This window comes from Streptomyces polyasparticus, from assembly GCF_014493765.1.
GTDB classification, from domain to species: Bacteria; Actinomycetota; Actinomycetes; order Streptomycetales; family Streptomycetaceae; genus Streptomyces; species Streptomyces polyasparticus.
In genome coordinates, this window is record NZ_JACTVJ010000006.1 from 455,714 (window position 1) to 513,384 (window position 57,671).

General features: G+C 70.4%; 45 protein-coding genes, 2 tRNA genes and 2 pseudogenes (2 of these 49 running past the window's edge). 23 read left to right on the plus strand and 26 right to left on the minus strand.

Annotation, left to right across the window (positions count from 1 at the left end; translation table 11 throughout):
* Nucleotides 1-299: the final stretch of an MBL fold metallo-hydrolase gene (locus H9Y04_RS14000; protein WP_187814139.1), read on the plus strand. Its footprint begins 889 nt before the window's first position; the window shows 299 of its 1,188 coding nt (coding positions 890-1,188); its start codon lies beyond the left edge, outside the window; it ends in the stop codon at nt 297-299.
* 289 nt (nt 300-588) lie between these two features.
* Here H9Y04_RS14000 and H9Y04_RS46700 read toward each other — a convergent pair whose 3' ends face one another.
* Entirely contained in the window at nt 589-975 is a 387-nt protein-coding gene (locus H9Y04_RS46700; protein ID WP_308800973.1) for a hypothetical protein, read from the minus strand.
* 106 nt (nt 976-1,081) lie between these two features.
* Here H9Y04_RS46700 and H9Y04_RS14010 point away from each other — a divergent pair, with 106 nt between their 5' ends.
* Nucleotides 1,082-1,345, plus strand: a complete 264-nt coding sequence (locus H9Y04_RS14010; protein ID WP_187814140.1) for a hypothetical protein — start codon at nt 1,082-1,084, stop codon at nt 1,343-1,345.
* A 178-nt stretch (nt 1,346-1,523) separates the two neighbouring features.
* Here H9Y04_RS14010 and H9Y04_RS14015 read toward each other — a convergent pair whose 3' ends face one another.
* From H9Y04_RS14015 to H9Y04_RS14030, 4 genes are read right to left on the minus strand one after another with little or no spacing between them, the layout of a single operon-like run.
* Nucleotides 1,524-2,555, minus strand: a complete 1,032-nt coding sequence (locus tag H9Y04_RS14015) for a LacI family DNA-binding transcriptional regulator (RefSeq protein WP_187814141.1) — start codon at nt 2,553-2,555, stop codon at nt 1,524-1,526.
* Nucleotides 2,552-3,457, minus strand: coding sequence for a carbohydrate ABC transporter permease (locus tag H9Y04_RS14020; protein WP_187814142.1), 906 nt, complete (start codon nt 3,455-3,457; stop codon nt 2,552-2,554). Before H9Y04_RS14020 ends, H9Y04_RS14015 begins: the two co-directional genes overlap by 4 nt.
* Nucleotides 3,454-4,425, minus strand: a complete 972-nt coding sequence (locus H9Y04_RS14025; RefSeq protein ID WP_187814143.1) for a carbohydrate ABC transporter permease — start codon at nt 4,423-4,425, stop codon at nt 3,454-3,456. Before H9Y04_RS14025 ends, H9Y04_RS14020 begins: the two co-directional genes overlap by 4 nt.
* Nucleotides 4,422-5,753, minus strand: a complete 1,332-nt coding sequence (locus tag H9Y04_RS14030) for an ABC transporter substrate-binding protein (protein WP_187814144.1) — start codon at nt 5,751-5,753, stop codon at nt 4,422-4,424. The genes H9Y04_RS14025 and H9Y04_RS14030 overlap by 4 nt, the downstream gene beginning before the upstream one ends.
* Before the next feature lie 285 nt (nt 5,754-6,038).
* On the opposite strand from H9Y04_RS14030, the gene H9Y04_RS14035 reads away from it, so the two are divergent.
* Both H9Y04_RS14035 and H9Y04_RS14040 read left to right on the plus strand, forming a co-directional pair.
* Entirely contained in the window at nt 6,039-8,084 is a 2,046-nt protein-coding gene (locus tag H9Y04_RS14035) for a beta-galactosidase (RefSeq protein WP_187814145.1), read from the plus strand.
* Between the two features lie 226 nt (nt 8,085-8,310).
* The gene (locus H9Y04_RS14040) at nt 8,311-9,906 is read left to right on the plus strand and encodes a glycoside hydrolase family 53 protein (protein WP_187814146.1); all 1,596 of its coding nucleotides are present in this window, start codon (nt 8,311-8,313) and stop codon (nt 9,904-9,906) included.
* A gap of 68 nt (nt 9,907-9,974) precedes the next feature.
* Here H9Y04_RS14040 and H9Y04_RS14045 read toward each other — a convergent pair whose 3' ends face one another.
* Nucleotides 9,975-10,346: an iron chaperone gene (locus H9Y04_RS14045; RefSeq protein WP_187814147.1), complete on the minus strand. Its 372-nt coding sequence runs from the start codon at nt 10,344-10,346 to the stop codon at nt 9,975-9,977.
* 55 nt (nt 10,347-10,401) lie between these two features.
* Between H9Y04_RS14045 and H9Y04_RS14050 the strand changes: the two genes are divergently transcribed.
* The 6 genes from H9Y04_RS14050 to H9Y04_RS14075 all read left to right on the plus strand — a co-directional run bounded on the left by H9Y04_RS14050 (nt 10,402) and on the right by H9Y04_RS14075 (nt 16,931).
* Nucleotides 10,402-12,540 (plus strand): GH36-type glycosyl hydrolase domain-containing protein, encoded by a 2,139-nt coding sequence (locus H9Y04_RS14050; RefSeq protein WP_187814148.1) that lies wholly within the window; start codon nt 10,402-10,404, stop codon nt 12,538-12,540.
* Between the two features lie 445 nt (nt 12,541-12,985).
* Entirely contained in the window at nt 12,986-14,881 is a 1,896-nt protein-coding gene (locus H9Y04_RS14055; RefSeq protein WP_187814149.1) for a sensor histidine kinase, read from the plus strand.
* Between the two features lie 86 nt (nt 14,882-14,967).
* Nucleotides 14,968-15,396: a roadblock/LC7 domain-containing protein gene (locus H9Y04_RS14060; protein ID WP_052578790.1), complete on the plus strand. Its 429-nt coding sequence runs from the start codon at nt 14,968-14,970 to the stop codon at nt 15,394-15,396.
* 2 nt (nt 15,397-15,398) lie between these two features.
* Complete coding sequence (locus H9Y04_RS14065; RefSeq protein WP_187814150.1) at nt 15,399-15,776, plus strand: DUF742 domain-containing protein; 378 nt, start codon at nt 15,399-15,401, stop codon at nt 15,774-15,776.
* Nucleotides 15,754-16,365, plus strand: coding sequence for a GTP-binding protein (locus tag H9Y04_RS14070; protein ID WP_187814151.1), 612 nt, complete (start codon nt 15,754-15,756; stop codon nt 16,363-16,365). The genes H9Y04_RS14065 and H9Y04_RS14070 overlap by 23 nt, the downstream gene beginning before the upstream one ends.
* On the plus strand, nt 16,362-16,931 hold the full coding sequence (locus H9Y04_RS14075) for a GAF domain-containing protein (RefSeq protein WP_165334170.1): 570 nt from the start codon (nt 16,362-16,364) through the stop codon (nt 16,929-16,931). Before H9Y04_RS14070 ends, H9Y04_RS14075 begins: the two co-directional genes overlap by 4 nt.
* A gap of 75 nt (nt 16,932-17,006) precedes the next feature.
* Here the strand turns inward: H9Y04_RS14075 and H9Y04_RS14080 are convergent, their stop codons facing one another.
* Nucleotides 17,007-18,281, minus strand: coding sequence for an acyl-CoA dehydrogenase family protein (locus H9Y04_RS14080; protein WP_187814444.1), 1,275 nt, complete (start codon nt 18,279-18,281; stop codon nt 17,007-17,009).
* Between the two features lie 1,208 nt (nt 18,282-19,489).
* Nucleotides 19,490-20,662, minus strand: coding sequence for a mandelate racemase/muconate lactonizing enzyme family protein (locus H9Y04_RS14085; RefSeq protein ID WP_187814152.1), 1,173 nt, complete (start codon nt 20,660-20,662; stop codon nt 19,490-19,492).
* A gap of 259 nt (nt 20,663-20,921) precedes the next feature.
* On the opposite strand from H9Y04_RS14085, the gene H9Y04_RS14090 reads away from it, so the two are divergent.
* From H9Y04_RS14090 to H9Y04_RS14100, 3 genes are all read left to right on the plus strand, one after another.
* Nucleotides 20,922-21,785 (plus strand): ABC transporter permease, encoded by an 864-nt coding sequence (locus tag H9Y04_RS14090; RefSeq protein ID WP_187814153.1) that lies wholly within the window; start codon nt 20,922-20,924, stop codon nt 21,783-21,785.
* A 91-nt stretch (nt 21,786-21,876) separates the two neighbouring features.
* Nucleotides 21,877-22,896 carry an ABC transporter substrate-binding protein gene (locus tag H9Y04_RS14095; protein WP_187814154.1) on the plus strand — a complete coding sequence of 340 codons (1,020 nt, stop codon included), beginning with the start codon at nt 21,877-21,879 and terminating at the stop codon, nt 22,894-22,896.
* Between the two features lie 98 nt (nt 22,897-22,994).
* Nucleotides 22,995-23,807, plus strand: coding sequence for an ABC transporter ATP-binding protein (locus tag H9Y04_RS14100; protein WP_187814445.1), 813 nt, complete (start codon nt 22,995-22,997; stop codon nt 23,805-23,807).
* A 159-nt stretch (nt 23,808-23,966) separates the two neighbouring features.
* Here H9Y04_RS14100 and H9Y04_RS14105 read toward each other — a convergent pair whose 3' ends face one another.
* Both H9Y04_RS14105 and H9Y04_RS14110 read right to left on the minus strand, forming a co-directional pair.
* Nucleotides 23,967-24,890: a sugar phosphate isomerase/epimerase family protein gene (locus H9Y04_RS14105; protein WP_236070797.1), complete on the minus strand. Its 924-nt coding sequence runs from the start codon at nt 24,888-24,890 to the stop codon at nt 23,967-23,969.
* Complete coding sequence (locus H9Y04_RS14110; protein WP_187814155.1) at nt 24,887-28,369, minus strand: ThuA domain-containing protein; 3,483 nt, start codon at nt 28,367-28,369, stop codon at nt 24,887-24,889. The genes H9Y04_RS14105 and H9Y04_RS14110 overlap by 4 nt, the downstream gene beginning before the upstream one ends.
* A 344-nt stretch (nt 28,370-28,713) precedes the next feature.
* Between H9Y04_RS14110 and H9Y04_RS14115 the strand changes: the two genes are divergently transcribed.
* Complete coding sequence (locus H9Y04_RS14115) at nt 28,714-29,661, plus strand: alpha/beta fold hydrolase (RefSeq protein WP_187814156.1); 948 nt, start codon at nt 28,714-28,716, stop codon at nt 29,659-29,661.
* A gap of 76 nt (nt 29,662-29,737) precedes the next feature.
* Here the strand turns inward: H9Y04_RS14115 and H9Y04_RS14120 are convergent, their stop codons facing one another.
* From H9Y04_RS14120 to H9Y04_RS46705, 5 genes are all read right to left on the minus strand, one after another.
* Nucleotides 29,738-30,523, minus strand: a complete 786-nt coding sequence (locus H9Y04_RS14120; RefSeq protein WP_187814157.1) for a hypothetical protein — start codon at nt 30,521-30,523, stop codon at nt 29,738-29,740.
* 211 nt (nt 30,524-30,734) lie between these two features.
* Entirely contained in the window at nt 30,735-32,237 is a 1,503-nt protein-coding gene (locus H9Y04_RS14125) for a DUF4331 domain-containing protein (protein ID WP_187814158.1), read from the minus strand.
* 33 nt (nt 32,238-32,270) lie between these two features.
* Nucleotides 32,271-33,665 carry a DUF4331 domain-containing protein gene (locus H9Y04_RS14130; RefSeq protein WP_187814159.1) on the minus strand — a complete coding sequence of 465 codons (1,395 nt, stop codon included), beginning with the start codon at nt 33,663-33,665 and terminating at the stop codon, nt 32,271-32,273.
* Between the two features lie 157 nt (nt 33,666-33,822).
* Complete coding sequence (locus H9Y04_RS47495; protein WP_187814474.1) at nt 33,823-35,571, minus strand: nickel/cobalt transporter; 1,749 nt, start codon at nt 35,569-35,571, stop codon at nt 33,823-33,825.
* 35 nt (nt 35,572-35,606) lie between these two features.
* Nucleotides 35,607-36,935 (minus strand): tetratricopeptide repeat protein, encoded by a 1,329-nt coding sequence (locus tag H9Y04_RS46705; protein ID WP_187814160.1) that lies wholly within the window; start codon nt 36,933-36,935, stop codon nt 35,607-35,609.
* Between the two features lie 110 nt (nt 36,936-37,045).
* Between H9Y04_RS46705 and H9Y04_RS14145 the strand changes: the two genes are divergently transcribed.
* The 3 genes from H9Y04_RS14145 to H9Y04_RS14155 all read left to right on the plus strand — a co-directional run bounded on the left by H9Y04_RS14145 (nt 37,046) and on the right by H9Y04_RS14155 (nt 39,601).
* On the plus strand, nt 37,046-37,420 hold the full coding sequence (locus H9Y04_RS14145) for an MmcQ/YjbR family DNA-binding protein (protein ID WP_187814161.1): 375 nt from the start codon (nt 37,046-37,048) through the stop codon (nt 37,418-37,420).
* Nucleotides 37,421-37,515: 95 nt separating this feature from the next.
* Nucleotides 37,516-37,589: transfer RNA gene (locus H9Y04_RS14150), tRNA-Pro, on the plus strand.
* A 167-nt stretch (nt 37,590-37,756) separates the two neighbouring features.
* A complete protein-coding gene (locus H9Y04_RS14155; RefSeq protein ID WP_187814162.1) occupies nt 37,757-39,601 on the plus strand; it encodes an ABC transporter ATP-binding protein in 1,845 nt (614 codons plus the stop codon).
* 147 nt (nt 39,602-39,748) lie between these two features.
* On the opposite strand, the gene H9Y04_RS14160 is transcribed toward H9Y04_RS14155, so the two are convergent.
* The gene (locus H9Y04_RS14160) at nt 39,749-40,804 is read right to left on the minus strand and encodes a tartrate dehydrogenase (protein ID WP_187814163.1); all 1,056 of its coding nucleotides are present in this window, start codon (nt 40,802-40,804) and stop codon (nt 39,749-39,751) included.
* Nucleotides 40,805-40,922: 118 nt separating this feature from the next.
* Between H9Y04_RS14160 and H9Y04_RS14165 the strand changes: the two genes are divergently transcribed.
* On the plus strand, nt 40,923-42,560 hold the full coding sequence (locus H9Y04_RS14165) for an SLC13 family permease (RefSeq protein WP_308800974.1): 1,638 nt from the start codon (nt 40,923-40,925) through the stop codon (nt 42,558-42,560).
* A 34-nt stretch (nt 42,561-42,594) separates the two neighbouring features.
* On the opposite strand, the gene H9Y04_RS14170 is transcribed toward H9Y04_RS14165, so the two are convergent.
* A complete protein-coding gene (locus tag H9Y04_RS14170) occupies nt 42,595-43,644 on the minus strand; it encodes a LacI family DNA-binding transcriptional regulator (RefSeq protein WP_187814165.1) in 1,050 nt (349 codons plus the stop codon).
* 185 nt (nt 43,645-43,829) lie between these two features.
* On the opposite strand from H9Y04_RS14170, the pseudogene H9Y04_RS14175 reads away from it, so the two are divergent.
* A pseudogene (locus H9Y04_RS14175) lies at nt 43,830-44,558 on the plus strand (cobalt-precorrin-6A reductase); the annotation flags it as partial.
* Between the two features lie 136 nt (nt 44,559-44,694).
* Here the strand turns inward: H9Y04_RS14175 and cobF are convergent.
* Nucleotides 44,695-45,459 (minus strand): precorrin-6A synthase (deacetylating), encoded by a 765-nt coding sequence (gene cobF, locus H9Y04_RS14180; RefSeq protein WP_187814167.1) that lies wholly within the window; start codon nt 45,457-45,459, stop codon nt 44,695-44,697.
* A gap of 4 nt (nt 45,460-45,463) precedes the next feature.
* Nucleotides 45,464-45,982, minus strand: coding sequence for a DUF309 domain-containing protein (locus tag H9Y04_RS14185; RefSeq protein WP_187814168.1), 519 nt, complete (start codon nt 45,980-45,982; stop codon nt 45,464-45,466).
* An 85-nt stretch (nt 45,983-46,067) separates the two neighbouring features.
* Between H9Y04_RS14185 and H9Y04_RS14190 the strand changes: the two genes are divergently transcribed.
* A tRNA-Pro gene (locus tag H9Y04_RS14190) sits at nt 46,068-46,141 on the plus strand.
* On the opposite strand, the gene H9Y04_RS14195 is transcribed toward H9Y04_RS14190, so the two are convergent.
* Nucleotides 46,107-46,841: a glycoside hydrolase family 5 protein gene (locus H9Y04_RS14195; protein ID WP_187814169.1), complete on the minus strand. Its 735-nt coding sequence runs from the start codon at nt 46,839-46,841 to the stop codon at nt 46,107-46,109. The genes H9Y04_RS14190 and H9Y04_RS14195 overlap by 35 nt on opposite strands.
* Nucleotides 46,842-47,021: 180 nt before the next feature.
* Between H9Y04_RS14195 and H9Y04_RS14200 the strand changes: the two genes are divergently transcribed.
* Both H9Y04_RS14200 and H9Y04_RS14205 read left to right on the plus strand, forming a co-directional pair.
* Nucleotides 47,022-47,834: a cyclase family protein gene (locus H9Y04_RS14200; RefSeq protein ID WP_187814170.1), complete on the plus strand. Its 813-nt coding sequence runs from the start codon at nt 47,022-47,024 to the stop codon at nt 47,832-47,834.
* Entirely contained in the window at nt 47,831-49,474 is a 1,644-nt protein-coding gene (locus H9Y04_RS14205; RefSeq protein WP_187814171.1) for a thiamine pyrophosphate-binding protein, read from the plus strand. Before H9Y04_RS14200 ends, H9Y04_RS14205 begins: the two co-directional genes overlap by 4 nt.
* 18 nt (nt 49,475-49,492) lie before the next feature.
* Here H9Y04_RS14205 and H9Y04_RS48670 read toward each other — a convergent pair.
* Together H9Y04_RS48670 and H9Y04_RS48675 are read right to left on the minus strand one after the other, a co-directional pair.
* Nucleotides 49,493-50,016, minus strand: a pseudogene (locus H9Y04_RS48670) (IS5 family transposase).
* Nucleotides 49,956-50,318 (minus strand): transposase, encoded by a 363-nt coding sequence (locus H9Y04_RS48675; RefSeq protein WP_438818109.1) that lies wholly within the window; start codon nt 50,316-50,318, stop codon nt 49,956-49,958. Before H9Y04_RS48675 ends, H9Y04_RS48670 begins: the two are co-directional and overlap by 61 nt.
* Before the next feature lie 99 nt (nt 50,319-50,417).
* On the opposite strand from H9Y04_RS48675, the gene H9Y04_RS14215 reads away from it, so the two are divergent.
* Nucleotides 50,418-51,047 carry a class I SAM-dependent methyltransferase gene (locus tag H9Y04_RS14215; RefSeq protein ID WP_187814172.1) on the plus strand — a complete coding sequence of 210 codons (630 nt, stop codon included), beginning with the start codon at nt 50,418-50,420 and terminating at the stop codon, nt 51,045-51,047.
* Nucleotides 51,048-51,203: 156 nt separating this feature from the next.
* Here H9Y04_RS14215 and fusA read toward each other — a convergent pair whose 3' ends face one another.
* From fusA to H9Y04_RS14235, 4 genes are all read right to left on the minus strand, one after another.
* Entirely contained in the window at nt 51,204-53,195 is a 1,992-nt protein-coding gene (gene fusA / locus H9Y04_RS14220; protein ID WP_187814173.1) for an elongation factor G, read from the minus strand.
* 377 nt (nt 53,196-53,572) lie between these two features.
* Nucleotides 53,573-54,226 carry a hypothetical protein gene (locus tag H9Y04_RS14225; protein WP_308800975.1) on the minus strand — a complete coding sequence of 218 codons (654 nt, stop codon included), beginning with the start codon at nt 54,224-54,226 and terminating at the stop codon, nt 53,573-53,575.
* A 105-nt stretch (nt 54,227-54,331) separates the two neighbouring features.
* A complete protein-coding gene (locus H9Y04_RS14230; protein ID WP_187814174.1) occupies nt 54,332-55,441 on the minus strand; it encodes a mechanosensitive ion channel family protein in 1,110 nt (369 codons plus the stop codon).
* Nucleotides 55,442-55,721: 280 nt separating this feature from the next.
* Nucleotides 55,722-57,671, minus strand: partial view of a phosphocholine-specific phospholipase C gene (locus tag H9Y04_RS14235; RefSeq protein WP_187814175.1) — the 3' portion only. 108 nt of this gene lie beyond the right edge of the window; the window shows 1,950 of its 2,058 coding nt (coding positions 109-2,058); its start codon lies off the right edge, out of view; its stop codon occupies nt 55,722-55,724.

Genomic DNA, 57,671 nt, shown 5'->3' on the forward strand with positions numbered 1-57,671 from the left:
TCGATCTACAGGGCGGTGCGCACGGGGTGCTGCTGCCGATCCACTGGGGCACGTTCAACCTCGCACCGCACCCGTGGGAGGAGCCCGGCGAAGGCACCCTCTCCGCGGCCCGCAAGGCAGGCGTCGACCTGGCCCTGCCGCACCCGGGCCTGCCGTTCGAGCCCACGGGCACCCTGCCGACCGCCGCCTGGTGGCGCACGGTCGCGGCACCCGCGGCCCACCCGGTCGGCGTCGACGTACAACCGCCCGCGGGCAGCGAGGCCCAGCCACGGAAGGCGGACGTCACGCCGGTCAACTAGGCCTGTTCGGTCGATCACGCCGGTCGCCAGTGCTGTGACCAGGAGCGTTTGCCGGAGTGGTGATCAGGCTGGGGCGGCGAGTCGTCGGCCGCCCCAGCGGATGCCCTTCTCGCTACGGGACGCCGCGCACGTTCTCTGCGTTGCGCCGCCGTTCTCTGCGTTGCGCCGCCGTTCTCTGCGTTGCGCCGCCGTTCTCTGCGTTGCGCCGCGAGGACATCGGGGTGGCGGGCGTTCTTGGTGCGCCGGCGGTCGGACACCTGCAGTGGGCAGAGCCAGGGGCCACCCCGCGTCAGCGGATCGCCTGGATGCTCGGCAGCGGGTGCTCCCATCCGCCGGTCAGCTCGATGAGGACCTGGTGCGCGAGCTGCCGGGCCTGGCTCCACCCAGCATCGCTGACCAGCGCATCCCGTGTCCATCGGTCGGCCTGCTCGTGACCGCTCATACCGGCAAGCAGTACGTCGATCTCCCGGAGCTCAGCAGCGGCGCTCCCGCTGATCTGGTCGTGCTCCACCAGCCTGTTGGCCATGCGGAACGCGTGATCGAAGTCCAGCGCGATCTCATCCACCGCAACCTCGTGCTCATCGAGCCAAGCCGTCTGGACCGAAGCATCGGCCGCCAGCACCGACAGGGAGTCGATCAGAAGGCGCCGGAGAGCCATGAAATCGGGTGTGGCCACCTTCCGATCGTCGCACGCACCCAGCTCCTGAACGGGAGCAAGGCCGAAGACCCCCTGTGATCACCGACCCGGCGAACGTACCCGGGCACAGCACTAGGGTTCTGGCGTGTCGAAGACCAGCGTGAGCAACGAGACCGAGAAGCTGCTCTGCCTTTGGGTGGAGCCCTGGGGAACCGATCACTGGATGCGCCCTGGTGAGGAGTTCACCGTCGTGACCGCGCTGGAGCCTGAGGACTCGCCGTTCAACGTCGTTGTGCACACTCAGGGCATCACCGTGTGGGTCAACTCCGCCAACGCCTCCGAGGTTGTGGACAAGGACGGTGCGGTCGTGCCGTGCGGGCACCAGCGTCCCGCTGATCTGGGATGGTGACCCGGCTCGCAAGGCGTCGGGTTCGCAGCCGAACTTGATCGGCCGGTCAGGTCCAAACCGGCGTCACACTGGTCGGCCGGCCGTCGTACGGCGGCGGACGCTCGAGGCAGAAGGGCGGGGGCCCGAGCCCCCGCCCTTCTCGCGTCTCTCACGCCGAGTGCGACTCTCGCGTCGAGATTTACGTCGAGCGCCGCTCGATCAGTTCCGTCGGGAGTATCACCGCCGCCGGGTCCTCGCCGCCGATCTGGGCGAGGAGGACGCGGACCATTTCGGTGGCGATGCGGTCCCAGGGCTGGCGGATCGTCGTGAGTTCGGGGGAGGAGGCCAGTGCGGCGGGGGAGTCGTCGAAGCCGCCGATCGCCACGTCCTCGGGGACGCGGCGTCCCGCGCGGTGCAGGGCGCTGAGCACGCCCTGCGCCATCAGGTCCGAGGCCACGAACACCGCGTCCAGGTCCGGCGCCGCCGCGAGCAGGCGCTCGGCGGCCGCCTCGCCGCCGGCGCGGCTGTAGTCGCCGTGCTCGATCAGCCGGTCGTCGGGCGCGATGCCCAGCTCGGCGAGGACCTCGCGGTAGCCCGCGAGCCGGTCCACACCGCCCGGTGTGTCCAGCGGACCGGTGACCGTGGCGATCCGCCGGCGGCCCGACTGGTGCAGATAGCGCACCATGTCCCGGGCGCCGTCGCGGTCGTCGGCGGCCACGTAACTCACCTTGGACGCATGCCCGATGGGCTTTCCGCAGGCCACCAGCGGCACCCCGGCCGCGCGCAGCTCCTCGGCGACCGGGTCGCCGGAGTGGCTGGAGACCAGGAGCACCCCGTCGACATGGCCGGCCGTGATGTAGCGGGTGATGCGGCGGCGTTCGTCCTGGGTGCCGGCCAGCATCAGGAGCAGCGGGATGTCGTATGCGGCGAGGGCCTGCGTGCAACCCCTCAGCAGGACATTGAAGTTGGGGTCCTCGAAGAACCGCTCCTGCGGCTCGGTGAGCAGGAAGCCCACCGAGTCCGAACGGCCGGTGATCAGGGACCGGGCATGCCGGTTGACCACATAGCCGGTCGACTTGATCGCCGCGTCCACCGCCTCGCGTGCCGCCGGTGACACGTAGTGCCCGCCGTTGAGCACCCGCGAGACGGTGCCGCGCGAGACGCCCGCCTCCCGTGCGACGTCGTGGATGGTCGGCGCCTTGCGTCTGGCCCCCGCGTTGCTCATGGTCACGACTTTACGGCTCCGGACAGCAGATCGAGGCTCCAGAAGCGCTGGATGACCAGGAAGAGGGCGATCAGGGGAAGCACCGCGAGCAGCGCGCCCGTGATGACGAGGGTGTACAGGGCCGGGGTGTTGGCGCCCTGTTCGAGCAGCGTGTACAGACCGAGCGTGATCGGGAACTTCTCGTCGTCGCTCAGCATGATGTACGGCAGCATGAAGTTGTTCCAGACGGCGACGAACTGGAACAGGAAGACCGTCACCAGACCCGGCACCATCATCGGCAGCGCGATCCGCGTGAAGATCCGCAGTTCCCCCGCGCCGTCCATGCGTCCGGCCTCCACCACATCGGGCGGCACCGCGGCGGCCGCGTAGATCCGCGCGAGATAGATGCCGTACGGCGAGAGGATCAGCGGCAGCAGGACCGAGGCGTACGAGTCGGTCAAGTCGGCCTTGGCGAGCAGCAGATACTGCGGCACGGCCAGGATCACCGGCGGCATCAGGACGCCGGCCATCAGCACGTTGAACATCGTCTCGCGGCCGCGGAAGCGGTAGATCGCGAGCGCGTAGCCGCTGATCGCCGAGACCGCGGTGGACAGGAGGGCACCGAGGCCCGCGTAGAGCGCGGAGTTGCCCATCCAGGTCCAGTAGACGCCGTCGCGGTACGCGTTCAACTCGGCGACGTTGTCGGCGAATCCGGTACCGGGCAGGAACGTGAAGGTGGAGAACAGCTCCGTGCCCGACTTGGTCGCCGCGACGGCCACCCAGGCCACCGGAAGCAGGCAGTACAGGGCGCCGACGACCAGCGTGGCCGTCGGGATCAGGGCGATACGGCGGCGCAGCGGCGGGCCCTGGGCCGTGCCGGGGGTGGTGCCCGCGGCGGGCGCCGTCTTGCGTACGGCGAGGGAGCTCATCGGGCCTCCTCCTGGTTACGGGAGTTCGCGAGCCGCAGGAAGCCGAAGGACAGGGCCAGGGTGACGAAGGCGATCACCACGGCGGTCGCGGCCGCCGAGTGGATGTCGTTCTTGCCGAAGGCGTCCTGGTAGACCTTCATCAGCGGACTCCAGGTGGTGGACAGGGAGTTGGTGAGCGGGCGCAGCGTGGTGGGCTCGCTGAACACCTGGAGCGTCGCGATGATCGAGAAGAAGAAGGTGAGCACCAGGGAGGGCGCCACCATCGGGATCTTGATCTTCAGCGCGATCTGCAGCGGGCTGCAGCCGTCCAGCTTCGCGGCCTCGTACACCTCGACGGGGATCGCCTTGAGCGAGGTGTAGATGACGATCATGTTGAAGCCGGTGCCGCCCCAGACCGCGATGTTCGACAGCGCGATGTACAGCGGGCCGCCGTCCAGGAGGTCCGGCTGTGGCAGGCCCGCCTTGTCGAGCAGGAAGTGGAACGGGCTGACGTCCGGGAGATAGAGGAAGCCCCACAGGAGAGCCGCCACCACGCCCGGGATCGCGTACGGCAGGAAGATCGCCAGACGCGTGACCGGCGTGAACCGGACCCGCTCGCTGTCCAGCATCAGGGCGAAGAGCAGCGCGAGGCCGAGCATCACGGGGATGACGATCAGGCCGTAGCCGAGGACGCGCAGGGCGCCGTCGAGGAGCTCGGAGTCGGTGAGGGTGTCGGCGTAGTGGGACAGGCCCGCCCACACCTCCTCGCGGGCGCCGCTGCCCAGACCCAGGCCCTTGACCTCGATCTTGTGCAGCGAGAGCCACAGTGCGTACCCGATGGGCAGAGCGAAGAAGAGGGCGAACAGGATCGCCGCGGGGAGGAGGAAAAGATAGGGCGCGCGGAGCGCTCCTTTGAGGGCGGTGGTGGGAGACGGGTGGGCGTACGGGGCGCTCTTCACCCCGTACGACCTCCGGCGTGCGCGTGTCACTCGGCGACCTCGAAGCCCTGCTTCTCGAGGTCGGTGACCGTGGCGTCCTGCATCGTCGTCAGGGCCGCGCCGAAGTCCGACTTGTCCTTGGCGGCCTTGGCGAAGGCGTCCTTGAAGGTGGTGTACGCGACGTTGACGTTCGGGCCCCAGGCGGAGGGCGCCGTCGTCTTGGCGATCTCGGCGGCGCGGGTGTAGAAGTCCGGCTGGTTGGCGAAGAAGGCCGGCGGCTGGGCGAACGCGTCCGACGTCTGCGCGGTGGTGGCTGCCGGGTAGATGCCGCCTTCCTTGGCGAGGGCGGTCAGCGCCTTCGGGTCGGTGTTGAGCCAGGCGGCGAACTTCGCGGCGGCTTCCTTGTTCTTGGAGTCCGTGGTCACCGCGGTCGAGGAGCCGCCCCAGCTGCCGGTGGTCTGCTCACCCTTGTTCCACTGGGGGAGCGGGGCCATCGCCCACTTCTCCTTGGTGTCGGGCGCGGCCGTGGTCAGGGTGCCCGGCGCCCAGACGGCGCTGACCCAGGCGATCTGCTTGCCGGTGTTGAGCGACTTGTTCCAGGCCGGGGTGTACATCGGCTGGTTGTCGATCGCGCCTTCCTCGACGAGACCGCCCCAGAAGTCGGCGACCTTCTGCGTGGCGGCGTCGTCGATGCCGACCTTCCACTTCTCGCCCTCGGTGGTCCACCACTTGGCGCCGGCCTGCTGGGCGAGGCCCGCGAACAGACCCGAGTCGTTGGCGGAGAACGTGGTGAGCGCCTTGTCCGGGGCCTTCTTCTTCAGGGCGCGGGCGGTCTCGGCGAACTCGTCCCAGGTGGCCGGGACCTTCAGGCCGTACTGCTTGAAGAGGTCGGCGCGGTAGTAGAACATCATCGGCCCGGAGTCCTGCGGCACCGCGTAGACGGCGTCCGAGCCGAGCGTGGTCTGCTGCCACACGCCCTCGGCGAACTGGCCCTTCACGTCCTCGACCTCGCCGGATATGTCCGCGAGCGCGTCATTGCTGACCAGGGTCGGCAGCGCCTGGTACTCGGCCTGCACCAGGTCGGGGGCCTTGCCCGCCTTGTGTGCCGTGAGGATCTTGGTGACCAGGGTGTCGCCGGAAGCCTGCTTCTTCACGGTGACCTTGATCTGCTGCTGCTTGCCCGGGCCCTCGTTCCAGAGGTCCACGACCTTGTCCATGCCGGGCGTCCACGTCCAGTACGTGAGCGAGGCGGGACCCGAAGCGGTCTCGCCCTTGTCGCCGTCGGACGAGCCGCAGGCGGTGAGCGCGGTCGCACCGAGGGCGACCGAAACGGCGGTGGCGCTCCAGCGCAGCAGACGCCCGTGCGTGGTGTTCGGCATGGATCTCTTCTCCCTGACCTGAATGACGGCCTGAATCCGGCCCGTCCTGTCGGCTTCCGGCCACGGCTTGGCGGTGGCTGGAAAGGGCCGATCGGCAGTGCGGACGGAGGGTGGCCTCGAGCCTCCGGCCTGACGTCCGGGGCTCACCATGTCTCTGTGAGCGTTCACAGTAGAGAAACACCTAGGACACTTGTCAATGGTCTGCGGGGCTGCAATTGTGTGCGGGCACGCTGGCTGAGCCAATGTGTGCACGTTCCCAAAAGATCGAAGCCCGGGAGAACATTCATGGCGGACACCACCCGCGCAGGCGAGCCGGACACGGTTCCCGTAGGCCTGACGCGCCTGGCCTTCGGCGGTGACTACAACCCCGAGCAGTGGCCGGAAAGCGTCTGGGCCGAGGATGTCCGTCTGATGCGCGAGGCCGGCGTCACGATGGTCAGCGTCGGGATCTTCTCGTGGGCGCTGCTCGAACCCGCAGAAGGCGCCTACGAGTTCGGCTGGCTCGACCGCGTCCTGGATCTGCTGCACGAGAACGGGATACGCGTCGACCTGGGCACCCCCACCATGGCGCCGCCCGCCTGGTTCTACCGCGCCCACCCCGAGGCGCTGCCGGTCGACAAGGACGGTGTGCGCTACGAGTTCGGCTCACGCGGCGCGATCTGCCACAGCAGCCCGGCGTACCGCGAGGCCATCGCCCGTATCGCCACCGCGCTCGCCACCCGCTACGCGGAGCACCCCGCGCTCGCCCTGTGGCACGTGCACAACGAGTACGGCGTGCCCGTCTCGGCCTGCTACTGCGACACCTGCGCGGCAGCCTTCCGGGTCTGGCTGCGCGAGCGGCACGGCTCGCTCGACGCGGTCAACGAGGCCTGGGGGACCGCCTTCTGGAGCCAGCGCTACGGCAGCTTCGACGAGATCAACCCGCCGCGCACCGCCCCCACCGTGGGCAACCCCGCGCAGGCCCTCGACTACAAGCGCTTCGCCGACGCGATGATGCTCGACAACTTCCGTACGGAACGCGACATCCTGCACCGGCTCGCACCCGGCGTGCCCGTGACCACCAACTTCATGACCGCGCTCAGCCAGTGCGACACCCTCGACTACTGGGCCTGGGGCCGTGAGGTCGACCTGGTCACCAACGACCACTACCTGATCACCGACGGCCGGCGCACCCACGTCAACCTCGCGATGGCCGCGGACCTCACCCGCTCCGTCGCGGGCGGCGCACCCTGGCTGCTTCTGGAGCACGCCACCAGCGGCGTCAACTGGCAGCCCCGTAACCCCGCCAAGGCGCCCGGCGAGATGGCGCGCAACTCCCTCTCCCATGTGGCACGCGGCTCCGAGGGCGCGATGTTCTTCCAGTGGCGCCAGTCGCGGCGCGGCGCTGAGAAGTTCCACTCGGCGATGCTGCCGCACGCCGGCACCGACTCGCGCGTGTGGCGGGAGGTCGTCGAACTGGGCGCGGACGTCGGCGCGCTGGCCGAGATCCGGGGCACCCGGACCGTCGCCGACGTCGCCGTCCTGTGGGACTGGCAGTCCTGGTGGGCGCAGTCCCTGGAGTGGCGCCCCAGCGAGGACCACGACGCGCGCGAACGGGCCGACACCTTCTACGAGGCGCTGTACGACCAGCACCTCACGGTCGACTTCGCCCACCCGGAAGCCGACTTGTCGGCCTATCCCCTTGTCGTCGTACCCGCGCTCTATCTTGCGACGGAAGCGGCCGGCCGCAACCTGCGCTCCTACGTGGAAGGCGGCGGCACGCTCGTCGTCTCGTACTTCTCGGGCATCGTCGACGAGCACGACGGCGTGCACCCCGGCCCGTACCCGGGTGTCCTGCGGGATGTCCTCGGTCTCACGGTCGAGGAGCACTCGCCGCTCCTGAAGGACCAGAAGGTCAAGCTCACCGGACCGGCCGGCGCCGAGCTCACCGGCGATGTCTGGACCGAGTTCGTGGTCGAGCGCGGAGCCGAGGCCGTCTGGTCGCATACGGACGGACTCGCGGCGGGCCGCCCGGCCGTGACCCGGCACCGGCTCGGCGAGGGCACCGCCTGGTACGTCTCCACCCGCCTCGACGCCACCGCCCTGGCCGAGATCCTCGCGCCCGCCTGCGCGGACGCCGGGATCGAGCCGCGCGCGGAACTCCCGCGCGACGTGGAGGTCGTGCGGCGCAGCGGGCCCGCGGGGGAGTACCTGTTCGCGATCAACCACACGGGTGCGGACGTCAAGATCCCCCTGCCCGACTCCGGCACCGAACTGCTCACCGTGGACCGCGCCGCCGGCCGCCTCACGGTGCCCGCGGGTGCGGTGCGGGTCGTACGCCTGGACGGCTGAGCCGCCGCTGAGCTGCCGCTCCCGCCGGGCCGCGAGCCCGCCGGCCGACGGAGCACGCGCCCGTCAGCCCATCCATCCAGGTCATCGGACCGCCTGGCGCCGAGCCCGGCAAGGGCCGCTCGGCGCCAGGCCCTCACACCCCCCGACCGGAACGTCATCAGGGGAGCCTCCGGGCGGGGGTTCTTCTATCCCCGATCTCCCCTAACCCCCCGTCGAAGGGACGACGATGAAGTTCCCCCTCGGACGCACCATCAGACGCACCACCGGACGCACCACCTGGGCACTCACGGCCGGTCTCGCACTCGCCTGCCTGCCCGCCCTGCACGTCCTGCCCGCGACCACCGCCGAGGCCGCGAGCACCCTCGCCAACACCGGGTTCGAAGCCGACGGCACGGGCAGCGCCGCGCCCAGCGGCTGGTCCGAGTACGGCACGACCGCAGCCTCCTTCTCGGAGGCCGGCGGCCACGGCGGCAGCCACCGCCTCAGCCACTACTCCGCCTCCGCCTACAAGGTCGAGACGTACCAGTACCTGACCGGTCTCGCCGACGGGAACTACACGCTCAGCGGCTGGGTCCGCTCCAGCGGCGGGCAGAACTCCGCGTATCTCTCGCTGAAGAACTGCGGGAGCGCCGAGCAGCGCACCGACCTGCCGCCCACGCCCAACGGCAAGTGGATACGCCTGGTCACCTCGGTGAAGGTCACCGGCGGCGCCTGCACCATCAGCCTCAACTCCGATGCGGCGGCGGGCCAGTGGGCGAACTTCGACGACTTCACCTTCACGCCCGGCTCCACCGGTGTGCCGGTGAAGGGCGCCGACATCTCCTCCCTCAAGAAGAACGAGGACTACGGCGGCGTCTACCGCAACAGCTCCGGCACCGCTACCGACGCCCTCGCCACCCTGAAGTCCTCGGGCATGAACTACGCGCGGCTGCGCGTCTGGCTCAACCCCGCCGACGGCTACAACAACAAGGCCCGCGTCCTGACCCAGGCCAAGCGCATCAAGGCCCAGGGCATGAAGCTCCTGGTCGACTTCCACTACTCGGACACCTGGGCCGACCCCGGTGTGCAGTCCCCGCCGGCCGCCTGGGCGGGCCACTCGTACACCCAGCTGCGTACGGACGTCTACCACCACACGTACGACGTCCTGAACGCGCTGAAGGCGCAGGGCACCACGGCCGACATGGTGCAGATCGGCAACGAGATCAACACCGGGCTGCTCTGGCCCGCGGGCAACACCTCCAACTGGTCCCAGACCGCAGGTCTGTTGAAGTCGGGTGCCGAGGCCGCGAAGGCCGTCTCGTCGAGCACGCTCGTCTCGCTGCACCTCGCACACGGCGGTGACAACGCGCTCTACCGCTGGTGGTTCGACAACGCCGTAGCCCAGGGCGTTCCCTTCGACGCCATCGGCCTGTCCTTCTACGGCTACTGGCACGGCAACCTGTCCGACCTCCAGGCGAACCTGGACGACCTGTCGGCGCGCTACAAGAAGCCGCTGTTCGTCGCCGAGACGGCGTACCCCTTCCGGCTCGACAGCAAGGACGGCTGGGAGAACGTGATCGACCAGTCCGGCGAGCTCGTCGCCGGCTATCCCGCGACCGAGGCCGGGCAGGCCCAGTGGCTGCGCGACATCATGAACGTGGTCGAGGCCGTGCCCGGCGGCCGCGGGCTCGGGGTCTTCTGGTGGGACGCCACCTGGACGGCGGTCCAGGGCAACGGCTGGGACCCGGCCGATCCGTCCTCGGGCAACGCCTGGGAGAACCAGGCCCTGTTCGGCTACAACGAGCGCCCGCTCCCGGCCCTGCAGTGGTTCAAGCACCGCTAGGACGTGAACGGCCGACCAGGCCCCTGACCCGGTAGAGCAGGCCCTGACCCGCTGCGGTCAGGGCCTGCTCACATCCACTTGACGCCGTCCACCTCGTGCTCGCGCACCCGGTACGCGATCATCCGGCCGAGCAGTTCGGCCGGCACCGGCTGCCCGTACGGGAGCTTGATCGAGCCCTTGCCCGTCGCATACGGGACGAGTTCGGCGTCGAAGGCCTCGCGGGTGCTGGGCGTGAACACGAAGTTCGCGTGCTCCTTGTGCCCGCTCATCGCGAAGAGGATCGTCCCCGAGGGGTGCACCCAGGCGGGATGGCCCCACTTGACCTCCTCGCTCGCGTCCGGCGCCGCTCGGTGCGCAAGGGCACGTAGCTGCTCGAGTAGCGCGCGACCGGGACCTGCGAAGCCTTCCAGGTACTCGTCCACCGTCGTCGGTTTGCTCATGGGATCAGTGTGGCAGCATGCGCCGGACGAGCCAGGCGGGCGGTGAAAGGGTGCCATGAGCGGTTACGGACGCTGGATCGACGACTCGGGACTGCCCGCGTTCGCCCTGTTCACCGGACCGCCGCCGCCCGCCTGGAACCGCGTGATCGATCCGCCGACCCGCCGCCGCTGGGTGCATCTCGGCAACCGCAGACTCACCCTCGTGGCCGATACGGACGGCCGGTGCGGGCTCTGGGACGAGCACAAGGACCTGCGCTGGCTGACCGAGCCCGAACCGCGCGGCACGGGGGTCAGCCGGGTGTACGACGGGGAGTCGGAGCTCCTGGCCTCGGCGCGCAGCGAGGGCCGCGATCCGCAGATCGTGTTCGGACCCACGTATCTGCGCGTCGGCAGTGCTTGCCCCGACCTCGCCCTCGAACGGACCGTACGGCTCCCCGAGGGCGAGGAGCCGGTCGTCCTGATCACGGTCGCCGTCACCAACCACCGTGCGGAGCAGGTGACGTGGACGCTGAGTGAGGAATGGGACGTACGGCAGCGGGTGCTCGGGTATCTGGAGATCGGGGCGCGTACCGAGCGGCCTTCGTACGAGGGCGGGGAGCTGCTCGGGCTCGCAGGGCCCGGGGGCGTGGCCGAGGGGGCGCAGGGGCTGCTGCGGGTGGAGGTGCCGCTCGAACTCGGGCCGGGGGAGCGGGAGGTGGTGCAGTTCCGGTTCGGGCTCGGAGACCTTTCCGGCGGCCCGGAATCCGCCGCCGACCTCGACGCCCTGCGCCGCCGTCTCCCCACGGCCGCCGCGGAGCAGGCACCGCAGGCCGCCCACGAGATCCCCTGGCACGCAGCCCTGCTCACCGGCGCCGCCTGCACGGACGGGGTCCTCGGCGGACACACCCTCGACCAGGGCTCGGCCTACTCCTACCGCCACGGCTTCAACGGCGCGGCACGCGACCCGCTCCAGCACGCGCTGCCCCTCGTCCACACGGAACCCGACCTCGCCCTGTCGGTCCTGCGCAACACCTGTGCGTGGGCGAGCCCCGACGGTGAACTCCCGTACGCGCTGGACAACCTGAAGCAGCCGCGCACCGATCTCTTCCAGCCCTCGGACCAGAATCTGTGGAGCCTGTGGCTGGCCGCCGAGTACGCGGCGGCGACCGGCGACCTGGCTGCGTTCGCGGAGCCGGCGCCGTTCCACCCCGTGCACAAGGCGGCACAGGTGCCGCTCGCGGAGCATCTGCGGCGACAGTTCCGCTGGTTCAAGGAGGTCGTCGGGACCGGCGAGCACGGCCATGTGCGCATCCTCAACGCCGACTGGAACGACCTCGCGCTCGACGAGGCGGGCATCGACCGGCAGACGATGATCGACCGCGGCGAGTCCGTGCTCAACTCGGCCATGGCGGCATGGGTACTGCCCGTCTACGCGGGGCTCGCGGACCGGCTCGGCGACCCGTCCACCGCTGCCGAGGCCCGGGCGTACGGCGAAGAGTTGCGCGGACGGGTCGCGGGGGAGTGGAACGGGCGCTGGTTCCGGCGCGCGCTCGGTCCCGGCGGCGCGTGCGCGGGCGACGACACCCTCTGGCTCGAAGTGCAACCGTGGGCGATCCTGTGCGGCGCCGCGACCGACGAGCAAGCACGCCAACTCCTCGCCACCATCGACGAGTTGCTGCGGAAGGACTCCCCGCTGGGTGCGCGGCTGCACTGGCCGCCCAAGCCCGACGGCATGGGCGGCACCTGGTACGCCATCAACGCCACGCTGATCTGGGCCGCCGCCCGGATCGACCCCGGGCTCGCCTGGGACGAATGGCGGCGGATGTCGCTCGCCGCCCACGCCCGGGCCTACCCCGGGCTCTGGGAGGGAACGCTTTCCGGCCCCGACGCCTATCTGCCGCCCGAGTCCGAACGCCCCGGGCAGACCTGGGTGCTGCCGGACCTCGGTGTCGCGATGCAGGCCTGGCCAGTGGCCAACCAGCACAGCCATGCCCAGCCGCTGCTCGCCTACCTGCGGCTGCTCGGGGTGGAACCGACGCGGGACGGGCGCCTCGGCGTGGGCGGCGGGGCGGAGTTCTCCAGCCGCTTCCTCACGGTGCGGGCGGACGGGTCCGGGCGGCTGCGCGGCAGCGGCGGCCTGGCCGTCACCACGCGCGACGGACACCTGCACGAGGGCCAACTGGAGGTCGCCTGGGGGCCGTTCACCGGGGAATGAGAGGCTGTGGCCCGTGAGGTTCCGGTTACGCGTGGGAACAGGTGGGGTACACCTTCGTTCACCAGTCCGAATGCCTATAGCAGAGCTCGGCGAGCTTCGCTCGACTTTGCCAACTGACCCGCGCACAAGACGCGTTCGCGACTACCGTGTGTGTCCGCCGATCTACGCACCGGACGCAAGCCGGCGTCCGGACGGACCGGCCGTGCGGTGCTGCCACATCGCACGCTTCCGGCTGCCGGAGACGGCCACCGGACCCCCACGCCCTTCGTACGACTTCCGCTCCGCACTCCAGACCAGCTTCAGCTCCACAGGGCGCACCGGGCCCGCTTCCGCCCCGGCGCACCGAACCGCCCCACACCTCGCACCACACACCGCCCCACACCTCGCACCACACACCGCCCCACACTTCGCACCGAACCCGAGCGAATTCCACCCGAGGACGCTGATGTCGAATCTCCGCGAACCGGCCGCACGCGCAGATCGCCGTGAGGGCGGCGGGCGGCACGGCAGGCAGCCGAGCCGCGCCGCCCAGCCGCCGCTGCCCGAGACGCACATACGCCGCCAGCTGCTGCGCATCGCGGTGCTGCCCGCCGTCGCGGTCTCCCTGTGCGGCGCGGCCGCGGTCCTGTTCACCCTGCGCTCGACCGAGGCGAGCCCCGACACAGAGCTCTGGGTCGTGCTCGGCGGCGCAGGCTTAGTCGCCCTGGCCGGGATCGCCTCGGCGGCCATCGCCGCCGAGCGTTCGGCCAGGACCGCACGCGACCGGCTCATCTCCCTGCGCAAGACCAGCGCCCGCAGCCAGGCCGATCTGCGACAGCTCGTGGAGCGGCTGCGCCGCGGCGAAGGACCGCCGCCCCGCAAGGCGCCCCCGCGGCCGAGCCAGGACCCCGACGAGTTCGAGCAGCTGGCCGAGGAGCTGACCCGCGCCCACGAGATGGCGGTCGCCTCCGTCGTGCAGGCATCCCAGCTCTCCAGCCACGCCGGCAGCGAACAGAAGGTCGAGGTCTTCGTCAACCTCGCCCGGCGGCTGCAGTCCCTGGTGCACCGCGAGATCCAGCTGCTCGACGAGCTGGAGAACGAGGTCGAGGACCCCGAGCTGCTCAAGGGCCTCTTCCATGTGGACCACCTCGCCACCCGCATCCGCCGCCACGCGGAGAACCTCGCGGTGCTCGGCGGCGCCATCTCCCGGCGCCAGTGGTCCAACCCGGTCACCATGACCGAGGTGCTCCGCTCCGCGATCGCGGAGGTCGAGCAGTACTCGCGCGTCAAGCTGGTGCCCCCGATCGACGGCACCCTGCGCGGCCACGCCGTCGCCGACGTCATCCACCTGGTGGCCGAACTCGTCGAGAACGCCACGGTGTTCTCCGCACCCCACACGCAGGTGCTGCTGCGCGCCAGCCATGTGACCGCGGGCCTCGCGGTCGAGGTCGAGGACCGGGGCCTCGGCATGCCGGTCACCGAGCAGAACAAGATGAACACCCTGCTCTCCGACCCCGACCAGGTCAACGTCGCGAGTCTCCTCTCCGACGGCCGGATCGGCCTCTTCGTGGTCTCCGCGCTCGCCCGGCGGCACGGTGTCGCCGTACGGCTGCAGTCGAACATCTACGGGGGAATCCAGGCGGTCATCGTCCTGCCGCAGGGGCTGCTCGGTGCCGAACAGACACCGCAGCCGTCGGCGCAGAGCGCCGACGCGCCGCGCGTCCCGAACCCCGGAGCCGGCGAGCCTGCACAGCTCACCAGCTCCGAGCAGACCGGAGCCACGCCCCGGCCCGTGCCGCAGCCGGTACCCCAGCCCGTGACCCGCGGCGCGGCCGCGCCCGCCCTCGCCTCGCGCACAGCGGGGAGTTCCTCGCTGAGCCACGTACCGGAGCAGCCGCAGCGCGAGGACGCCGGGTACGAGGACGGCGTGTACGAGCCCACCTCCGCCGGACTCCCGGTGACAGGCAACGGCACCCGCCTCAACGGCGGCGCACCGCTCCCCGTGCGTGCCACCCACGAGGAGCGGCCCACTCCCTCGGACGCCGTACCGGGCATCCGGCCGGAGGACCGCGCCGCCGTCACCGAGCACCACAGCTCACCGGCCCCGGGGCACAGCGCGGTGCGCGGCACCATGGGCCGCCCGCAGCTGCCCAAGCGCCGAGCCCAGGAGCACATCGTTCCGCAGCTGCGCGAAGAGCCGCCCACCCGCACGGACAACGGGCATCTGGTCGGCCACGATCCGGGTCTGATGGCCGCGTTCCAGCGGGGCATCGGACTCGCCGAGGCCGCGGACATGGCGCAGGACCCCGCCCAGGACCGCGAACAGACCCTCCGCAGCCGGGGAAGTGACCCGACCGGATGACCCATCGATTACCCCCCACCCCCGCGAACCCCGCGACCCTTTCGATCCTGCCGCAGGACCCTCGTACCCCAAGGAGTCGATCCACCATGGCGAGCGATGTGCCGAACGGCCATGTCTCCGATCTCGACTGGCTGTTGAGCGGCTTGGTGCAGCGAGTACCCCACACCCGCAGCGCGGTGCTCCTCTCCTCCGACGGACTGGTCAAATCCGTCCACGGACTCGACACCGACAGCGCCGACCACATGGCCGCGCTGGCCTCCGGCCTGTACTCCCTCGGCCGCAGCGCCGGCGCGCGTTTCGGGGACGGCGGTGAGGTGCGCCAGGTCGTCGTCGAACTGGACTCCACCCTGCTGTTCGTCTCCACCGCCGGCTCCGGCACCTGTCTCGCGGTGCTCGCGGGACGGGACGCCGACGCGGCCGTCCTCGGCTACGAGATGGCGATGCTGGTCAAGAGCGTCCGGCCCTACTTGGTGACACCCGCTCGGCAGGCCGCCGAGTCCGGTCTGAGGCCCTGAGAGTGGCGGCCCCGCAGGACGGGCCGTGGCTCGACGACGCGGCCGGCCGGCTGGTGCGCCCCTACACGGTGAGCAATGGGCGCACCCGGCCGACCGCTGCCTTGGATCTTCTCTCGATGGTGATGACCACCGGCGCCGTGCCGGCCGGTCAGATGGGACCCGAGCACACCGACGCGCTCGGTCTGATCGGGTCCCGACCCACCTCGGTGGCGGAGGTGGCCGCGCACTTACGGCTGCCCGCCGTGGTCACCAAGGTGGTGCTCTCGGATCTCGTCGACTGCGGGGCGCTCACCGCGAAGGCCCCGTCGTTCCGTACGCAGAACCCCACCGACCGGTCGCTATTGGAGGCAGTGCTCGATGGCCTACGACGACGGCTCTGACGCCTTCGCCCAGGACCCCTTCCCCACCGCGCTCAAAATCCTCGTCGCGGGGGGTTTCGGGGTCGGCAAGACGACGTTCGTGGGCGCCGTCAGCGAGATCGAACCGCTGAGCACCGAAGAGCTGCTCACCACCGTGAGTGTCGGCACCGACCGGCTCGACGGGATCGAGCACAAGACCACGACGACGGTCGCCATGGACTTCGGCCGGATCACGCTCGACTCCCGCAATGTGCTCTATCTCTTCGGCACACCGGGCCAGGAGCGGTTCTGGTTCATGTGGGACGAGCTGTCCGAGGGGGCACTCGGCGCGGTGATCCTCGCCGACACGCGCCGCCTCGAGGACTGCTTCTCCGCCGTCGACTTCTTCGAGCGCCGCGGAATCGGCTTCGTGGTCGCGGTCAACGAGTTCGACGGCGCCTTCCGCTACGAGCCGGAAGAAGTACGCGCCGCCATAGATCTCCGGCCCGAGGTCCCGGTGGTCCTGACCGACGCCAGAATCTCCTCGTCCGGCATCCAGACCCTGGTGACCCTCGTGCAGCATCTGCTCACGAAGTCCACTCCGGCCCCGAGCTTTGGAGCAACGACATGACGTACGACCCGACCGGGCATCTCCTGCTCACGCCCATCGACAAGGAGGCGCCGAGCCGGGTGCAGCGCCTGCGCCAGCTCGGCCTGGGCGAACATGCGGACCCGGCCTTCGACGCCTTCGCGGACCGGCTCGCCGAGGTGACCGGGGCGCCCTTCTCGATGGTCAACTTCATCGACGAGAACCGGCAGTTCTTCGCCGGACTGCACACCCCCACCGGCACCCACTCGGGCAGCGAACTGGGCGCGGCGGCCGCAAGCGCCGGCGTCAGCCGCTACATGGCCCGTGACCACGGCTACTGCCCGCACGTCGTGGTGCGCCGCAAGGCCCTTGTCCTGGAGGACGTCTGCGACTACCCGCGGTTCGCGGGCAACCCCGTCGTCGACGAGATCGGCATCCGCTCGTATCTCGGCGCGCCGCTCATCGACCGTACGGGCATGGCGCTCGGCACCATCTGCGTGGTCGACACCGAGCCGCGCCCTTGGGGAAGGGCGGGGCTCGAGACGATCAAGTCCCTGGCCGCCGAGCTGATCGAGCAGATCCACCGCCGGGAGGACGGCCGCATCTGACATCAAGTCCCGTTCGTGCCGTGCGAGTTCGCGCACGAGGAACGGGGCCGACGGGGGACTTCACGGCAAGGTCGTTCAGGCCTTGCCGACACAGTGCGTGCGCTGCGGCGGGACCTGACCCCAGCGTCCCTCCGCCAAGGACACGTCCTGCACGGGGCTCGGCGGCTCCTTCCGTACGAGCTCGCTCAGCCGCTCCGACCAGCTGCCCTTCGCCGTGCCCAGGGCCACCTCGGCGAGCCTGAGCAGCTGGACGTCCGAGGTGCCTGCCGGCGCGAAGATATGGTGCGCGTCGCGCAGGAACCGCTCGATGGGCCGGTTGGTGAACAGGCCGGCGGCGGCATGGATCTCCATCGCGTTGCGCGCCGAGTCCAGGGCCGATTCGACATTGACGACCTTGGCGTTCATCAACTCCGCGTCGCAGTCCACGCCTTGGTCGAGCAGATGCACCGCGTGATACGCGGCGAGGCGGGCGGTCATCAGGCGGGACTGCATCTGGCCCAGCTTGATTTTGACGTTGGCGAGCGCGTGCAGTGGCTTGCCGTAGCGCTCGCGCTCCGCGCAGAACCGGGTGGTCTCCTCCACCAGCGCCTGGTGGATCCCGAGGGACACGGCCGTGAGGTTCGCCCGGCCGTAGAGCACGGAAGAGGAGTAGGCCACGGAGAGGCCGTCGCCCTCCGCGCCGAGCCGGTTGGCCGCGGGGACACGGCAGTTGTCGAAGATCAGCTCGCCGAAGCTGAAGCCGTGCAGGCCCATGGCGGGCTGCTGCTCGCCCAGCGAGAAGCCCGGGCGGTCCGACTCCACCAGGAAGGCTGTCAGGCCCTTGGACCCCGGTCCGGTGCGGACGATGACGCCGTGCAGATCGCCGACATGGCTGTTGCCCACGTACACCTTGCGGCCGTTCAGGACGTAGTCGTCGCCGTCGCGTAAGGCGCTCGCCGCCATGCCGAGGACATGGCCGCCCGACTCGTGTTCGGTGACCGCGATCGTCGGCAGGCAGCGGCCGGCCGCGACGGCCGGCAGCCAGGTCTTCTTCTGCTCGTCGTTGCCGAAGTGCACGATCTTGGCGACGCCCAGCTGGGAGGCCTGCAGCATCGCCCCCATCGCTCCGCTGACCCGCGAGAGCTCCTCGATGATGATGGTCTTGGCCAGATGCCCGGCGCCCATGCCGCCGTACGACTCGGGGATGGTCGCCCCGAGCCAGCCCTGCTGCGCGATCAGACGGGATATGCCGTGGGCAGTGGTACGCGACTCCTCCATGGCGGGGATCCGCGGGCGGACCTCCAGTTCGGCGAAACCCCTGACGTGTTCCCGGAGTTGTCGGTGCCGTCGGCTGGTGAAGTAGCTGTCCATGGTGCCCATGCCGTCCATCGCGAGCCTTCCTCCGTGAAAAGCCTGCTCGCAGGGTTGTTCGAGCAGGAGTTTTCTTCGAAGTGGTCCCGTCCCGAACAGGCCACCACACCATCTTGTTGAAGGTTGAGCCGACCACAAGATCGTCTCGCAACTTTGGCGCAAAAGGGGACAGTTGACATGTGCCGGCTCGGCGTCGGGTGCGGTGAGTCCATCCGGTCCACGCCCGAGGCATTCCCCTCGTCCATCCGGCTGCCACATGCCTCGGGCAACAGTTTCAGCGGCATATGGCAGACCGGGTCGCAGGACCGCCCCGGAACGCTCAGAGTGTCCAACTCGAGCGACAGAATTCGGACACAGTCGCCCTTGTCCGGGTCGGAATTGGACTCACGGAATGGTCCTCCTCTGTTTCGCATCCTGAGATGGGGTTACGGGAGTGCCGGGGTAGGTCCGGAGTGCCGGGGTTTCGGCCTGCTGACGCACCCGTTCCGTGGCGCATTTCCGGACTCTCCCGCCACAGGCGCCCCGCGAAGTGGAACGCCTGTTCGCTGTCCGGAAGGGGCGTACTGCAGGAACGGTTCGGCTACACGTCGGTACGGAGGCAGGCGGCCCGGCGCATGGATGCGCGCGGGGGCGCAAAGGGGGCGCGTTCGCACCTCGGGGGCGTGGCTCCGGGTGAGCCGGCCGCCCTCGGACTGTTTCGTGGTTCAGTGCCTGGCTGTCTCGTGTTTCAGTGCCTTGATGTCCTGCGGGTCGGCGCCTGGTGCTTCCGCGGCTCGGCTCCTGACTGTCCGGTGGGTCAGTACGTGAGGGCCGTCCCGGACAGGATTTGGCGGGGGAGCGGGCGGCTCCCCGCAGCCCGGTGACGGGACCCGCCGGCTCGGGTCCTGCGGGACCTCGAGGCCAAGCGGCGCTTGCTCGCCCGGCATGAGCCGATTTCGGATCTTGCCGGGGCGTGGGGGCCGGCGCGCACGCCAGCCGCACGGTCGTCATGCGCGGACCACCCGAGCGCTCGGCTGCGCTCGGGTGGGCAGGGGGTGCCCCCCTCGCGTTGATTCCCTCCTCCGCCTTGCAACAGAGCGCAGCCGAGTTGAGAGCTTGGGGAAGGGGGGGGCAGGCCCCGCTTCGACAGCCGCCGCAGGCGCGGCTTCCATGTCCGGCGGGATCCGAGATCGGCTTCCGGGTCCGTCAGGGTCCCCCCCAGTGACGCGCTAGCCCAGCACATCCACCGCCAACTCCCGCACCACGGCCTCGTCCACCTCGACCCCGAGGCCCGGCCCCGTGGGCACCTGGGCGATGCCCTTGTCCACGGTCACGGTCGGGCCGGCGTACGGGGAGGCGATGAACTGGCGGCCGTTGAGGTCCACCGGGGTGTCGATGCCGTGCGCGGCGAACAGGTGGAGCGACGCGGCGAGGCCGAGGTCGGAGTCCGTGAGGCCCGAGCCCATCAGGCGCACCCCGCTGTCCTCCGCCAGCTGGCACAGCCGCCGCGACAGTGTGAGTCCGCCGCTGCGCTGCACCTTGGCGATGGCGACGTCCACCGCCTCCAGGCGTACGAAGGTCGCCAGGTCCGAGGGGTGGCGCAGCGACTCGTCCAGGGCGACCGGCAGGGGAGAGGTGTCGCGCAGCCGGCGCAGCCCGGCGATGTCGTTGGCGGGCAGCGGCTGTTCGAAGGCGGTGACGCCCCACTCGTCCAGGCGGCGGGCCACGCGCAGGGCGCTGTGCACGGAGTAGGCCTGGTTGGCGTCCACCCACAGCGGTGCGGAAGGGGCATGCTCGCGTACGGCGGCGACCACCGCGAGATCGGTCTCCTCGTCGTGCAGGCCGATCTTGACCTTGAAGGCCTGATAGCCGAGCGCGAGCCCTTCGGCCACGCTCTCGCCCACCTGCGACGGGGTCTGGCCCGAGACGATCCAGCCCAACTGCAGTGATTCAAGGCGGCGTTGCCCCCACAGCACCCCCAGCGGCACGCCGGCCGCCCGTCCGAGCAGATCGTGCAGGGCCACGTCCACCGCCGACTTGGCGAGCGGCGCGCCGATGCTGAAGCCCCGGTTCACCGCACGGTCGAAGGCGCGGTCGACGCCGTCCAGATCCCAGGCGGGGCGGCCGGTGATGGCGGGGGCGAGATAGCGGTCGATGGTCGTGACGATCGACTCGGAGGTCTCGTACGTCCAGGCGGGGATGGGGGTCGCCTCGCCCCAGCCGTGCACCCCGTCGGCGCTCACCTTGACCAGGATCCGGATGCTCGGCCGCCCTGCGACGGCCACCGAGCCGCCGGAGACGCCGAACGAGCGGTGCGTGGGCAGTGCCACCGCGAAGGTCTCGACGCGGTCGACGGTCAGGGAGGTCAGGGCGGCGAGTGCGGGCGCTCCGGTCGGTTCCATGTCCAACTTGGCCTCTCGGTAGGGGAGTTGCGGACGTGTGGTGCGGGAGACGAGCGAGGGGTGGGCTCGATGGAGCGGAAACCTGTGCACGACCTATTGACCGTGCGCTCGGGCGGTCATTAGCGTGACCGGGAGCGTACCAGAAAGCGCTTTCTGAAAGCGTTTCCGATCAGAGCGCAGCGCAACCCCTGCACGGCCGGAGCGCGATCCCGGGCGACCGGCTCTACGTCAACTGCACTCACCCCCAGGGGAGTTCCTCGTGAGTCAGAGCGCACTGTCCTCGGCACCCGTGAAGACCGCGGGTGTCGCGCTACGTGAAAGCCCGAGCGCGCGCGAGCGGTTCGGTGACGCCGTGGAGAAGAGCTGGCGTCCCGTCGCGCTGCTGCTCGCGTGCTTCGTGGCCTGGTGGGTGATCGCCGCCGCGGAACTGGTCGAGCCCTATCTCGTGCCCTCGCCCGGCAAGACCTTCCAGGTGATCGTCGACAAGCCCGACTACCTCTGGCAGCACAGCTGGGTGACCACCTACGAGACGCTGATCGGCTTCGTCGTGGCGGTGGCCATCGGGGTGTTCGCCGCCGTGATCATGGTGTACTCCTCGACGGTCGAGAAAACGCTCTATCCGATCCTGCTGTTCGCGCAGGTCGTGCCGAAGATCGCCATCGCCCCGCTGTTCGTGGTGTGGCTGGGCTTCGGTATCGCGCCGAAGATCGTGATCGCGGTGCTCATCGCGTTCTTCCCCGTGGTGATCTCGATGGTCACCGGGCTCAAGGCCGTCGACCCGGAGATGCTGCAGCTCTCCTCGACGATGGGTGCGAGCCCCTGGCAGACCTTTGTGAAGATCCGCTTCCCCGCGTCCCTGCCGCACCTGTTCTCCGGCCTCAAGGTCGCGGTGACGCTGGCCGTGACCGGTGCGGTGGTCGGGGAGTTCGTGGGCGCCAACGAGGGCCTCGGCTATGTGATTCTGCAGGCCAACGGCAACCTCGACACCCCGATGCTGTTCGCCGGACTCCTGGTGATGTCCCTGATCGGTGTCGTGCTCTTCGTCATCGTGGAGATCGCCGAGAAGCTGCTGCTCCCCTGGCACGCGAGCCGCCGCGAGTCCGGTGTGACCACCGCTTTCTGACCGGCCCCGCGCCAAGCCGCTCAACTCGCAAGGCCCGTAACCCCATTCAGGCAAGTGACACCGACGTCCGCTCGTGAAAGGGCAGGCCACCATGCACCCGCGCAGAACACTGATAGGCCTCGTCCCGCTGCTCCTGGTCGCCGCCACGGCCTGCGGCGGGGACGACTCCACCACCACGACCAGCAAGGACGGCAAGAAGCTGGACAAGGTGACGCTGACGCTCAACTGGTATCCGTACGGGGAGCATGCGCCCTTCTACTACGGCAAGGCGCAGAAGATCTTCGAGGACAACGGAATCGACCTCACCATCCAGGCGGGCCAGGGTTCGCAGAAAACCGTGCAGGCCACGGCCGCCGGCCAGACCGACTTCGGCTGGGCCGACACCCCCGCCGTACTCGCGGGTGTCGAGCAGGGTGTGAACGTGAAGAGCCTCGGGGTCTTCCTGCAGACGACCCCGGCCTCCGTACAGTTCTTCGCCGAACAGAACATCAAGTCGCCCGCCGATCTCAAGGGCAAGGTCATCGCCGGTACGACGGGTGACGCGCTGTCGAAGACCTTCCCGGCATTCCTCGCCGCCAACGATCTCGAGGAATCGGACGTCACCGTCCAGAACACCGACCCGGCCGGCAAGATCGCCGCAGTGATCTCCGGCAAGACGGATGCCCTGCTCGGCTACGCGAGCGACCAGGGTCCGACGATGGCGAACAAGGCGAAGAAGGATGTCGAGTACCTCCGCTTCTCGGAGCACGGCCTGAACTTCTACTCCAACGGTCTGATCGCCGGCCAGAAGACCCTCGCCAAGACGGACCTGGCCAAGCGGATGGCGAAGGCCGTCAGCGAGTCCTGGGCCGCCGCGGAGAAGGCACCCGCCGACGCGGTCAAGTCGATGGACGGAGCCTCGGAGCAGCTGCCGCCCGAGGAGGTGCTCACCGAGCAGTTCGAGACCACGCTCACCCTGCTGCACACCGACGCGACCGAAGGCCAGGCTCCCGGTGCGAACACCGAGGAGGACTGGCAGAAGACCATCGACGTCTTCAAGGAGGCGGGCATGGTCAAGAACGCCAAGCCGGTGGCCGAGTACTGGGCCCAGGACCTGGCGCCGAAGAGCTGATCATGCCGGGAGCCCAGATGCCGCAGACAGAACAGCCCGACGGGACGGAGACGACCCAGCTCGTCGAAAGCACGTCGCCCCAGCTCGTCGAGGACAAGATGAACCGGCTCGCGAAAGACAGGGCAGCGGACGGCGGCCGCGAACCCGCCGTACGGCTCGCCGATGTGGCCGTCCGCTTCCGCAGCAAGAAGCGGGACGTCACGGCGCTCACCGATGTGTCGCTCGATGTCACACCGGGGGAGTTCGTCGCCATCGTCGGCCCCTCGGGGTGCGGCAAGTCGACCCTGCTCAAGCTGGTCGCCGGCCTCCTCAAGGCCTCATCGGGCGAGGTGCGGCTGCAGGGTGAGCAGGTCGCGGGCCCACGCCATGACATCGGATACGTCTTCCAGCGGGCCGCTCTGCTCGAGTGGCGCTCGGCTCTGAAGAACATCCTGCTGCAGGCGGAGATCCGCAAGCTGCCGGCCGCGCAGGCGCGGGCGAGGGCGGACGAACTCATCCGGATGACCGGACTCGAAGGCTTCGAGGACGCGCTTCCGCATGAGCTCTCCGGAGGCATGCAGCAGCGCGTGGCCCTGTGCCGGGCGCTGCTCCACCGGCCGCCGGTGCTCCTGATGGACGAGCCGTTCGGTGCCCTCGACGCGCTCACTCGCGAGCAGATGAACGTCGAACTCCACCGGATCTGGCGGGAGACGGGCACCACGGTGCTCCTGGTCACGCACTCCATCGCGGAGGCCGTGTACCTGGCGGACCGCGTGGTCGTGATGAGCCCGCGCCCGGGCACCGTCCAGGAGATCATCCAGGTGGATCTGCCGGCGGAGCGGGACTACGCGGACACCATGGGCCGCACGGAGTTCCGGGATGCGACCACGCATATCCGGGGTCTGCTCGGGACGGCGGCGGAGGACGACTGACGCCCGCCGCGGTCCCGCACGAAAGCGCCCCAGCCCTTCCTGACGAGGGGGCGGGGCGCTTCATGCCCTCCGTACGGAAGAGCAGGGCAGCACGACAACCGGACACGAGCAGGGGCCGGTCACCGTGGACACAACGGTGACCGGCCCCTGCCCCGTGCCTCAATACCTCAGCGCCGCCAGGTGGTTGTAGCTGATACGAGCCGTGGCGAACGGATCGGCCGGACGGTCGTGTTCGACCAGCCACTGCTGTACGCCGCCCACATGGGCGTTCTCGAACATCGCGGCGAAGTCGAGGACTCCGGAGCCCACATCCGCGAAGTCCCCGTTCGGCGCCATGTCCTTGACGTGCAGCGCGGGGAACCGCCGCGGGTGCTCGACGAACAGGCGGGCCGGGTCCGCGCCGCCGTTCGTGGCCCAGTAGACGTCCAGCTCGAAGGCGACCAGATGCGGATCGGTCTCCCTGAGCAGGATCTCGTACAGGTTCTCGCCGTCCACCACCGCATGGTCGGCGCCGTGGTTGTGGAACTGCACGGGGCCGAGTCCGGCGTCCCGCGAGGCCTGACCGATGCGGTTGAACTCCCGTGCCGCCGCCCGGAATCCGGCCGGTGAGTGCATCGAGCCCGGCAGGCTGGGCACCACCGGCCACTTGGCGCCGAGCGTGTGCAGATCCTCCAGCGCCTGGGGCAGTCCCGCCCCGGTGAGGGTGGTGTAGGCGACGTGTTCCAGGACCGGCCTGAGCCCCGTCCGGTCCAGGAACCCGCGGATCGCCGAGGCGCTGTGCCCGTGCCGGCCGCTCACGCCGACGGTGGCGTAACCGATCTCCGCGAGCTGTTCGAGCGTGCCGAGGAAGTCGGCGGCGAGGGGGGTGCGCATCGTGTAGAGGTGCATGCCGATGCCACCGCGCGGGATGCAGCGCGTGCGCGCGGCGTCGCTCTCGGAGGTGTGCGAGGGCTCGAGAACGGACGGGGCGTCGGAGGCGTACGCGGGCGCGGCGGCGAATCCCGCCGCGACCGCAAGGCCGAGCGAACTCCCGAGGAACGCCCGTCTGTTGAGCGTCGTGCGGTGCGCCATGTGGTGCGTCATGAAGTGCCCCCTTCGGCCACGGTGATCCGCACCGAGCCCGTCGAAGTGTCGCCCTTGTCGTCGGTCACGGTCAGCCGGGCCGTGTAGGCACCCGGACGCGCATACGTGTGCTCGGCGGTCGGACCCTCCGGGCCCGTGGGCTTGGTGTTGTCGCCGAAGTCCCAGTGGTACGAGGCGATCTGGCGTCCCTCGGCCGGTTTGACCGTGCTCGTGAGCTTGACCGCCCCGGCCGTCTGCTCCTTGCCGAGCGTCACCCGGGTGCCGCCGTTCTTCTCCACGCCGGGACCGTTGAAGTGCAGCCAGTCGAGCGTGAGCAGATCCGCCTTGTCCGGCGTCCACGCGGGGTTGGTGAACACCGCGTACAGCTTGGTGGTGGCGCCCATGTCCTGGAGCGCGGTGGTGGGCGAGACGAAGTTGCTGTAGCTGCCCGTGTTCGGGACGGTCACCTTGCCGACCAGCGCACCGGTCGGCGAACCGGCGCGGAACTCGATGTCACCGCCGAGGCCCCCGGAGGCCGCGCCGACCGTGACCGAGTCGATGCCCTGGAAGTCGGTCGGCTCGAAGGAGGCCCAGTCGCCGTGCTCGATCTCGATCAGGCGCTTGCCGGCGGAGGCGTCCGCCCGGCTGCCGATCTCGGCTCCCTTGTTGGCGCCGCCGGTGGCCGTGAAGTGCTCGGCCTCGCGGAACGTCGTCCGCAGCGTCAGCGAGGACGACCCGGTCAGCGCGGGCACGCCGCCCTCGCCGCCCTTGTCCTCGTACTGCGCGCTGATCCCGTAGTACAGGTTCTGCCCGGGACCATGGCTCTCCCCGGCATCCGTCACGATCTCGCCCGCGCAGCCCGTGTAGTTGTCCAGCGGATGCAGATGCGAGTCATGGCCGAGCTGGGACTGGACGACGACACGCGAGCAGTCGATCGTCTCGTCCTCCGGATCCTGCACCTTCACCTCGAAGGGGATGGTGTCGCCGAAGGAGAACAGACCGCCGTTCGGAGGCTGCTTGATGGTCACCACCGGCCGGGTGTTGCCGACGGTGATGTCCTGGACGGCGAGCGCCGTCAGGTCGCCGGGCGCGGTCACCTTGAGGCGCGCGGTGAACTGCCCCTTCTCGGTGTACACATGGGTCGGGTTGGCCTGGGTGGAGTCGGTGGAGCCGTTCCCGTCGAAGTCCCAGGCGTACGTGACGTCACCGCCGCCCGGAATGCCCGAGCCCGCGCTGGAGAACTTGACGGTCAGCGGCGCCTTGCCGGTGTCGAGGGCGGCCGTGGCCCGGGCGTCCGGGAGCCGGTTGTCCCCCACGTAGTCGATCCGGTAGATGCCCGAGCCGTCGTTGCTGCCGCCGCGTCCCGTGCCGCTGCCGAGCCCGAAGTCGATGACGTACAGCGCTCCGTCGGGACCGAAGTCGGCGTCGAAGGGCTGGTTCCACTGCATGTCGCCGAACACGGAGTTGATCGAGTGCAGATCACCCGCCTTGGCCGCGGGGAAACGCGGATCGGTGAACGACTGGTCCTTCTCCTGGATCGAGAACGTCTTGAACCACTTACGGGTCAGCTCGTAGTTGATCCACTTCCCCTCGAAGTACTCGGGGAATTTGGTGCGATACGTGTTCTCCGGGTCGTAGTCGTAGACGGGACCGCTCATCGGGCCGCCGCCCCCGGTGCCGAGCTCGGGGAATTCCGGAGAGGCCGAATACGCGTACCAGACGGTCGCGGGCTCGGCGTCCGGCAGGTCGGTGAGGCCGGTGTTGTTGGGCGAGTCGTTCTTCAGCGCGGCGCAGTCGAACTTCGCTCCGGAGGTCTTGGTCGCGAAGTCGTAGTCGTTGAACGGGGTGTTGTTGCCCACGCAGTACGGCCAGCCGAGATTGCCGGCCTTGGTGACGCGGCTGTATTCCACGGTGCCTTCGGGGCCCCGGTTCGGGTTCGCGGCCCGTGCGTCGGGACCGTAGTCGGCGACCAGGAGCGCGCCCGAGTGCGGGTCCGTGGTGATACGGAACGGGTTGCGCAGACCCATCGCATAGATCTCGGCCCGCGTCTTGTCCGTACCGGGCGCGAAGAGATTCCCCTCGGGGATCGCGTAGGTGCCGTCGTCCTTCGGGGTGATGCGCAGAATCTTGCCGCGCAGATCGTTCGTATTGCCCGAGGTGCCCTGGGCGTCCCAGGCGCGACGGCCGTCCTGTTCGTCGATCGGCGTGAAGCCGTCGGAGGCGAAGGGGTCGGTGTTGTCACCGGTCGCCACGTACAGATTCCCGCTCTTGTCGAAGGTCAGCGAGCCCGCCATATGCGAATTCGCCCGGCCCTCGCCGCGGAACGTGGGAATGGTCAGCAGCCGCTTCTCGCTGGCCATGTCGACCTTGCCGCCGGCTTCGGTGAACCGCGACAGATTCAGCCGCTTCTCCGTCTTGTCGGAATGCAGCAGATAGAGCCAGTGGTTCTCCTCGAACTTCGGGTCGAGGGCGAGCCCGAGCAGGCCGTCCGACTGGCTGGTCATCTCCGGCGTGTACGCGAAGTCCAGGGCCGTGGTGACCTTGAGGTTCTCCTGGTTGATGATCTTCAGCTTGCCGGTGCGCTGGATGAAGAACACCCGGCGGTCGGGGGCCACCGCCAGCTCGAAGGGGTCGGCCAGATCGCTGGTCGCCAGGGGAGTGCGCTGGAACGCGCTGGTCTTGTTGGCGGTGCAGTCGCCCGGCTTGTCGCCCGCGGCCCACTGGATGCCGCCGAGCAGATGCTTCAGGAAGTACTCCTCCTGGAAGGCCGATGAGGCATGGCCGCCGGCGGTGAACCAGGAGCGGCCGCCGTCGTAGTTCTGGCACCAGGAGTACGGGTGGTCGACGCCCTCGTCCAGGCCGGTGATGCCGTCGCGCACCTTGATCTGGGCGAGGGTGTGCACCTTGCCCGTGGGATTCGTGCGCCAGTTGTACCACTCTTCGGTGCGCTCCCAGAGCTGCGGAAGGCCCTTGGTGGAGGGGTGCGCCTGGTCGAGGACCTTGATCCGGCCGGTCTGCACGGCCGGGTGCTTGTCGAAGATCGCGCCGACCAGGCCCTCGTACCAGTCCCAGTCGCGCTCACTCGCGCTCGCCGCGTGCAGGCCCACGTAGCCGCCGCCGGCGCGGATGTACTTCTGGAAGGCCGCGCGCTGCTCGGCGTTGAGGAGGTCGCCGGACTCCGGTGTGGAGTTGGTGTTGTTGAAGACGATCGCCTGGAAGCCCGCCAGGTTCTCGTCGGTGAAGGCCGCCGCGTCCTCGGTGGCCTCGACCTCGAAACCGTTCTCTGCGCCGAGCTTCTTGACCGCCTCGACTCCGGCGGCCCGCGACTCGTGGTCGAAGTTGGTGACCTTCGAGAAGACGAGCACACGGAACGGCGCCGCGGCGTGAGCCTGTTGGGGCGTCGCGATCAACAGGCCTATGACCAGGGCGAACAAGGCGGCGACGACGGTCAGCGGCTGCGGAAGTCTTCGGAGTCGGCTGCCGTGCGGGGGATGACTCATGGGCGCTCCCGGTGTCGGGGAATACGGCGGGTGCCGTCGGCGCAGCAGCTGCCGACGGGCTTGGAAAGCGCTTTCTGAGGTGCAGTCGCTCAGCGTAGGTTCCGGTGATCGGAGGGGTCAATGGGTCGTCGTGGGCTTGTGACGTACGGGAGTTGAGGGCGCGTCGGCGGGGGAGCGGCGCGCGCTGGGGTACGGGAGCCGAGGGCATCGCACGCGTGGGCCGGGTGCGCCTCCGTACGGGAGTCGAGGTGGGACGGCGTACGCGTCCGGCCGGCCAGGTGTCCCGATGGCCTCGCTGGGCAGGGGGCCTGTCGTCCCCTCTCGCGAATCGAGGAGCGCATCCGATGACGACGTACACGACGCAGTCCGTGACCGCGCCGGACGGTCTGCAGATCGCCGCGTACAGCTGGCTGCCGGCGAACGGGCGGCCCCGCGCGCTGGTGCAGATCGCGCACGGCGCGGCCGAACACGCCCAGCGCTACGACCGGTTCGCCACCGAACTCGTCGCGCACGGATACGGGGTGATCGCCTCGGACCACCGCGGTCACGGCGCGACCGCCACCTCGACGGGCGGGTACGGAGTGGCCGAGGTGCCCGGCGCCGCGGGGGAGGGGCAGGACAGCTGGCGGGCGATCGTCGACGACCTCAAGGCGGTCGGGGACCGCGCCCGCGCCCTCTACCCGGACGCGCCGACCGTGCTGCTCGGACACAGCATGGGCTCGATGCTGGCGCGCGACTACGCCCAGGAGTACTCGGACACCCTCGCCGGTCTGATCCTCTCCGGCACCTTCCGCTCCCTGCCCTCCGTGGAGATCGAGGGCGCGCTCGACCGGCTCGACCGCGAGATCGCCGAGGGCGGCCGTGCGGCGGAGTCCTCCTTCCTGCCGGAGGTGTTCGCCTCGTTCAACGACCCGTATCCCCACCGCACGGGCTTCGAGTGGCTCTCAAGGGACGAGGCCGAGGTCGATGCGTACGTCGCCGACGAACGGTGCGGTTTCGCCTTCTCGGCGGGCCTCGTACGGGACTGGGTCAACGGCGTCAGGAAGATGAACGACCCGTCTCAGCTGGCCCGGATCCCGTCGGACCTGCCGATCCACGTTGCGGTCGGCACACAGGACCCGTGCAACCAGTCGATGTCGCTCGTCCACGACCTGCTGGAGGACTTCCGATACGTGGGCGTCGCCGACCTGACCTGGAAGGGCTACCAGGACGCACGCCACGAGATCCTGAACGAGACCAACCGTGCCGAGGTGCAGGCGGATCTGCTGGCCTGGCTGGACAAGCGGGTGTGACCCTTCGTCCGTACGACGCAGGGGCCGGCCATCACCATGGCGGGCCCCTGCGGGTGTGTCGTACGGACGCGGTCGGCTACTTCCGCGCGGACTCGTCCTTCTCCATGCCGGGCTTCAGCGGCAGCTGCTTGCCGGGGAACACCGAGGCGTTGATCTCCAGCGTGATCACATGCGTACCGGGCTTGATGTCGGCGCCGACCGTCTCCCGCAGCTCCTTGGAGTACTGCTCGGAGAGCTTGAACTTCCAGTCCTTCGGGCCGACCGTGAACTCGCCCTGGTTCTCCCGGGGGTTGATCAGGTCCGTGTAGAACTCGAGGGTGTCGTAGTGCGCCAGCTCGATCTCGTGCGGGACCGGGCTGTCGTCGATGTAGACGTTGGCGCTGGCCTTGCTGATGAACGGGAAGTCGTGCAGCCAGAAGCCGTCGACCTTGTGCGAGCGGCCGGTCTTGGTGTTGGTGAACTTCCAGCCACCCGGGTACCAGATGCGCCCGTTCACGAAGTTGATGTTGCTGTAGCCGATCGAGCCGACCGGGGTCCACACGCCCTTGCCGTCCTTGAGGGGACCGACCGGGCACACCGCCTCGACCTTGATGTTGTTGCGCTTGAGCTCGGCGAGGGTGGCCGGGGCGAACGGCAGCGTGCCCGTGCCGCTCTGCATGAAGAACCAGAAGGCGGTGCCGAGCTCCGGCGCCTTGTCGTAGTAACCGGGCGCATCCTTTTTCAGGGTGTGCGCGGTCGGGAGGCAGTTCGTGGCCGGCGGGTTGCCCGGCGGCGGAGCGGATGCGGCCGAAGCCGTCGAGGTGCCGGCCGCGGCGAGCGCGGCGGCGGTGGCCAGAGCGACCGCGGTCTGACGCAGAAGCATGAGATCTCCAGGGGAACGCATCCCCCCTCGGACAGCTTCAGTGAAAACGCGGCGGCACCTGCCTGCCAGCAGATGCCGCCGTACGGGGGAGAGGGTGGTCACTCTGTGTGACGCAGTTCAGGGTGGAAGAGGCGCAGCCCGGGGGCGAAGAGGCGCAGCCCGGGGACGAAGAGGCGCAGCCCGGGGGCGCAGAGCAGCAGTCCAGGTCGGGTCAGAAGAGTCTGTGCGGATCGGCGAGATACGGGAAGTCCGAGGACAGCTTCGTGGGCGGCCCGGAGGTCGTGAAGCGGAACAGCGGCGCGTACTCCTTCACCGCCGGCTCGCCCATCGCGACCCGTACCAGCACATGCGTGGGATCGTCGGTGAGGCGGCGGCCGTTCGGGTAGCCCTGGGGGTCACCGTCGAGGAAACCGCCCTTGCGCGGCGTCGCGCTCACCGGGGTGGTGAGGTTGAGCCGCAGCTGCTCCGACGGCCGGAAGGCATCGGCGTCCGCATCCGCGTTCATCACCTGCGAGTTGAGCTCCGTGCGGATCGGGCAGGACGTGCCCTCGCCGACCGGGCAGCGGGCCTTGCCCGAAAGCCCCGTCATCAGGAGCTGGAACATGTCCTTGCGGGGGTTCGGCTGCGGTGCGGGCAGACCGGGATGCGTGGCGTGAAAGGCCTTGGGTCCCTTCAACTTGGTGACCATGTCGATGAGTTGACGATTGTCGGCGTCCTCGGCCGCGTCCCAGGTGTTGAACTGGTCCGCCACTCCGCCGATCACGCCCAGCGGCGAACCGCGGAACATCGCCGCCGGTGTGAGGTAGTTGTCGGGCGCGAGAGCCTCGTTGACGATCACATTGCCGACGCGCGAGACCTGCGCGTACCGGGGAGTGCCACCGCCGCCCGGCTGCACGTTCAGCGTCTCGCGGGCCGCGGTGGCCCAGATGCCGACGACGGGGTTGCGCGCCGGGTCGCCGTTCAGGGCGAGCGCCTTCTTCGGGACCTGCAGCGCCATCACGGTCACGTTCGTGCCCTGCAACGGGCTGAACGGCAGCGGGAGTTCCGTGCCGCTCTTGAGGATTTCCATCTCCCGCGAGTCGTTGAAGAACGGATCCGCCGCCTGGCCGGTGTACACCTTCCCGCCGCCCGGCACCGCAAGCGTGGCCTCGCGGCGCAGCGCACCGTAATCTGGCATCCCGACGGCCCCGGCACGGCTCGGGGCGGCGATCGCGTCCCTCACGAGCACCTTTGGCGCCTTCCTTGGGCGCAGCTCCTCCAGGGTGTAGCGCTGCTTGAACTTCAGATTCGGTGAACTCAGCGAATCCACCTGCCCGTTGAGCACCCCGAGGAACTGCCTCTGCCCCTCGTCGCGGAACGTCCAGCGGTACGTGAGATCCGGCCGGCCCGTGCCCCGGGTGTCGATGTTGAGGTCGTAGTGCGTGCGCGTGCCGAAGGTCGCGGGCGGCAGCACCCCGTCCACGGGCAGCCGCAGCGACTGGTACGTGGCGATCAAGGTGACCGTGTCCGGCGCCTCCGGGCTGGTGAAGGCGTACAGATCACCGGCGTTGATCTCCGGGTCGAGCATGGCGCTCGGCGCGTCGATGTGGCTGCCGGCCGACGCCCCCTGCGTACCGGGGCCGCCCCAGGCGGCCAGCGCGATCAGTGCCGAGGCGGCGACCGCGGCCGTGGGGACACGGCGGCGCGGGCGGTGCGGCGAGGGCTTGTCGGCCATGACCAGTGCTCCTGATGTGTGCGGAAGGGAGGCTCAGTGGGGCAGCGGGCGGTAGGGGAAGGTCCCCGTGGACGGCTTCGGCGGGGTCTTGATCAGGTTGTTCCTCGTGAGGAATCCGGTCTCGGCGCCGAGCAGGCCGCCCATCAGGGCGCGCATCTGGATCGCGTCGGCGTCGTCGACGAAACGGCGCCCGTTGGGGTAGCCCTCGGGGTCGCCTTCGAAGAGCGTTTCGCGGTGCGGTGACTTGCTCACGGGCGTCGACATGTTCAGCCGCAGCACTTCCGCCGGGCGCACGGCGGCGCGGTCCACGTCCTGGTTGACGCTGAACGTGGTCACCTTCTCCACACCGTTCATGAAGAAGTCGACCAGGTCGGTACGAGGGTTCGCCGGCGCCGCGGCGCCCGTGGCGAAGCTGATGTTGCGCGGCGCGAAGGGCTCACGGAACTGCTTGATCATCGCGCCCCAGTCGCCGTCCTGCGCGGGGCTGCGGGTCTGGAACTGGTCGCTCAGACCGCCGGGGACACCGACGACGGGCAGGCTGTCCGGGAACATCGTCTCCAGGACGTGCGGCTGCCCCATCCGCGACACCTGCGCGTACGCGGCCTCCTCCCCGCCCTGCACATCGACCGTGCGCCGCGAGGCCGTCGCCCAGATCCCGATCACCGGGTTGCGCCGAGGGTCACCCTTGAACGCCAGCGCCTGCTTGGGGACCTGGAGCGTCATCGTGTTGGCGTTGAGCAGCGAGACCGGATTGATCTCGGGCACGAGCGGAATCCCGAAGCGGATCTTCGCGTACGGGCCGATGTTGAACAGGAACGAGTCCGCGATCTGCCCCACGTAGCTCCGCCCGCCACCGGGCAGCGTCTTCGTGGCGTCCTTGCGCAGCGCGTCGTAGTCAGGCATCAGCCGGCTGCCCGCGTACGACGGGGCCACCGCCCCCTGGTCCACCAGCGTGCGCGCGGGCTTGCCCGGTCGCAGCTCCTCGAGGGTGTACGTCTGGCGGAAGACCACCGCCTTGTCCGCGAGCGAGCGCACCGGCGCCGTCACGGCCGCCGCCGTCCCCGAAGGACGCTTGTCCTGCGTACGGAACGTGTAGCGGTAGGTCACCTCGGGGCGTCCGTCACCGGAGGAGTCGGCATGGATTTCGTAGCGCGTGTCGGTCATGAACGGGTAGAGCGTCACCGCGTTCCCCGGAAGCTGCAGCGGGTGGTAGTCCGTGGCGATCGTGACCGTGTCGGGCGCCTCGGGACTCGTGAACGCGTAGAGGTCGCTGCCGTCACGCGGCGGGTCGGCGAACGTGGAGGGCGCGTCGACATGACTGGCCGCACCCGCCCGGCCCGAGACCGGCCCGGCGAACCAGCCGCCCATGAGCAGCGCGCAGGCGAGTGCGGTCCCGGCGGCGGGCTTGCTGAGCTGACGGACCCTCATGTGACGACCTCTCACTGTGGCCCGCCGATCGACGGGCATCCGAGACCACTGCACGGCACCGATGCGCACCCGGCGATCCGGGTGCGCCGAGAGGGGTACGGGGTTCGGCCGGATCGGTGCAGGTCCGCGGCGTGTCCCGGCCGCGGGTGAGCCGGGGTCACGGCAACAGCAGGGCGGCCGCGCTGCGTAGAGCCATGCCCGTGCCCACCGCGATCACCAGGGCCGCGGTCAGCACCGGAAGCACCGCTCGTACGCGGGCGATACGAGCGCCCGTACGGCCGCCTTCGAGGAGTGCCTGCGCCCGGTGACCGCAGCGCGCGACGAGCAGTCCCGCCGCGCTGAGCACGGCGGCCATGCCCGCGCCGTACGCGAGGACCAGGAGCACACCGAACGCGGTGCGGTTCAGGGCGATGGCGCCGAGCAGCACCACGAGAGCGGACGGGCTGGGGACGAGCCCGCCGGCGATACCGACGCCGATGAGGGTGCGGCGGTGGGCCGGGGCCTTGCGCGGGGGGCCGGCGTGCGGGGGTGCGGTCGTGGGCGCCGCGATCGTGGGCGCCGCGATCGTGGCAGGGGCGGTCAACTGCTGTGCGGCGGTGTGGCTGGGGGTGTGGGTGTGGCCGGAGGCGCGGGTGTGGCTGGGAGCGTGGGTGTGGCTGCGGCTGTGGTGGTGATCGAGGTCGTGGTGGTGGCTGTGGACGGCCTCGGCCTCGTGGTGGTGGTCGTGGTCGGGATGGTGGTCGTGGGAGTGACCGTGCGCATGCCCATCGCTGTGCCCATGCGCATGCCCGAGCCCACGCCCGTGACTGTGCCCATGTCCATGCCCGCGCCCATGGCTGTGCCCATGCCCCCACACCCGCCCACTCCGCGCCCCACGCCACAGCATCACGCCCACCGCCACGACGAGCGCCCCGCTCACCACGCCCAGCAGATGCATGAGTCCCTCGGCGGCGAACGCGGCCGAGAGAGACAGGAGCAGGCCGAGCGCCAGGACACCGGCCGTGTGCGTGAAGGTGACCGTGGCGCCCACGGCGACCGCGTCGCGCACCGAGCCTCTGCGCCCGGCGAGACAGGCCGCGAGCACCGTCTTGCCGTGGCCCGGCAGCAGCGCGTGCCCGGCGCCGAGCAGCACCGAGAGCCCGATCGCGGTGAGCCCCACCGGCCAGGTCAGTCCGTCGCGCGCCGCCAGGGAGGACAGCTGCCGGTCGAGTCCCGCGGTCCAACTGTCGCCGCTCATCGGCCCGTTGCCCGCGACCGCAGGAGACCCGGCCCCTGCCGACCCAGCGGCGTACCGCACGCGTGCCGTCCGTACGTCCGGTGGATCGTCGAGCAAGTCCTGCGGATAGCTGCGCAGTTCACCGGAGAGGCTGCGCTGCGGGACGTCGGAGGAGACGATCCGCATGCCCGGTCCAGGACTCGCCGTGACCTCGCGCCAGCCGATGCGCCCCTGCCCGCCCCGGTCCGCGAAGGCGAGCTCCCCGGAGCCCGCCGAGGGGAGCTCGGCGCCGAGCCGGCAGCTGATCCGGCTGACGGGCAGCCCGGCCTGTCCCGGCAGTTGGCGCATCCCGCTGCCCAGCACACGCCAGGTCAGTGCATCGTCGTCGCCGACCTGCGCCCGTACATCCTGAGCCAACTCCGTACAGACGGTGGCCGCATGGGCGCCGAGTTCCCCGGGCTCCAGGCGTCCGTCACGGTCGGAGTCGATCGCCCGCTTGGCCTGCAGGGTGGGGATCTCGGCGCGGTCGATCACGGCACGGTCCTCCACGCGGCCGTCCGAGATCCGCAGCCCGTGATAGCGGCTGACCGTGAAATTGCCCAGCGGATGCGCGAACGCGGCGGTCCCCGAGCCGACCGCCAGGCACATGAGCATTCCGGCGACCAGCGACCCGCGCCGCACCCCGGTCACCCACCGGCGTTCCCCGGCCCCGCGTCCGGTCCCCGTCACGAGATCCCGCCCAGCGCCTTGCGGGCAGCCGGAGCGTCCAGCGGCGAGAAGTGCGGATTGGTCTTCAAAGCCGCGGCGAGCAGCCGGCGCGCCTCGTCCTTGCGGCCGAGCGCCCTCTCGATCTCGCCGCGGTGGTACGCGAAGGAAGCGGGCCGCCACCCGAGCTGTGCGGCCGCGGCCGCGTACTCGGCGGCCTCGGCCGAACGCCCCGACCGGTGCAGCGCCCACGCGAGCGCGTCCGCGACCAGGGCGCTCTTGCGCCGCGACCACTCGGCGGTCAGCTTCCGCACGGCGACCGCCGGGTCCCCGTGATCGGCTTCGAACAGCCCCAGGGTGAGATCGTCCCCGGCGCCCTGTCCTTCGAGCAGCCGGATCTGGGCCCGCAGCACCTCGTACTGCAGCCGGGCCTCGTCCTTCCTGCCGAGCGAATCGAGGAACTCCCCGTACGCCAGGACGTATTCGGGCAGCGGTACCCGCTCCGTCACCGTGCGGTAGTCCGTGAGGGCGGCCTCGGTACGCCCGAGCGCGGCATGCGCCTTGGCGCGCGCCGCGAGTGCGGCATGCGCTCCGGGGTCCGCGCGCAGAGCCTCCTCGTAACGGGCGTACGCCTGCTCGGGACGCCCGCGCTCCCAGTCGAGCTCGCCGAGCCGGTGCAGGCAGAACGCCCGCTCGGCGGGCACGGCCGCGTCCTCAAGGGCCCGGCGCAGCGCGCCTTCGGCGGCGTCCGTCCGGCCCTGCATCTCCAGCTCGTACCCGGCGCGCGTGAACGCCGCGACCCCCGGCTTGAGGTCGAGCAGCCGCTGCACGGCCGCGGTCGCCTTCGGGTAGGCGCCGAGCTGGGTGTAGGCGTCGGCGAGGACCGGATACACGGTCCAGTTGCCGGGCTCGGCCCGCCGGGCCTGCTCGCCCCAGCGCTCGGCGGCGGCGAAGTCGTGCCGGGCGTTGGCCAGCGTGCCCATGCCGACGAGGGCCGTGACATTGCCCGGCCGCAGCGAGAGCGAGCGCTTCAGGGCCTTCTCGGCCCGCCCGTAGTACGAGAAGTCGGCGGTGCGTCTGGCCTGCTCCAGGTACCCGAGTGCCAGGCCCGCCCAGACCGTGGCGTCCTTCGGATGCTCCCGCAGCCACGCGCGGCGGGCGTCGATCTGGGCGGGCACGTCCTGCGCGGCGGCCGAGGCCGCGGGGTTTCCGTGGGCGGGGCGTGGCGGGGCGTCGGGGGAGAGGGAGAGCAGTCCGGCCGTCACGGCCCCGACCACCACACAGGCCAGTCCCGTGGCGGCCGGCCGTCGGCCGAGGGCACCCAGAGTCTTGATCGTCTTGCCGGTCACCCGGCCACTCTGCGTCGCGGGCCCGAGGCCACGGCGCCGCCGGTACGACTATCACGCGAAGACCACTCGGTCGGCCCACCTGTGTCAGTGCCGTGTCGTACCTTCTTGCCATGACCGCAGCATCCGCCGCCCCGACATCGGACGACGTCCGCGCCATCGCGCTCGCACTGCCGGAGACCACCGAGAAAATCGCGTGGTCGATGCCGACCTTCAGGGTCGCCGGAAAGATGTTCGCGACCCTGCCCGAGGAAGAGACCTCGCTCGCGGTGCGGTGCCCCAAGGAGGAGCGGGACGAGCTGGTCCTCGCCGAGCCGGAGAAGTTCTGGATCGCCGACCACGAGGCGTCCTTCGCGTGGGTGCGGGTGCGCCTGGCCGCCCTCGACGACCTGGACGAGCTGCGCGCGATCCTCACGGACTCCTGGCAGCAGGCGGCGCCGCCGCGCCTCTTGGACCAGCACCCCGAGCTCAGCGCCGCCGGGCAGTAGGCCCGCCCCCGATAAACAGGTTCACGACCACCGCCCCAAGTGCGGTATTGTTTCCGTGCGCGTTCGGCCAGGGGAAATCCCAGGTCAGCGAGCACCGGGACGTGGCGCAGCTTGGTAGCGCACTTGACTGGGGGTCAAGGGGTCGCAGGTTCAAATCCTGTCGTCCCGACGTATTGCGTCGGTTGCACAGAGTGATCCGTGCGCATGAAGGGCCATCTTCGGATGGCCCTTTTTCGTGCCTCCGGCCGGAAAAAACGCTTGGACGGTCTCGGGGACGTCGCGGGACACTGCTCTCTTGCTTCGCAGGCGGGGACAGTACCGGACAGGACGGGACGTATGGGTTTACCGGATCAACGCAAGGCCACACCGCGCCGCGGTGCGGTTCTGCTCGCGCTACGGCACTACGGCAGAGAGCTGAGCAGGCTCCGCCGGTTCACCATCCCGGCGCTGCTGCTTCCGGCGCTCGGGAACATCGGGATCAACTACCTCGCGCCGCTCGTGGTGGCCAAGCTCGCGGGGCGCTTCGCCGACGGCGGCGACACCTCGACCGGCGCGGTCATGCCGTACGTGCTCGGCTTCGCCGCGGTGCTGCTCTTCGCCGAGGTGCTGTGGCGGATCGGCCTGCACTGCCTCAACCGGCTCGACGCGCTCGGCGTCGAGCGGCTGTACGCGACCGGCATGGACGCGCTGTACGCCAAGGACGCGGCGTTCTTCCACGACAACTTCGCCGGTTCGCTGACCAAACGCGTGCTCAGCTTCGCCTCCCGCTTCGAGGAGTTCGTCGACACCCTGACCTTCAACGTGGTGGGCAGGCTCGTCCCGCTGCTGTTCGCCTCGGTCGTGCTGTGGACGTACGATCCGCTGCTCGTGGTCGGTCTCCTCGCGATGATCGCCCTGACGGCGGCCTGCGTGGTGCCGCTGATCCGCCGCAGGCAGCGCCTGGTGGCGGAGCGCGAGGCGGCGATCGCCCGGGTCTCGGGCCACGTGGCCGACAGCCTGTCCAACATGGACACGGTCCGCGCCTTCGCCGCGGAGGCGCGCGAGGCCGCCGAACACCGTGCGCGCGTCGCGGACTCGCGGCGGCTGATGCTGCGGTCCTGGGACTACGGCAACCTCCGGATCGACACGCTCGTGGCACCGCTGTCCGTCGCCACCAACGCGCTCGGCCTGCTGCTCGCCGTCACCCTCGGGGGCACGCACGGAGTGGAGGGCGTCGTCGTCGCCTTCACCTACTACGCCAACGCGACCCGGATCATGTTCGAGTTCAACCAGATCTATCGCCGTATCGAGAGCTCGATGACGGAGGCCGCCCAGTTCACCGAACTGCTCATGGACGAACCGACGGTCCTCGACCCGCCGTCCCCGCAGGCCCTGCGGCCCCCGGCCGGGAACACCGGTGTCCGCTTCGAGAACGTCTCCTTCGCGTACGCGGGAGGCGCGACGCTCTTCGAGGGGCTCGATCTGGACGTGCCCGGCGGATCGCGGGTCGGCTTCGTCGGACGGTCCGGCGGCGGCAAGACCACGCTCACCAGGCTGCTGCTGCGGATGACGGACATCGACGGCGGCCGGATCCTGGTCGGCGGCCAGGACATCGGCAAGTTCCGCCAGGCGGACCTGCGCAGCCTGATCGCGTATGTGCCGCAGGACCCGGCGATGTTCCACCGCACCCTGCGCGAGAACATCGCCTTCGCCCGGCCCGGCGCCACCGACGCCGAGATCCGGCGGGCGGCCGAGGCGGCGCATGTCACCGAGTTCGTCGACGGACTGCCGGACGGCTTCGACACCCTGGTCGGCGAACGCGGCGTCAAGCTGTCCGGCGGCCAGCGCCAGCGCGTGGCGCTCGCCCGCGCCATCCTGCGCGACGCACCGATCCTGCTGCTCGACGAGGCGACCAGCGCACTGGACTCGGAGAGCGAACTCTTGGTCCAGGAGGCGCTGTGGCGACTGATGGAAGGGCGCACCGCGCTGGTGGTCGCGCACCGTCTGTCCACGGTCGCCGGCATGGACCGGCTCGTCGTCCTCGACCGCGGCCGCATCGTCGAACAGGGCTCCCACCAGGAGCTCCTCGCCGCCGACGGCGCCTACGCCAAGCTCTGGCTGCACCAGTCGGGCGGATTCCTCGACGACGGGCCCGCGGCGGACGAGCAGGGCGTCAAGGTGGTTCTGGGGAAGGAGCTCTGACGGCTCGTCAGTCCTGAGCCCGGCTGATGCGCGCGTGCGGCGACCCGGTCGCATCGCGAGTGCCCAGGCATACGGCGCGCCGACGGTTCGGAGTTGTCCGGGCCGGCGAAGGGTCACCTGTCGGTGGCCCTTTCGCGTGCCCCGCACCTACAGCCGGTCGACGAGGGCCTGCGTGAATTCCGCGGTCGTCGCCTTTCCGCCCAGGTCGGGCGTGCGCAGCGAGGTCTGAGCGAAGACGGCGGCGATCGCCGCCACAATCTGCTCGCCGACCTCGGGATGCCCGAGATGGTCGAGCATCAGGGCGGCCGACCAGATCGCCCCCACGGGGTTGGCGATCCCACGCCCCGCGATGTCCGGCGCCGAGCCGTGCACCGGCTCGAACATCGACGGGAACTCCCGCTCCGGATTGAGGTTCGCGGAGGGCGCGATGCCGATCGACCCGGTCACCGCCGCGGTGAGGTCGCTGAGGATGTCACCGAACAGGTTGGACGCCACGATCACGTCGAACCGCCCGGGCTGGAGGACCACCTTCGCGCAGAGCGCGTCGATGTGCTCCTGGTCCCAGCGCACCCCGCCGTGCGCGGCGGCCCGTTCGGCCACCACCTCGTCCCAGAACGGCATCGTGTGCACGATGCCGTTCGACTTCGTCGCCGAAGTCACGTAATTCCGGCGCCTCTTGGCGATCTCGAAGGCCGCGTCGACGACCCGGCTCACCCCGGTCCGTGTGAACACCGCCTCCTGTATCGCCGCCTCCTGCGGGAAGCCCCGATGGATACGGCCGCCGATCTCGCTGTACTCGCCCTCGGTGTTCTCCCGCACGACCACCAGATCGACGCCCTCGGCGGTCTCCCGCAGCGGCGAGCGGACACCCTCGAAGAGGCGGACCGGCCGGAGATTCACGTACTGCTGAAAGGCGCGGCGGACCGGAATCAGCAGGCCCCACAGGGAGATGTGGTCGGGCACGCCGGGTGCGCCGACCGCGCCGAGGAACACGGCGTCGAAGTCCCTGAGCCGGTCGATCCCGTCGGCCGGCATCATCGCTCCCTCGCGCTTGTACCGCTCGCAGGACCAGTCGAGGGACACGTACTGGAGGGCGATGCCGTGGGCGGCGGTCACGGCGTCGAGGACGCGCAGTGCGGCGGTGGTGACTTCCCGGCCGATTCCGTCCCCCGGCACGACGGCGATCCTGTGCGGACTGGACATGCGGCTCTCCTTTGCAAGGCGGGCAGAGGCTGTCACATTGACGAGTGCACGACGTACTCGGTGTACAACCGCTCGGCCTACCCACGCCCGCCGAAGCCACGCCACCCTGGAGGCCGCCGTGGCCACTGAACCGCCGCCGGACGCCACCGCACCCGGATCGGAACCCGGCACCACGCGCACCGACGTCGAGGCCGCCCTGCTCGGCCACGCCACCTACCGCAGTCTCGGGGAACAGAAGTTGTCCCCGCAGGAGGAACGGTTCGAGCGCGGCCGCCGCACCACCGGATTCTGGCTCGCCCCGCTGGTCAGCGCCGTCTTCCTGCTGCTGCCCCTGGACATGGGCGCAGCTCAGCACACCCTCGCCGGGATCCTGCTCGGTGTGATCGTCCTGTGGGTCACCGAACCCGTGCCGATCCCTGTTGGCGGCCTGATCGGCGTCGGCGCGATCGTGCTCTTCGGGGTCGTGCCGGCGGCGGACGCGCTCGCACCCTTCGGATCCTCGACGATCTTCACGTTCATCGGCGCGTTCATCCTCGCCCAGGCGATGCTCAAGCACGGCCTCGCCCGCCGCTTCGCCTTCCGCATCCTGTCGCTGCCCGGCGTCGGCAGCTCGACTTTCCGTCTGATCGCCGCCTTCGGCCTGATCACCTGCCTGCTCTCGGCCTTCGTGTCCAACACGGCCACGGTCGCGATGCTGCTGCCCACCGCGCTCGGACTGCTCACCGTCATCGCCAAGATGCTCCAGGACCGCGGCCTGGTAGCCGAGGACTTCGACCCCACACGCCTGCGCGTGGGCGCGGCCCTTGTCCTGATGCTCGCCTACGGGGCGAGCGTCGGCGGCCTGCTCACGCCCGTCGGTTCCCCGCCCAACCTCATCGGGCGCGACCTGATGGAGAAGGCCACCGGCGAAAAGATCTCCTTCGCCCAGTGGATGGCCACCGCCCTGCCCCTCTGCGCGGTCATGTTCATCATCCTGATGACCGTCCTGCTGCTCCTGAACAAGCCGGAGATCCGCCGGATCGAAGGGATCGAGGCGTACGTGGCCGAGCGCCGCGCCGAACTGGGATCCCTGTCCCGCGCCGAGAAGAACACCCTGATCGCCTTCGGTACGACGGTGACGCTGTGGATCTTCCCGGGGGTGGTCGCCCTGATCGCGGGCACCGACTCCTCCGTGTACGAGACCGTCAGCGGCCGCCTGAACGAAGGCGTCGTCGCCGTGCTCGGCGCCTCGCTCCTGTTCGTCCTGCCCACCCACTGGGGCCGCCGGGAGACCACCCTCAACTGGTCGGACGCCGCCCGCATCGACTGGGGCACCATCCTGCTCTTCGGCTGCGGGATCATCTTCGGCGCGCTCCTGGAGTCCACCGGCCTCGCCAAGACGATCGGCGACTCGGCCTCCGACGCCCTCGGCCTGTCCAGCCTCTTCGCGATCACGGCCTTCGCGGTCGTCCTCGCCATCCTGGTGTCGGAGACCACCAGCAACACGGCGTCGGCGGCCGTGGTCGTCCCGATCGTGATCCCGATCGCGGTCGCCGCCGGGGCCGATCCCTTCACCCCCGCGCTCGCCGCGACCTTCGCGGCCTCGTTCGGCTTCATGCTGCCGGTCTCCACCCCGCAGAACGCCATCGCGTACGGCTCCGGTGTCGTGCCGATCACCACGATGATCCGGTCCGGCGCCGGCTTCGACGCCCTTGGGGCGATCCTGTTGATCCTGGCTCTGCCGCTGATGGTCACGGTCACCGGGATCGGAGGCTGACCGGCCCGCTCGCCTGGTACCGCCGGTGCTCGGATCAGCCGGAAGCCTCCGCCGGCGCCGCCGTGGAAGCCCGCACCACCAGCTCGTACGACGTGGGCTTGCGGCGAGGCCGGCCGGCCGGTGGGCGCAGGGCGAGGGCGAGGACCTCCTGGCCCATGCGGGCCAGCGGGAGGCGGACCGTGGTGAGGCCGGGGGCGAGGTCGGCGGCGTAGGAGACGTCGTTGAAGCCGACGACCGACATGCGCTGCGGGACCGCGACGCCCTCGGTGCGCAGGGCGGAGAGCACACCGAGGGCCATGGCGTCGTTGAGGGCGATGACCGCCGTGGTGCGGGGGTGCTCGCGCAGGATGCGTTCGGCCGCATCATGGCCGCCGTCGCGGGTGAACTCGGCGTGCATCACCGGGACTTCGGCCATGGCGAGCCCCGCGCGCTCCAGGGCGGCCGCGACGCCGGCGAGCCGGTCCACGACCGTGGAGAGCTTCGCGTCCCCGGCGGCGACCGCGATCCTGCGGTGTCCGAGGGAGACCAGATGCTCCGCGATCGCCTCACCGCCCTCCTTGTTGGCCGGCCGCACCGCGTCCGCGCTCAGCGCGTGGCGGCCGATGACGGTGAGGCGGCCGCCGGCGTTCTGGAACGCGGCCAGTTCGCGCTTGGCCGCGGCCTCCAGGCTCGGGTCCACATAGCCCGAGCCCGCAATGATGATGATCCCCACCCGCTGGGCGATCAGATGCCGCACCTGCCGCAGTTCGCTGTGCGGGTCGCGGGCCGAGGTGCAGATCTGCACGATGAGTCCGCGCTCACCGGCCGCCTGGATCACGCCACTTGCGATCTCCGAGAAGTACGGGTCGTCGATCTCGTGCACGATCAGGCCCACCGTGGACGTGGCGCCGCCGGCCAGGGTGCGGGCGTGCGGGTTGGCCACATAGCCGAGTTCGCGCGAGACCCGGCGGACGCGCTCCGCCACCTCCTCGCGTACCCCGTCGCGCCCGGCGAGGGCACGGGAAGCGGTTGCCAGCGAGACACCCGCGTGCTGCGCCACGTCGGCGAGACGCAGGGGCGAGCGTGGTCGGGAGGGTGGGGGCATCCGTCACCGCCTCTGAACTGGGGCTTGTGAACTGGTAGTTGCCGTGCCGCTGTGCTGGTCCTGCGCCGTGGCACATAGTACGCAAGCGCTCCCGAAAGCGCTTGCTGGAGTGCGGAGTCCGCAGCCGGGAGTCCGAGCGGCCGGCCGTGCCCTGCCCGGCCGGCCGTGATTGACTCGACGGCGCTATGAGTACGCATGTGCTGATCCTCGGCGGCACCACCGAGGCCCGCGCCCTGGCCACCGCCCTCGCCGGCCGCCCGGATCTGCGGGTGACGACCTCGCTCGCGGGACGGGTGTCCGCACCCGCGCTGATCGAGGGTGAGGTGCGCACAGGGGGATTCGGGGGAGCCGCAGGGCTCGGCGCCTATCTGCGCGACGAGCACGTGGACGCCCTGATCGACGCCACCCACCCCTTCGCGGCGGCGATCAGCGCGCATGCGGCCGAGGCGGCGGCCCGCACCGGTGTGCCGGTCGTGGCGCTGCGCCGCCCGGGCTGGGGCGCGGGACCCGGTGACGTATGGCATGACGTGCATTCACTGGCCGAAGCGGCAGCGCTGCTGCCCGAGTTGGGGCGGCGGGTGTTCCTGACCACCGGTCGCCAGGGCCTCGCGGAGTTCGCCGGGCTCGCGGGGCACTTTCTCGTACGGTCCGTCGAACCGCCCGAGCCGCCCCTGCCCGCGGACACCGAAGTGCTGCTCGCGCGCGGGCCGTTCACGGTCGCGGACGAGACCGAGCTGCTGCGGACGCACCGTATCGACGTTCTCGTGACCAAGGACAGCGGCGGCGCGGCCACCGCGGCGAAGCTGGTCGCGGCCAGGGAGCTGGGCGTGCCGGTCGTCGTGGTGCGCCGCCCGCCGGTCCCGGCGGGGGTGCCGGCCGTGCCGGATGTCGCGGGAGCGCTGGCCTGGCTGGACAGCGGTGTGGCGGGGCACGGTTCAAGTGGCGCGGCGGGGCGCGGTCCAGGTGGCGTGGCGGGGCACGGTTCAAGTGGCGTGGCGGGGCACGGTCCAGGTGGCGTGGCGGGGCACGGTTCGGATGGCGCCGCGGAGCTCAGTCCCGGCGGCGCAGCAGATACGTGTCCATGATCCAGCCCTTGCGCTCGCGTGCCTGCGCCCGCAACTCCTCGATCCGCGGCCCCGCTTCGGCGATCGGCCCCGAGACGAGGATCTCGTCCGGCGTGCCGAGATAGGCACCCCAGAAGATCTCCAGATCCTCCTCGGCGTACGCGCGGAACGACTGGTGCGCGTCCAGCATCACCACCACGTCGTCCACGCCCTCGGGGAACCGTTCCGCGAGCCGACGCCCGGTCGTGATCTGCACCGGGCGTGCCACCCGGTTGAGGCCCGTGCGGTGCTTGGCGACCAGCGCCGAGACGCTGCTGATGCCCGGCACGACGTCATAGGTGAAGTCGGTCCGCCCCTGTTCGAGGATCTCCTCCAGGATTCCCAGGGTGCTGTCGTACAGCGAGGGATCGCCCCACACCAGGAACGCACCGGTCTCGTCCTCGCCCAGCTGCTCCGCGATCAGCGCCTCGTAGATCGCGGCCCGGCGGCTGCGCCAGTCGTCCACCGCCGGAGCGTAGGCCGTGCCCCCGGCGCGTCGGTCGCGCTCGGGATCGCGGGCCTCGACGACGCGGTACGACCCGTGCGGCAGATGCTCGGCGAGCATCGCGCGCCGCAGATCGGTGAGGTCCGCCTTGACCTCGCCCTTGTCGAGCAGGAAGAAGACGTCCGTCGCCCGCATCGCCTTGAGCGCCTGCAGGGTCAGATGGTCGGGATCGCCCGCGCCGATGCCTATGACATGGATGGTTCGCACCCGGTCAGTCTGCCGTACGGGTCCCCGCCCCTGGCCGGGGCCTCAGGGCAGGGGCTTCGGCGGCGGCGTCCACGGGGGAGTCGAGACGTTCGACGCGCCCCGCCAACTCCTCGGCCCAGGCGGTGAGTCCGGGCCCGTCGATCCCGTACGGCGGGTCGGTGAGCCCGAGCGTTCCCCGGCGAAGGAGCCGGGCGCCGCCCTTGCTGTTGCCGCGGGCGGCGTGGGTGAGGCCCACCGCGAGCTGCGCGAGCCCCCGCCACAGCGGCTCCTCGCTCGCGGGCCCCGACTTCCAGGCGTCCTCGAACACCTCGTGCGCATGGAAGGGTTTCCCGGAGTCGAGCAGCGCCTGCGCCTCGTCGAGCGTCTGGCGGGGCGTGCGCACCACACCCTCGGGCTGCCGCTCGACGCCCTCGGTGCCGTACGGGAGGGGGCGGCCGAGGCCGTCACGAGGACGGGCATTACGGGCGCGGCCCTCCTGGTCGCGGTCGCGGTCACCGGTGGACTGCGGATTCTGTTCGCTCACCTCTCGATTGTCCCGGGGTGGGGGCAACGGTGCAGGTCCGGGGTGAGGTATTGTTCTTTCACGTGAGCGCAGAACACCGCGCGAACGGGACGTGGCGCAGCTTGGTAGCGCACTTGACTGGGGGTCAAGGGGTCGCAGGTTCAAATCCTGTCGTCCCGACACAAAGAAGGTCCCTCACAGGCCATCGCCTGTGAGGGACCTTTGTCGTCGTCCGGTGGATCACCGCATGGCCGGAGCGGAGGTCGGGCCCGTGACCGTGCCGCCGGACTTCGTCACGTGATACGTCGTCTACCACTTGGGCGGGCGCGTCGCGGAACGCGGCGGCGAGCTGGGTCCAGGTGGGCTTGAAGCGGGCGAGCACCTTGTCGTGCTCTGCGGGCATCGACGACACCCACTGCCATGAGTCGTGGTGCACATCGATGATCACGTACAGGCCCTCGGCGAGCGCCCAGTCCGTGACCTCCTTGACGCGCTTCAGATACGCGGCGTCGATCGCGTAGTCGGGCGCCGCGCCCTGGGGGTCGCTCCAGGTCACCGGGACGCGGATGCTCCTGAACCCCTGTGCGCGGACCGACTTGAGGAGCGCCCGGGTGGTGAGCGGCCGGCCCCAGGCCGTCTCGTCCGGTATGCCGTCCAGAGTGTTGCCGAGGTTCCAGCCCGGCTGCATCGCGGCGACCGCGGCCTGCGCGTCGGCCGGCACGGTGGCGGCGCCGGCCTGCGGCTCTGTGTCGTCGCCGAACGTCCCGAACGCGGCGCCGTAGGCGAGGACGCCGCCGGCGATCAGCGCCAGGGGAGTACCGACCGCAAGCCCGATACGGCGACGGCGGTGGCGTGGGGGTGCTGGTTCCGCATGGCTCATCCGTTCCGGAAGCGCGAGGGTGCCGTCTCCCAGTTGCCGCGGCGGCGCGAACGGTTGCCCGGAAACCGGCACGCGCCGCGGCGGCGCGAACAGAGGCCCGGAAACCCGCACGCGCCACCAGTGCGCGACGGCCGGTACCTCACTCTTGTGCCGCCATCGCACCGCCCCGAGGATGCACACATGACCGAGCCGACGTCCGTCTCCACCGGGTCCTCGTCCGTTCTCGCCGCCCTCGTGGGCGCCCTGCGAGGTGGTTCGGTCGAAGTCCTCGACCTGACCGCGCCGCTGTCCTCGTCCACGCCGATCCTCCAACTGCCCGAGGAATACGGGCAGACGGTGCCCTTCCAGCTGGAGGAGATCAGCCGGTACGACGCCAAGGGGCCCGCCTGGTACTGGAACAACTTCCGCACCGGCGAGCACACCGGGACCCACTTCGACGCACCCAACCACTGGATCACCGGCCGCGATCTCGCCGATGTGGCCTCGGTGCCGGTGCGGCAGCTCATCGCTCCCGCCGTGGTGCTCGACTTCACCGAAGAGGTCGCCAAGGACCCCGACTTCCTCGTCGAGGTCGAACACATACAGGCATGGGAGAGCCGGTACGGGGCGCTGCCCGAGGGCGGCTGGCTGCTTCTGCGGACCGGCTGGGGCAGCCGGGCGGGGGACCAGGAGGCCTACCTCAACGCCGACGAACGCGGCCCGCACACCCCCGGTCTGTCCGCCGACTGTGCCCGCTGGGTGGCCGAGGAGTCGCCGGTGATCGGGCTCGGGGTGGACACGGTGGGGACGGACGCCGGGCAGGCCTTCGCCTTCGAGCCGCAGTTCCCCTGTCACTCGTATCTGATGGGCAGCGGCAAGTACGGCCTCACACAGCTGCAGCGCCTGGCCGAACTCCCGCCCACCGGCGCCGTGTTGATTGCGAGCCCGCTGCCGATCGTGTCGGGCTCCGGCTCGCCCGCCCGGGTGCTCGCCCTCGTGGAACGTACGCCGTGAAGGTCGCCGAAGCCGTCGGGCAGGCGCTGGTCGCCGCCGGGATCGGGCGGGTCTTCGGAGTGGTCGGCTCGGGCAACTTCCATGTCACCAACGCCATGACGGCGGCCGGCGCCCACTTCGTCGCGGCCCGGCACGAGGGCGGGGCCGCCACGATGGCCGACGCCTACGCCCGGACGGCGGGCCGGCCGGCGGCCGTCAGCGTGCATCAGGGGCCCGGTCTGACCAACGCCCTGACCGGGCTCGCGGAGGCGGCCAAGAGCCGCACGCCGCTCGTGGTGCTCGCGCCGGAAGCCACGCAGCGGCACTCCAACTTCCATGTGGAACAAGAGGCGTTGGCGCTCGCGGTCGGCGCCCGCAGCACCCGCGTCGGCTCCGCGTCCGACGCCGTGGAGCAGACGGCCGCGGCCGTACGGCTGGCCGCCCACGAGCGGTGCACCGTCGTGCTCAACCTGCCGCTCGACGTCCAGGCGCAGGAGGTCCCCGACGCGGCGGAGCTGCTGGCCGCCGTTCTGCCGCCACGGCCCCGTACACCCGTGGAGCCCGCCGAGGCCGAGGTCGCGGCCCTCGCCGAACTCCTCGCGCACGCCGAACGGCCGGTGTTCATCGCCGGGCGCGGGGCCCGCGGTCCCGGCGGACGCGCGGCGCTCGAGGCCCTCGCCGAGCGCTGCGGCGCCCTGCTCGCCACCTCGGCCGTGGCGCGCGGCCTCTTCCACGGCAACCCGTGGTCCCTCGATGTCGCGGGCGGCTTCGCGACACCGCTGGCCGCCGAGCTGATCCAGGGCGCGGATGTGATCGTGGGCTGGGGCTGCTCGCTGACCATGTGGACCACACGGCACGGCCGGCTCATCGGCGAGGACACCACCGTGGTCCAGGTCGACGACCGCCCCGAGGCACTGGGGGTGCACCGTCCCGTCCACCTCGGTGTCACCGGGGACGCGGCGCGCGTGGCGGAGCGGGTGCTCGCGGCGGCCGAAGACCGGACCGGCTACCGGACGGCGGTGACCGCCTTCGCGCTCGCCGACCGTGCCGGCTGGCGCGATGTCCCGTACGAGGACAGCGGGACGCGGGACCGCATCGACCCGCGCACCCTGTCGATCGCGCTCGACGAGATCCTGCCGGCCGAGCGGGTCATCGGCGTCGACTCGGGCAACTTCATGGGCTACCCCACGATGTATCTGTCCGTCCCCGACGAGCAGGGCCTCTGCTTCACCCAGGGCTTCCAGTCCATCGGCCTCGGGCTCGCCACCACCATCGGCGCCGCACTGGCCGTGCCCGACCGGCTCGCCGTGGCGGCGGTCGGCGACGGCGGGCTCCTGATGAGCGCAGTCGAACTCGACACCGTGCGCCGGCTCGGCCTGCCCATGGTCGTGGTCGTCTACAACGACGACGCGTACGGCGCCGAGGTCCACCACTTCGGACCCGACGGATTCCCTCTGGACACCGTCGAGTTCCCGCCCACCGGCATCGCCGCGCTCGCCCGCGGCTACGGCTTCGAGGCGGTCACGGTCCGCACGGCCGACGACCTCAAGCCCGTACGGGACTGGGTGGCCGGACCGCGCACGACACCGCTGCTCATCGACGCCAAGGTCGTACGGGAGCACGGGGCCTGGTGGCTGGAGGAGGCCTTCCGGGGGCACTAGAGCCTGTCTGACAAATGATCACCTGGCCGCTTCACGGAGCCAGAGGATCAGGGAGGCCAGGACAACTCCCGCGCGGTAGCGGTCTGCGAGCTTGTCGAACCTGGTTGCGATCGCACGGAACTGCTTGAGGCGGGCGAAGCATCGTTCGACCACGTTGCGGTCGCGGTAGATCTCCTTGTCGAAGGCGGGTGGTCGGCCACCGAGGCGCCCCCGGCGTCGCGGTTGGCCACCTGGTCGCGGCGCTCGGGGATCGTGGCGGCGATGCCCCGACGCCGCAGCAGATGGCGGATGGCCCTGCTGGAGTAGGCCTTGTCACCCAGCACGCGGTCCGGTGTCGTGCGCGGGCGGCCCGTGCCGGCGCGCGGGGTGCGGATCTTGTCGAGGACCTCGGCGAGCGCAGTGGCGTCGTTGACGTTTCCGGGTGTGAGCACGATCGACAGCAGCAGACCCCGGCCGTCGACGGCGAGGTGGACCTTAGTGGTCAGCCCGCCCCGGGACCGGCCGAGGGCCTGGCGCGCCTGCGAGCGGCCCGGATCTTCCAGTTCGTCCCCGTCCGCGTCCCCCTTTTACGGGCGCCCGCGGCGTGCTGGTGGGCCCGGTTGACCGTGGAGTCGACAGCGACGGTCCACTCCACCCGGCCCACCGCGTCGTCACGGACCTGGACGTGCTCCAGCGGCTTCGCCCAGGTGCCATCAGCCTCCCAGCGGGCGAACCGCTCGTAGACGGTCTGCCACGGCCCGTACCGCTCGGGCAGGTCGCGCCAAGGAGCCCCGGTCCGCAGCCTCCACAGCACCCCGTCGACCACCTGCCGGTGATCACGCCACGGACGGCCGCGTCCGTCCACCTGCGGCAACAGGGGCTCTATTCGCCCCCATGCCGCATCCGTCAATTCACCTCGACCTGCCACGAGATCAATTATCAGACCGGCTATAGAGTCCTGCCCGTGGCGAATCATCAGGACGAGACCAGGGCGGCCTACGACGGAGTCGTCGAGCTGTACGCATCGCTGTTCGCAGACCGGCTGGAGACACAGCCGTTCGCCCGGGCCATGATCGGCACCTTCGCCGAACTGGTGCGCGCGACGGGCAACCTGCGGGCAGCGGACGTCGGGTGCGGGCCCGGACATCTGACGGCCATGCTGCACGAACTGGGCCTGGACGCCTTTGGACTCGACCTCTCCCCCGGCATGATCGACCACGCCCGGCGGGCCCATCCGGCGCTGCGCTTCCAGGAGGCGCGGATGGAATCCCTGCCGATCGAGGACGGCGCGCTCGGTGGCGTACTGGCCCACTACTCGATGATCCATACCCCTCCGGGGGAACTGCCGGAGCTGCTCGCCGAGCAGGTACGCGTCCTGGCGCCGGGTGGCCTGCTCCTGGTCTCCTTCTTCGGGACCGACGGACCGGAGCCGGTCCGGTTCGACCACAAGGTGGCACCTGCCTACAGCTGGCCGACGGATCGCCTCGCCGAACTGCTGGCCGATGCCGGGCTCGTTCCCTTCGCCCGGCTGCTTCACGATCCGGCCTCCGAACGGGGCTTCCTCGACGCCCACCTGCTGGCCCGCCGTTCGTAGGTCCTGCCCGGCGCTACCCGCCAGACGGTCGGCGCACCTCCGGACTGCCAACTCGGCGGACACTCGCTGTCACGACGGGAATTGTCAGACAGGCCTTAGCGACAGCACCGGGCAACGGCCCCGCACCCCTTTGCAGAGGGATGCGGGGCCTGTCGCCTACGCCGGTGCGTAGCCGACCGGACGCGCCGTGAACGCGCCACGGCCCTGGGTGCGGCTGCGCAACCGCGTCGCATAGCCGAAGAGTTCGGCCAGCGGCACGGTCGCCGTGACGACCGCCGTGCCGGAGCGGGTCGTCGAGCCGGAGACCCGGCCGCGGCGTGCGGCCAGATCACCGAGCACGCTGCCGACCGACTCCTCGGGCACGGTCACCGTGACCTCGACGACCGGTTCGAGCAGCGTCATACGGCAGGACCGCAGCGCCTCGCGCAGCGCGAGCCGGCCCGCCGTACGGAACGCCACATCCGAGGAGTCCTTGGAGTGCGTGGCCCCGTCGGTGAGCGTGACGGACAGGCCCGTCACCCGGTGTCCGCCGAGCGGGCCCTCGGCGAGGGCGTCACGGCAGCCGGCCTCGAAGGCCCGTACGTACTCCTGCGGCACGCGGCCGCCCACGACCGTGGAGACGAACGCGAACTCCTCCTCCGCGGGCCGCACATCGAACACGACCTGCGCGAACTGGCCGGGACCGCCGTCCTGTTTGACATGCCGGAAGGCGAACCCGCCGACACCCTCGGCGAGCGTCTCGCGATACGTCACCCGCGGCCGGCCGACGCCGACCTCGAGGTCCTGGTCGCGGCGCAGCTTCTCCACCGCCACCTCCAGATGCAGTTCCCCCATCCCGGAGAGCACGGTCTGACCCGTCTCCGGGTCGGTCCGCACACCGAGCGAGGGGTCCTCCTCGACCAGGCGGGCGAGCCCCGACGCGAGCCGTCCGCTGTCGGCCCGGCGCACCGCTTCCACGGCTACCGAGACCACGGGGTCGGCCACCGTCGGCGGCTCGAACACCACGGGCGTCCCGGGTGCGCACAGGGTCGTACCGGCGCGCGCGGACTTGAGACCGACGAGCGCGACGATGTCGCCCGCGACGGCGGCCTCGATGTCCGTGTGCCGGTCCGCCTGGACGCGCAGGATGCGCCCGACGCGTTCGGTACGGCCGGTGACGGCGTCGAGCACGGTGTCCCCCTTCCGCAGCGTTCCGGAGTAGAGCCGCAGGAAGGTCCTGCGGCCGGTCGTGGCCGACTGCACCTTGAACACGAGGCCCGCGAACGGTGCCTGCGGATCCGCGGCGCTCTCCGCCGCCACATCGAGCGGCGAGGGCAGATACGCCACCGCCGCGTCGAGGAGCGGTTCGATGCCACGGTTGCGGTAGGCCGCGCCGCAGAGCACGACCACACCGGCGCCGCTGAGCGTCAGCGCACGCAGCGCCTCGCGCAGCGTGGCGTCCGACACCGCACCCGCCGTACAGAACTCGTCCAGGGCGCCCGCGTGCAGCTCGGCCACCGTCTCGTCGAGCAGACGACGGCGCCGTACGGCCTCGTCGGTCAGCGCATCGGGCACAGGGCTCTCCGTGCAGACCTCGTCGTGCCAGGTCAGCGCACGCATCGCGACCAGGTCGACGACACCCGTGAAGCCGTCCTCGCGTCCGATCGGCAGCTGCACCACGAGCGGCACCGCGCCGAGGCGGGTACGGATCGACTCCACGGCCGCGTCCAGATCGGCGCCCGCGCGGTCCAGCTTGTTGACGAACGCGATCCTCGGGACGCCGTGCCGGTCGGCCTGGCGCCATACGGACTCGCTCTGCGGCTCCACGCCCGCGACCGCGTCGAACACCGCGATCGCCCCGTCGAGCACCCGCAGGGAGCGCTCCACCTCGTCGGCGAAGTCGACATGCCCGGGGGTGTCGATCAGGTTGACGCGATGCCCGTCCCAGTCGCAGCTGACGGCCGCGGCGAAGATGGTGATGCCGCGGTCGCGCTCCTGTGCGTCGAAGTCCGTGACGGTGGTGCCGTCGTGGACCTCACCGCGCTTGTGCACGGCACCGGTCAGGAAGAGCATCCGTTCGGTGACGGTGGTCTTGCCCGCGTCGACATGGGCGAGGATGCCCAGATTGCGCACGGTGGCAAGGGGGTTGGGGTTGAGGCGGATTCGCATGGCCGAGGGCCTTTCGGAGTGTTCCGGAAGTGGTCGGCGCGATTCGCCGTGACGTCGGCGTCATACGGCAGGGCACGCGTCGGCATGCGCCTGTGGCGGATGGTCCGTAGCTGCGTCACGGAGTCCGGTGCGGGCCGCGCAGCCCGGACCGGAGGGACGAGGACACGAGCAGGACCTCGAACCCGTACGCGGAGACAGCGCAAGCGGTGTGGTCACGCATGGCCGTCTCCCTTCGTGAAATCCCTGTGCCGGCACGGTTCTCCGTGGCGATCTCAGGCGAGTGTAGGGATGCGGCCGAGTCCTGGCACGTGAATTACGGCGGCAGACGAAGAGGGGGCCGCCGATGTCGGCGACCCCCTCTCCGTATGCCGTACGGCCTACTCCTCGAAGTACGCGTCCAGCGCGTCGTCGAGTTCGCCCGTCCACCGGGTGAGGGTGGCGCGGTCAGGGGCCTGGACCTCGTTGGGGTACCAGCGGTTGCCCTTGGTGTGCACCGTCACCGTGAAGCGCTTGGCGAAGCGGGCCGTGGTCTGCTCGACCGCGACGACCTCGTCCCAGGTGAAGTCCGTGGCCTGGTCGTCCAGGGTGAAGCCGATACCGGAGGCGTCCACCGTGATGGTGCCGCGGTAGTCGCGGGCCTCGAACGACGGGCCCTCGGCGGGCTCGCCGGACTTGTCCGCCTTCGCCTTCTCGGGCTCGGCCTTCTTGAGGTCCGGCTTCTTGGCGTCCGGCTTCGCCGAGTCCGACTTCCCGGAGTCCTTCTCGGATACGGGCGCCTCGGCTTCGCCGGAGGCATCCGCGTCCTCGCCGTCGGATGCGGCCTCGTCCGGGGCCTCGGCCTCGGCCGTGGTCTCCTCGGTGTCCGCCGCGTCCTCGACCGCTTCAGAGCCCTCCGCGGCGGTGTTCTCGCCCTTTCCGCTCTCCTCCCGCACCCCGTCCCGCCCCGCGGGGGTGATCCCCGGGATGAAGCCGGGGTCCATCGAGGCGGCCGTGTGCAGGGGAGCGTCCTTCTGTCCTATGCGCTGATCCACGGTTGCCTTTCCTGCGATGCTCTCGCCACTAGCCGCTCACATCTTTCGGTGCGCAGTATGGCCGACGAAGCTGTGCCTGCGCAGTCACGGACGGGTCTCATGCGGTCAGAGTTGACCAGGAGCCCGCATCAGGGGGACATCCGGGGAGGCCTCGCGCTGGTGCGGAAGCACCGCCGAGGCGGACAGGCCGCTGGGGTGCAGCGCGACCGTACGGGCCGGGGCCGGTATCCGGATGCCCTCCGCCTGGAAGCGGCTGTGCAGCCGCTTGATGAACTCGTGCTTGATCCGGAACTGGTCGCTGAACTCGCCCACGCCGAGGATCACCGTGAAATTGATCCGGGAGTCCCCGAACGTGTGGAAGCGCACCAGCGCCTCGTGCTCCTTCACACCGCCTTCGACCTCGGCCATCACCTGGTCCACGACGTCCATGGTGACCCGCTCGACGTGGTCGAGATCACTGTCGTACGAGACGCCCGCCTGCACCAGGATCGTGAGCTCCTGCTCGGGCCGGGTGAAGTTGGTCATGTTCGCGGCGGACAGCTGGGCGTTCGGGATGATCACCAGGTTGTTGCTGAGGTTGCGGACCACGGTGTTGCGCCAGTTGATGTCGACGACGTAGCCCTCCTCGCCGCTCGACAGGCGGATGTAGTCGCCGGGCTGGATGGTCTTCGAGGCGAGGATGTGCACACCGGCGAACAGGTTGGCCAGGGTGTCCTGCAGCGCGAGGGCCACGGCGAGACCGCCGACGCCCAGCGCGGTGATCAGGGGCGCGACCGAGACGCCCATGGTCTGCAGGACCACGAGCACACCCATCGCGATCACCACGACGCGCGAGATGTTCACGAAGATGGTCGCCGAGCCCGCGACGCCCGTCTTGGCCTGGGTGAACGCCTTGATCAGGGCGGCGATCACCCGGGTCGCCGTGAGCGTCGCGAACAGGATCAGGGCAGCGGTGAGGGACTGGTTGACGATGTCCCGTACACGATCGGTGAGGGGCAGCGCCGCGGCGCCGATGGCGGCGCCGGCGATGGTCGCGGCCCAGGGCACGAGATAGCGCAGCGCGTCCACGAGGACATCGTCGCCGCTCCATCGGGTGCGCTTGGCGTGCTTGCCGAGCCAGCGCAGCGCGAGCCTGAGCAGCAGGCCCGCGAAGATACCGGCGGCGAGGGCGATGCCCGCGACCAGCCAGTCGTTCCAGGTGACGGCCGACCTCACCGGGTCACCTCCTGGGTTCGGAGGGCACCCGGAACGCCCCTGTGGGGCCGTATATGAGACTTCGTCACTTGAAGGTCACCTGCTCGGTCGATATGGAGCGTGGCGCCCGCAGCCGAACATGCGGACGCGTTCCGAAACAAGGCGCCATCCTGCCGTATGAACCGCACGTTCCGGCACCGGCCCCCGGGATCGGCGCCAACGCCCGCAGCGACTCGGCCAGTTCACCGGCGGATCCCCCGAAGCGCCGGGAGCTTCGGGGGATCCGGTGCGATGTCGCAGGTCAGACGGTGGCGATCGCGGGATCGCTGACGCCCGCCGCACCCGTCTCGACATGGCCCGCGAGCCGCCGCAGATAGCCGGAGTCGGCGGAGGAGACGATGCTCACGTCGTACCAGCGCTTGGTGGCCGAGAGATCGACCGTCCGCTGGACCGTCGCGCCGGCCGCGACGGGCACCGACTGCACCGCGCCGCCATAGGCGTTGGTGACCGTGAGGGTGACAGCGGCCGAGGTCGGATTGGTCAGGGTCAGCAGCAGATTGCCGCTCGCCTTGTCGTGCCGCGCCGTCACCTCGGGGCCGGTGGCCTTGCCCGCGCTCTTGAAGCGGCGCAGGAAGCCGTTCGGACCGAAGACCGTCAGATCGTGGTTCCCGCCCGAATACGTCGAGTTCCACGCGTCGGACACCGTGGCCCCGGAGGCCGCCGTGTACGTCCAGGGTCCGTCCGTGCGGTTGTCGGAACGTACGTGGAAGCAGATGCCGGCGCCGCCGCCCGTACCGAACGTGAGGGAGATCTTCCCGGTCGCCGCGTCCACCGCCGTGTCCACGAAGGGTTCGTACGGCAGCGGGCGGGCCGGACGCGCACCGCGCTCCTGCTTGGGCAGGACGCCCTTTGACGGCGGCTTAGGCAGCAGAGCGGCCGGCTCGTCGTGGTTCGGCGGCTCGAAGCCGGAGGTGTCCGGAAGCTCGGCGGGTGTGCTGACGGACCGGCTGAAGTCGAAGGCCGAGGTCAGATCGCCCGCGACCGCGCGGCGCCAGGGCGAGATGTTGGGCTCGTGCACGCCGAACCGCTGCTCCATGAAGCGCAGGATCGAGGTGTGGTCGAACACCTGCGAGTTCACATAGCCGCCGGTGCTCCACGGCGAGACCACGATCATCGGCACGCGCTGGCCCATGCCGTAATGGCCCGCCGCGTACGAGGCGTTGCCGTTGAAGTAGTCCGTGGCCGTCTCGACCGTGGACTTGCCCTGGCCGGCCGAGGCGGGGACGTACGGCGGCACGACATGGTCGAAATAGCCGTCGTTCTCGTCGTACGTGACGAACAGCGCGGTCTTCGCCCATACCGCCGGGTTGGAGGTGAGCGCGTCGAGGACCTGGGAGATGTACCAGGCGCCGTAGTTGACCGGGAAGTCCGGGTGCTCGCTGAACGCCTCGGGCGCGGCGATCCAGGAGATCTGCGGCATCCGGTCGGCCGCGACATCGGCGCGCAGCACGTCGAAGTACCCGTCGCCCGCCTTGACGTTCGTGCCGGTGCGGGCCTTCTCGTACAGGGGATCGCCGGGCTTGGCGTTGCGGAAGGTGTTGAAGTACAGGAGCGAGTTGTCGCCGTAGTTGCCGCGGAACGCGTCGCCGATCCAGCCCCAGTGCCCGGCCGCGTCCAGGCCGTCGCCGATGTCCTGGTAGACCTTCCAGGAGATCCCTGCCTGCTCCAGGCGCTCGGCGTACGTGGTCCAGCCGTAGCCCAGCTCCTGGTTGCCGAGCACCGGGCCGCCGCCGGTGCCGTCGTTGCCGACGTAACCGGTGAGCATGTAGTAGCGGTTGGGGTCCGTCGCCCCGATGAACGAGCAGTGGTACGCGTCGCACACGGTGAACGCGTCCGCGAGCGCGTAGTGGAAGGGCATGTCCGCCCGCTCCAGATACGCCATCGAGCGCTCGGTCTTGGCCGGTATCCAACCGTCGTACTTGCCGTTGTTGAACGCCCGGTGCCCGCCCGACCAGTCGTGGTCGAGGCCGGCGATGAACTGCATGCCGAGGTCCTCGGCGTCCGGGTGGAACGGGAGCGTCACCTTGCTGTTCTGCGCCTGGTGGAAGACCGACTTGCCGCTCGGCAGGGTGACCGGGCGCGGGTCGCCGAAGCCGCGGACGCCCTTCAGGCGGCCGAAGTAGTGGTCGAAGGACCGGTTCTCCTGCATCAGGACGACGATGTGCTCGACGTCCTGGATGGTTCCCGTGGC

Coding starts and splice junctions, on each gene's coding strand:
- H9Y04_RS14020 (WP_187814142.1), bottom strand. CDS start 3,457: ATGAGCTCCCTCGCCGTACGCAAGACGGCGCCCGCCGCGGGCACCACC.
- H9Y04_RS14030 (WP_187814144.1), bottom strand. CDS start 5,753: ATGCCGAACACCACGCACGGGCGTCTGCTGCGCTGGAGCGCCACCGCC.
- H9Y04_RS14035 (WP_187814145.1), top strand. CDS start 6,039: ATGGCGGACACCACCCGCGCAGGCGAGCCGGACACGGTTCCCGTAGGC.
- H9Y04_RS14040 (WP_187814146.1), top strand. CDS start 8,311: ATGAAGTTCCCCCTCGGACGCACCATCAGACGCACCACCGGACGCACC.
- H9Y04_RS14045 (WP_187814147.1), bottom strand. CDS start 10,346: ATGAGCAAACCGACGACGGTGGACGAGTACCTGGAAGGCTTCGCAGGT.
- H9Y04_RS14050 (WP_187814148.1), top strand. CDS start 10,402: ATGAGCGGTTACGGACGCTGGATCGACGACTCGGGACTGCCCGCGTTC.
- H9Y04_RS14055 (WP_187814149.1), top strand. CDS start 12,986: ATGTCGAATCTCCGCGAACCGGCCGCACGCGCAGATCGCCGTGAGGGC.
- H9Y04_RS14060 (WP_052578790.1), top strand. CDS start 14,968: ATGGCGAGCGATGTGCCGAACGGCCATGTCTCCGATCTCGACTGGCTG.
- H9Y04_RS14070 (WP_187814151.1), top strand. CDS start 15,754: ATGGCCTACGACGACGGCTCTGACGCCTTCGCCCAGGACCCCTTCCCC.
- H9Y04_RS14075 (WP_165334170.1), top strand. CDS start 16,362: ATGACGTACGACCCGACCGGGCATCTCCTGCTCACGCCCATCGACAAG.
- H9Y04_RS14080 (WP_187814444.1), bottom strand. CDS start 18,281: ATGGACAGCTACTTCACCAGCCGACGGCACCGACAACTCCGGGAACAC.
- H9Y04_RS14085 (WP_187814152.1), bottom strand. CDS start 20,662: ATGGAACCGACCGGAGCGCCCGCACTCGCCGCCCTGACCTCCCTGACC.
- H9Y04_RS14095 (WP_187814154.1), top strand. CDS start 21,877: ATGCACCCGCGCAGAACACTGATAGGCCTCGTCCCGCTGCTCCTGGTC.
- H9Y04_RS14100 (WP_187814445.1), top strand. CDS start 22,995: ATGAACCGGCTCGCGAAAGACAGGGCAGCGGACGGCGGCCGCGAACCC.
- H9Y04_RS14105 (WP_236070797.1), bottom strand. CDS start 24,890: ATGACGCACCACATGGCGCACCGCACGACGCTCAACAGACGGGCGTTC.
- H9Y04_RS14110 (WP_187814155.1), bottom strand. CDS start 28,369: ATGAGTCATCCCCCGCACGGCAGCCGACTCCGAAGACTTCCGCAGCCG.
- H9Y04_RS14115 (WP_187814156.1), top strand. CDS start 28,714: ATGACGACGTACACGACGCAGTCCGTGACCGCGCCGGACGGTCTGCAG.
- H9Y04_RS14120 (WP_187814157.1), bottom strand. CDS start 30,523: ATGCTTCTGCGTCAGACCGCGGTCGCTCTGGCCACCGCCGCCGCGCTC.
- H9Y04_RS14125 (WP_187814158.1), bottom strand. CDS start 32,237: ATGGCCGACAAGCCCTCGCCGCACCGCCCGCGCCGCCGTGTCCCCACG.
- H9Y04_RS14130 (WP_187814159.1), bottom strand. CDS start 33,665: ATGAGGGTCCGTCAGCTCAGCAAGCCCGCCGCCGGGACCGCACTCGCC.
- H9Y04_RS14145 (WP_187814161.1), top strand. CDS start 37,046: ATGACCGCAGCATCCGCCGCCCCGACATCGGACGACGTCCGCGCCATC.
- H9Y04_RS14155 (WP_187814162.1), top strand. CDS start 37,757: ATGGGTTTACCGGATCAACGCAAGGCCACACCGCGCCGCGGTGCGGTT.
- H9Y04_RS14160 (WP_187814163.1), bottom strand. CDS start 40,804: ATGTCCAGTCCGCACAGGATCGCCGTCGTGCCGGGGGACGGAATCGGC.
- H9Y04_RS14170 (WP_187814165.1), bottom strand. CDS start 43,644: ATGCCCCCACCCTCCCGACCACGCTCGCCCCTGCGTCTCGCCGACGTG.
- H9Y04_RS14195 (WP_187814169.1), bottom strand. CDS start 46,841: ATGAGCCATGCGGAACCAGCACCCCCACGCCACCGCCGTCGCCGTATC.
- H9Y04_RS14200 (WP_187814170.1), top strand. CDS start 47,022: ATGACCGAGCCGACGTCCGTCTCCACCGGGTCCTCGTCCGTTCTCGCC.
- fusA (WP_187814173.1), bottom strand. CDS start 53,195: ATGCGAATCCGCCTCAACCCCAACCCCCTTGCCACCGTGCGCAATCTG.